Consider the following 57,019-nt stretch of genomic DNA (forward strand, 5'->3'; position numbering starts at 1 on the left):
CCGATCAGATCAAAACACGCGTACACCAGAAAACTGACCAGCGTCAGCCCGGAGGCGATAACCAGCGTGCGCACTTTGAAATCCGCCAGGGTGTCGAAGACTTCATTCCATTCGAGACGCTGGGCAAGCATCGTCAGCAAAACGATCAGCGCCAGGAAAAACAGCATCGTCAAGGGACGCTTCCAACGGCTCCAACGGGTTTTCGCCGAGTGCTCGGTGTGTGTCGGCGAATGAGCTTCAGCGCGGGACATGGTGATCGCTCCCGGTCGCGTGGCTGAAGGGCTTCAGGCGCGGCTTGTGGGCCGGCAGCCAACCCGCCCATGCCGGGAAATGCCGCAGGAAGTGAAACACCAGAAAGCCGACCGTCATGTGCCAGATGCGTCCGCGCGGGGCCGTGTCGACGGACATCGCTTTGCAGTGGTTGTCGCTCAGGTGTTCAAGGCGCTCGAACAGCGTGCGGTTGAACGCACGGTCGCGGATCAGCACATTGGCTTCCAGGTTCATCGACAGACTCAGCGGGTCGAGGTTGCTCGAACCGACGGTGCTCCAGTCCTCATCGACCAGCGCGACTTTGCCGTGCAGCGGCCGCTCGCAATACTCGTGAATCTGCACGCCTGACTTGAGCAGATAGTCGTAGGTCATGCGCGCCGCGAGCTTGGCCACCAGCATGTCCGGCTGCCCTTGAAGAATCAGCCGCACATCGACGCCACGGCGCGCCGCGTTGCGGATCTCGCGCAACAAGCGAAAGCCGGGAAAGAAGTAGGCGTTGGCGATCACCACGCGGCGTTGGGCCGTGCGCAGCGCCAATCGGTAAACCTCTTCGATGTCGGTGCGATGGTCGCCATTGTCGCGGTACACCAGCCGAACCTGGCCATCATGATCGTTGACCGCCAGCTCCGAGCGCCGCTGCCGACGTCGCTGCCACCAGTATTTGGCCCGGGCCGGGCGACCGCATTGCAGCAGCGCGAAGTGATGAATGTCGGCCACCGCCGGGCCTTGCACCTCAACCGAGTAATCCTGTTTGGCCTCGGGGCCGAAGTCGCCCAAATGGTCGGCGGAAAAGTTGATCCCGCCGATGAAGGCAATCGTGCCGTCGACCACCACGATCTTGCGGTGCAGCCGACGGAACCAGTTGGTGCGAATGCCCAGGTGCTTTGGCGCTGGATCGAATATCTGGATGTGAACGCCGGCCTCGCTCAACGCGGCGAGGTACCCGGTGCTCAATTCGCCGCAGCCAAAGCCGTCGAGACTGGCGGTGACGCGCACACCGCGCCGGGCCGCATCGATCAGCACTTGCTGCAGCTCGTTGCCGACCTTGTCCTCGAACACGATGAAGGTTTCCAGGAGGATTTCCGTGGTGGCCTGACGCATGGCCTCGAACACCCTCGGGAAATACGCTTCACCGTTTTCCAGCAACTCCACCCGGTTGTTGCCTTGCCAGCCGTAATCGACATCGACCACGCCGGGTTTACCGGTGGTCGGCGGGACGGACACGTGTTCCACGCGGGTTTCTTGCATCGACGGGATGCTCATAGCTCGATCTCCACCGACAGCGGTGCATGGTCGGAAAGGTGTGACCAGGGGCGGGCGGCCAGCACCTGCGGACGGTGGGCCTTGAGGTTGCGCACGTAGATGCGGTCCAGTCGAAGTGCCGGCATTCGCGCCGGAAAACTGCGCGCCGGTTTGCCGTGATGCTCGGCGAACACTTCGCGCAGGCCGCACGGCTTGAGCAGCACATCGGCGCGCTGGCGCCAGTCATTGAAGTCCCCGGCCACGATTACCGGCGCATCGTCCGGCAGCTCTGCCAAACGCCGGGTCAACAACTTGAGTTGTTCCGTGCGATGGGTTTCGCGCAGTCCCAGGTGCACGCAGATGGCATGGATTTCCTGGCCATCACCGGGCAAGCGCAGCACGCAATGCAGGAGGCCACGGTTTTCGTGGCCGCTGATCGACACGTCCAGGTTGTCATGGCGAATGATCTGGAATTTCGACAACAGCGCATTGCCGTGATCGCCGGCCGGGTAGACCGCGTTGCGCCCATAAGCGAACTGCGGCCACAAAGTGTCGGCCAGGAATTCGTATTGCGGCATCGCCGGCCAGTTGCTGTAGCGCATGGGATGCTGTTCATGGGCGCCGTGGACTTCCTGCAAAAACACTACGTCGGCGGACACGCTGCGCACTGCTTCACGCAATTCCGGCAGGATGAAGCGCCGGTTCAGCGCGGTAAAACCTTTGTGCGTATTGACCGTCAGCACCGTGAAACGGCGCACGGCGGTGAGGGTTGGGGACGGCTCATCCGCTGCGTCGAGCGGCTCGGGAATATTCATGGCAGCACGCCTTCGGCTGCGGGCTCACCGGGAGCGGTGGCGAGTTGGTTGTCGAGATGGAAACGCTCAAGCAAGTGCCGCGCATCGAAGGGTGCGCGGACCTTGATGTCGTTATCGAAATAGCAGAACACCTCGCGGGATTTGCGCGCCTTGGGTTTCTGCCGAGGTGCGATCAAGTGCGCGTCCGACGGTTGCTGGCCATGCACCCAGGCGTCGATCCGGTCGCCCCAGCGTTTCAGCGCCTGCGGGGTATAGCCGCTGGCGTAGAGCTCTTCGGCACCGTGCAGGCGCAGGTAGACGAAATCGCTGGTGAGGTCTTCGCGGTACGGCCATTTGCCCGCCGTATCGGCAATCACCAGCGCGGCGTTGTAGCGTTTGAGCAATTGGATAAACGCGGGGTCGACGAAGCTTTCGTTCCTGATTTCCACGGCATGACGCACGGGGTGTTTCTTGTGAGCCTTGAGGCTGGCGTGGCCATTGACGTGCGAATCATGCTGGCGGGCGAGGGCGGCCGCTTGTTGGGTGTCGTGGGGTAGTTGTTCGAGGAAGCTTTCGAACACATCGGCATCGAATTTGAAGTTGGGCGGGAATTGCCAGAGGATCGGCCCGAGTTTTTCCTTGAGCTCCAGCACCCCGGAGGCGAAGAAATTCGCCAGGGGGTGATGGATATCCCGCAGGCGCTTGATGTGGGTAATGAAACGCGGGCCTTTGACGCTGAAGACGAAACCCGGCGGGGTGTCGGCGTACCACTCGGCGTAACGTTCCGGCCGTTGCAAGGCGTAAAACGAGCCATTGATTTCAATGCTGTTGACCGCCCGCGAGGCGAATTGCAATTCGCGCTTTTGGGTCAACCCCTTCGGGTAGAAATCCCCCCGCCACGGCGCATAACGCCAGCCTGAAATACCAATATGAATCGCCGCCATGTCGCCTCCCGCCTGATGGTCCTCGGACAGCCCTGTCTTTGGATGACTGCCGGGCGGGCGAGAAAGTTTCGACGGGGCTACAGACGGTACTGCAGGCGGTACGGCCTCACACAAATCAAATGTGGGAGCGAGCCTGCTCGAGAAGACGGAGTGTCAGTCAACATATTCGGCGACTGACCCACCGCTATCGCGAGCAAGCTCGCTCCCACAGGGGTCAGGATAATCAATGTCCGGCGACGATTCGGGTTGAGCCTTGATACACCGGCCCCAACCGATCAAGCCGACCGCTCCACGCCGTCAGCGCCAATGCCACCAACACCACCAGACCACCGATCCACGCGGTATGAATCAACCCCATGTGCGCAACGATCAACCCACCACCCCACGCACCACCGGCAATACCGAGGTTGAACGCCGCAATGTTCAGTCCAGACGCCACGTCCACTGCCTGTGGCGTGTGATGTTCAGCCTGACGCACCACATACACTTGCAGGCCCGGTACGTTGCCGAAGGCGACGGCGCCCCAGACCAGCACCGTAGCCAACGCCAGCCATGGATTACCGGCGGTAAACGTCAACACGAACAGTACGGCGGCGAGCAAGGCGAAGATGATTTTCAGCGCGCTGATCGGACCACGTTTGTCCGCCAGTTTGCCGCCCCAGATGTTCCCCACCGCCACCGAAACGCCGTAAACCAGCAACACCAGGCTGACCGTGCCGGCGCTGAAGCCGGAAATGTCCTGAAGAATCGGCGCCAGGAAGGTAAACGCGATGAACGAACCGCCGTAGCCGACCGCCGTCATGGCGTACACCAGCAACAGGCGCGGTTGCTTGAGCACCTGCAATTGTTGCAACAGCGAAGCGGGTTTGCTGTGGGCGATGTTTTTCGGCACGTAGATCAGGCTGCCGATGAAGGCGATCACACCCAAGGCCGACACCGCGAGGAAAGTTTCACGCCAGCCGAAATGCTGACCGATGAAGGTCCCCAACGGTACGCCGGTGACCAATGCCACAGTCAGGCCAGTGAACATAATGGCGATCGCGCTGGCGGCTTTTTCCTTGGGCACCAAACTGGTGGCGATGGTCGAGCCAATCGAGAAAAACACCCCGTGGGCCAGCCCGGTGACGATCCGCGCAATGATCAGCGACTCGTAGCTCGGCGCTTGCCAGGCCAGCAGGTTGCCGAGGGTAAACAGCACCATCAGCGACAACAGCAGCATTTTGCGCGGGACTTTGCCGGTCAGGGCGGTCAGCACCGGGGCGCCGATGGCCACGCCCAGGGCGTAGAGGCTGACCAGCAGGCCAGCGGACGGCAGGCTGACGCCAAGGTCGGCGCCGATGGTGGGTAACAGGCCAACGATGACGAACTCGGTCGTCCCGATGGCGAAGGCGCTGAGGGTCAGCGCGAGCAAGGCAATGGGCATGACTGCAACTCCGGTGGGTTTGAGTGAATGGAGCGCAGTGTCGGGGTTGCGGTCGTGCGGAAAAATACAGGGAGGAGCATTTGATATTTGCGTTAAGGTCAAATATCCACGGTGCTATACAGTTCTATGTGGGAGCTAGCTTGCTCCCACAAGGAATCGCGTAGTCCTTATCCCGCGGCCAAAACCGAACTTGCCCGCTATTTTCAGATCAGTTTCTTACAGACTTTTCGACGGAGCTTCCCGTTTTGCTCAAGTTCAAGACTGCGTTTTCGCTGGCGCTACTTCTGTTCACGTGCAGCCTCGGGCTGCACGCCGCGACGCTGCCGGGCCTGCCTGCGACCAGCACCGCCGCGACGCCACCGGCTCACCCGGAACCGTTGGTCCAGGGTGGTTTGCTCGGGGCGATCAGTTCGAGCATCGATCAGGTCGAGAGCAAACTCGATCTCAACGAAGACCTGGTCGACGCCTGGCGTCTGCGCGCCGACCGTGCGGCGGACGAAGTGGATCAATTGGTCAATCGTCCCTCGACGCGTTCCAGCTGGAGTGTGGCGGGGGATTTCCTGATTTTGTCCGGTGTATGGATGAGCGTCTTTGCGATGCTCTGGCTGCTCGGCGGGATGCTCGCCACACGACTGAGCCAACACCGCTTGCTGCTCACCCGTGAACGCGGCCAGGCCGTGCTCGGTTATCTGTTGCCATTCAGCCTGCCGGCGCTGATCAGCCTGCCGTTGACGATTTTTGTCAGTCACTACCTGCCGGTGTCCGCCGGTCGGGCGCTGGCCTTGTGTTTCGCCTACGCCACCAGCAGCGGCATTTTCGCCGCCTCGCTGGTGCTCACATTGGTGGTCCTGTTCAACACCGGGCATAAGCGCCGGGCGGTGCAGATCCTTCGTAATTACACCCCGCGCCCACTGTTTGGCATCGGCTTTCTCGTCGCTCTCAGCGATGCCTTGACCAGCCCGCAGATCGCCCACCAATTGGGTAACAACCTGACCAGCAGTATCGCGGTATTTACCGGGTTGGGGGCTTCGATTTCCTTTGGTCTGCTGGTGATCAAGATGCGCCGCCCGGTCGCGCATCTGATCCGCATTCTGCCGCTCGCCCAACGCCTCAAGCAGCCGGCATTGCGCGAGACGCTGCGAATTTTTTCGGGGCTTTGGTATTGGCCGATTCTGTTGATGGTGATGGTCTCGGTCATGAACCTGATCAGCATCAGCGATGACAATCAGCAGGTGCTGCGCAGCGCACTGTTCACCACCGTGTTGTTGATCGCCACGGTGTTTCTCAGCACCACGTTGCATCACGTGTTCAAGACCCGCAGCGAGCAAGCGGCGCGTCGCAGCAATGCTTATAAAGAGCGTTTCCTGAGCCTGTCACATGCCTTGCTGCGGATCGGCATGGCGATTGTGTTCATCGACATCCTGGGGCGTATCTGGGGTGTGTCACTCCTGGAATTCGCGATGAGCAACACGGTCGGGCGCGCGATCAGTGACTCGCTGAGCCGCATCGGCCTGATCTTCCTGGTGACCTGGATGGTCTGGGTGGTGCTCGACACGGCGATTCAGGAAGCCCTGAAACCGCCGGTCAACAAACGCTCCGCACGCCAGCCGAGTACGCGGGTGAAAACCATCCTGCCGCTGCTGCGCAATGCGATCAAAATCCTCCTGGTGGTGATCTGTGCGATCACCACCATGGCCAACCTGGGGATCAACGTCGCGCCGTTCCTGGCCGGTGCCGGGGTGGTGGGGCTGGCCATCGGTTTCGGCTCCCAGCAACTGGTGCAGGACGTCATCACCGGGCTGTTCATCATCATCGAAGACACCTTGTCGATTGGTGATTGGGTGGTGCTCGATTCCGGGCATGCCGGCACGGTCGAGGGCCTGACCATCCGCACCCTGCGCCTGCGTGACGGCAAGGGTTTTGTGCACTCGGTGCCGTTTGGCCAGATCAAGGCAGTAACCAACCAGTCCCGGCAGTTTGCCTATGCGTTCTTCTCGGTGCAGTTCACCTACGATACCGACGTCGACAAGGCGATTGAACTGATCCGCGAGGCCGGGCATTCGATCAGCGATGACCCGTTTCTCAAGTACAACCTGCAAGGGCCGCTCGACGTATTCGGCGTCGACAAAATGGACCTTAACGGCGTGGTGCTCACGGCGCAATTCCGTACCGTGTCGGGCGGGCAATATGCGGTGAGCCGGGCGTTTAACCAGCGTTTGAAAAAGCTTGTGGATAACAGCCAGTGGGTGCATTTCGCGCAGACTTATCCACAGCAGGTTTTTATGCCGAAGCGGCAGGTGGATGGTGAGGGCGAGTTGGCGCAGGAGCATTCGGCGGTGTTGCTGCCGGATCAGCCTAGAACCCAGTGATTTGTGTTGTCGCTGATGGCCCCTTCGCGAGCAGGCTCGCTCCCACATTGAATCTCCAGTGAACACAGAATTTGTGAACGACAGAGATCCCCTGTGGGAGCGAGCCTGCTCGCGAAGAGGCCGGTGCAGATACCCTCAATGCCGGATCAATTTGCTATGCAATTCAGCACTCGATACCTGATCCAGCTCCAGCCAATAATGCGGCTTGCCGGCAATCTCCGCCGCCGCCGGCAATCCGTCGCGGTACACCAGCCGATTACTCGCCAACGCCGGCACCTTTGCCCCCGGCAACAGCGTCCCGGCCAGGTTCAGCGGATCAACCCCGCACACCGCAATCAAACTCCCGTCATGCGGCCGTCGACGTACTTCGCGCAACAACGGAATCGCCTCGGGCAACGCAAACTGTTCACCGGCCAAGCCACTGACAAACCGCCCGCCACGTATCTCGCCCCGCGCCTCCAGCCGATGAAAGGTGCGCAGCAATTCGCGCCAGCTCGGCAGCCAATCCGCCTCCCGTTCCAGCAAACGCCAGAACACCACGCCGTAGCGTCGCAGCAACGTCATGGCGATGTGTTCCAGTGTGTCGACAGGCGTGGGCGCCGGACGTGGGTTATCCACAACCGGCGCGGCCGGCCCGCGACGTAGCAAGGCCCAGCGCCCGGCATCGTCCATACCTCCGACAAACGCTCCGCGCCCGCGTCGACTGCTGCGATTCTGGCGTTTGCTGGCAGGGGTGATCAGCGCCCGTAAGCCGGCGAAGCTGTCGGCATTCACCAGCCCGGCGCCGACCAGTTCTTGCAAGGCGATTTCCAGTTCTGCGCGCAACAGATGAGCTTCGTGAATCAGCTCATCGAAAAACAGCGCGCCGTGCTGGCTGAGCGCCTCGTGAACCTTTTGTGTTTTGGGCGACAGATCGCTGACCGCTGTCTGCTCGGTCAAGCCGCTCCATAAGCCGACCTGACTGCGCGGCAGCAGCAGAATCGGCGTGCTGCGCAGCGCGGTGCTGGCGCTTTTGTTGTGAGCGGTCAGACGGGTCCAGACCAGTTTGCCGCTGCGGCACAGATCGTCCAGCCAACCCGGCGAAAAGTCTTTGATCCGCGCCGGCAGGATGTCGCTGTCCCACGCCGATGCGGCGGCGGGGTAGCCTTCGAACTGACTGATGATCGCCGGCAAAACCGCGCTGCCCTGGCCCTGAGTCGCCGCCGACAAGTGCTGCCAGTCGAACAGGAAACGCATGAAATCCTGCAGCGCCACCGGCTCGATTTCCCGGCGCAACCGCTTGACGGTGTAGCGGTGAATGCGCGCCAGCAGATGCCGTTCGCACCATTGCTCATCACCCGCGCCCGGCGTGAACTGGCCGCGCAATACGTAACCTTCGCGTTCCAGTTGCGCCAAGGCCTGGGTGACGCGATTGGCCGCCAATCCAAGCGGTTCGGCAATCGCTGTGAGTGGCAATGGCCCGAATGCACTGAGCCGAGCGCGAATGACTTCAACGATGGCTTCTTCTGGCGCCCAAATCTCATCAAAACCGGGCAACGCTTGCAGTGCCGGCAACAAAATGGCCTGTGGATGAATTGCCTGCCAACAAGTCAGCCGCTCCAGGGCCAGCCACAACGATTGCCCGGCATTGATCTGCAAGCGGCTGGCGCGACCGCTGTCGGCCAGGGCGTTAAGCCAGTCGAGCCAGTGCGCGTTGGCCTGCGCCTCGGCATCGGTGATGCACGCAAGACTCATCAACGCCTCGTGCATTTCATCGACGCCGGTGGGTGTCGGCCAGGCCTCATCGCGTACCGCTTGAATTGCCTCGGCATCCAGCGCGCCGAGGTCGTCGGTCGACTGTGGGTCGGTCCAGCGCCGGTTGAGCACGGCTTGCGTGCGCCGCTCCTCCAGCGGCGCGTCGTCGAGAAAGGTGTAGGGCCGGGCGCTGAGGATTTCCGCTGCCAGCGGGGAGGGCGCCGGCAAGTCGCGACTGATCAGCCGCACGTCGCCACGTTCCATGCGCCGCAACAGCGCCAGCCAGCCTTCGCTGTCCATCGCCTCGTGCAGGCAATCGTCGAGGGTCTGTTCCACCAGCGGATGGTCGGGGATTTCACGCTCGCCGGCGAGGTTTTCCACGCAGGCAATCTGATCCGGAAAGACGCTGGCGATCAGGTCTTCACTCTTCATCCGCTGGATCTGCGGCGCCACTTTGCGTCCGCCGCTGTAGCGCGGCAGGGCCAGGGCGACTCCGGTATTCCAGCGCCAGCGCACGCCGAACAGCGGCGCGTCGAGCACCGCTTGAATCAGGATGTGCTCGGCGCTGTTGCTGTGCAGGTAACGCCAGACGTCGTCGAGTTCAAAACTGTGGCTGGTGGACAGCGACAGCACGATGGCGTCTTCGCTGGCGGCGGCCTGCAATTCGAAGTTGAACGTGCGGCAGAAACGCTTGCGCAGGGCCAGTCCCCAAGCGCGATTGATGCGGCTGCCGAACGGGGTGTGGATGATCAGTTGCGTGCCGCCGGACTCGTCGAAAAACCGTTCCATCAGCAGCGTGTCTTGTGACGGCAGGGCGCCAAGGGTCAGGCGCGCACGAGCGAGGTAATCCGTCAGTTGCTCGGCGCTGGCGAGGTTCAGGCCGAGGGTGTCGGTCAGCCAGTCGAGGGCCGGTTGCAGGTTGCCCGGTGTGGCGCCGAGCAGTTCGTCGAGGTGTGCTTGCAAGCGCGCGACGGCAGATGACAATTCAGCGCTGCGTCCCGGCGCTTCGCCGAGCCAGAACGGAATGGTCGGCGGTTGGCCCTGAGCGTCTTCGACCCGGACCTTGCCGGTGTCGACCCGCAGGATTCGATAAGAGGTGTTGCCCAGCTGGAACACGTCCCCGGCGATGCTTTCCACCGCGAAGTCTTCGTTGACGCTGCCGATGTTCAGCCCTTGGGGTTCCAGCAACACGCTGTAGTCGGCGTTGTCCGGAATCGTCCCGCCACTGGTGACGGCGGTCAGCTTGGCGCCCCGGCGACCGCGCAGGGTGCGGGTCACGGCGTCGCGGTGCAGGTACGCGCTGCGGATGCCCTGGCGCCCGTTGTAACCCTCGGCGAGCATGTGCAGCAGCGCCTGATAGTGTTTTTCGTCGAGCCCGGCATACGGCGACGCTTTGCGGAACGTCTCCAGTAGCGCCTGTTCCGGCCATTCCTGGCAACTCACTTCGGCGATGATTTGCTGTGCGAGCACGTCCAGCGGCGCGGTGGGAATCTGCAACGTGTCGAGTTCGCCGCGCCGCACGCAATCAAGCAACGCTGCGCATTCGATCAGGTCGTCGCGGGTGGTGGCGAACAAGCGGCCCTTGGGCGTACCGCCGACCTGGTGCCCGGAGCGACCCACTCTTTGCAGAACCCCGGAAATCGTGCGCGGCGAGGCGATTTGGCACACCAGGTCGACATCGCCAATGTCGATGCCCAACTCCAGCGAAGCGGTGGCGATCAGCACTTGCAGATCACCGCGCTTGAGCCTTTGTTCGGCGTCCAGGCGAAACTCTTTGGCCAGGCTGCCGTGATGCGCGGCCACCGCGTCCTTGCCGAGGCGTTCGCTCAGATGCCGACTCAAGCGTTCGGCGAGGCGCCGGGTGTTGACGAAAATCAGCGTGGTCCGGTGCTCGCGGGCGAGGGCGGCGAGGCGATCGTAGACCAATTCCCAGACGTCATTGGCCATCACCGCCGACAACGGCACGGGCGGTACTTCGATGCCCAGGTCCCGTGGGCGGGCGTGGCCGATGTCGACGATGGCGCAAGGACGGTCGCGGCCGACCAGAAAGCGCGACACCGCTTCGATGGGTTTTTGCGTGGCGGACAGGCCGATGCGCACCAGCGGTTCCGCGCACAACGCCTGCAGCCGTTCAAGGCTCAGGGCCAGATGGCTGCCGCGTTTGCTGGCGGCGATGGCGTGGATTTCATCGACGATGACCGTGCGTGTGGTGCCGAGCATCTGCCGCCCGGAATCGGAGCCGAGCAGCACGTAAAGCGATTCCGGGGTGGTCACCAGAATGTGCGGCGCGGTCTTGCGCATGGCCGAGCGGTCTTTCTGCGGAGTGTCGCCGGTGCGCACGGCGGTGTTGATCTGCAATTGGGGCAGGCCCATCGCCCGTAATTGGCCGGTAATTCCGGCCAGCGGGTTTTGCAGGTTGATCTGGATGTCGTTGGACAAGGCCTTGAGCGGCGAGACATAGACCACCAGAGTTTCGTCCGGTAGCCCGTCGTCGGTTTCCAGACCGCGGTGAACCAGGTCGTCGATGACGGCGAGGAAAGCGGTAAGGGTTTTACCGGACCCGGTGGGCGCGGCGATCAGGGTCGAGTGGCGCTGACGAATCAACGGCCACGCCCGGGCCTGGGCGGCGGTGACCGTCGGGAAGGTGCTGCTGAACCAGGCGCTGACGGCGGGGTGGAAGCCTGCCAGGGCGCTGTCCGTGGGGATTGGCAGATTCATGAAGTGATTTATGCGGGTGGGATGGGCAAGTTGCAAGTACCGCTCGGGATCTATATTGATCCCTCTGGCCCCTTCGCGAGCAGGCTCGCTCCCACACTGGATCGGTGCATCAACACGAATCCCCTGTGGGAGCGAGCCTGCTCGCGAAGGGGCCCATAGCCGCACCACAAATCCCGGGGATCTACACTTTACGGATGACGGTTGCGCACTAAACCCGCAAAATGCAACGATTCCGGCAACTATCAACGGCATTGCCCGCGGGCCGTGCCGATACAGCCATCGTTCCAATCAGACTGGGCCTGCTGACTCTATGCGAATGCGCCTTATGTTACTGGGCGGCGGAAATGCCCTTGGGCAGGCGCTGATTCGCCTCGGTGCGGAGGAAGACATCGGTTTCCTCGCCCCCCGCCCCCCGCAAGACGGCTGGGATGCCGCGAGCCTGACGCAACTGCTCGACGACACCCGTCCGGACGCGCTGATCAACCTCGCCTACTACTTCGACTGGTTTCAGGCGGAAGCGGTCAGCGAGCAACGTCTGGCCGGGCAGGAGCGTGCAGTCGAGCGTCTGGCCGAACTGTGCCAGCATCACAACATCGTTTTGCTGCAGCCCTCGAGCTATCGCGTGTTCGATGGCTCCCGTGCCACCGCCTACAGCGAAAAAGATGAGCCGGTGCCGCTGGGCCTGCGCGGTCAGGCGCTGTGGCGCATCGAACAAAGTGTTCGCGCGACCTGCCCGCAGCACGTCTTGCTACGTTTCGGCTGGCTGCTCGATGACAGCCCTGACGGCTCGCTCGGGCGTTTCCTTGCTCGGGCCGAAACACCCGACGAACTGCTGCTGGCCGACGACCGCCGGGGCAACCCGACCCCGGTCGACGATGCGGCACGGGTGATCATCTCGGTGCTCAAGCAACTCGATTGTGCAGCGCCGCTGTGGGGCACCTATCATTACGCCGGGCATGAGGCGACCACGCCGCTGGCGCTGGGGCAGGCCATCCTGACCGAAGCACGCAGCCTGCATCCGCTGGCCATCGAGGCACCGACCGCCCAGGCGCACGCCGCGCGCGCGGATGCCGCCGAAGAGCCGCAACACGCGGTGCTGGCCTGCAAGAAAATTTTGCACACCTTCGGGATCAAGCCTCGTGCCTGGCGCGCGGCACTCCCGGGCTTACTGGACAGGTTTTATCGCCATGGCTGACGGACCCGTTTTAATCACCGGCGGCGCCGGTTTCATCGGCTCGCACCTGACCGACGCCTTGCTCGCCAAGGGTCATTCGGTGCGCATTCTCGATGACCTGTCCACCGGCAAACGCAGCAACCTGCCGCTGGATAACCCCAAGCTTGAATTGATCGTCGGCGACGTCGCCGATGCTGCGCTGGTGGCTCAGGCGATGCTCGGTTGCAGCGCTGTGGCGCACCTGGCTGCGGTGGCGTCGGTACAGGCCTCGGTGGATGATCCGGTGAAGACTCACCAGAGCAACTTCATCAGCTCGCTGAATGTCTGCGAAGCCATGCGCCAGGCTGGCGTCAAGCGTGTGCTGTTTGCCTCCAGTGCGGCGGTTTACGGCAACAATGGCGAAGGTGAATCGATCGATGAAGACACCGCTAAAGCGCCGCTGACGCCGTATGCGTCGGACAAACTGGCGAGCGAGTACTACTTCGATTTCTATCGGCGCCAGCATGCACTGGAACCGGTGATTTTCCGCTTTTTCAACATCTTTGGCCCGCGTCAGGACCCGTCCTCGCCGTATTCCGGGGTGATCAGCATTTTCAGCGAGCGGGCACACAAAGGCCTGCCGATCACCTTGTTCGGCGATGGCGAGCAAACGCGCGACTTCGTCTATGTCGAAGATCTGGTGGACCTGCTGGTGCAAGCCATCGAAAAACCACAGGTTGAAGTCGGCGCAGTGAATGTCGGCTGGAACCAGGCGACCAGCCTCAAGCAAATGCTCCAGGCGCTGGAAGCGGTGGTGGGCGAGTTGCCACCGATCAGCTACGGACCAGCGCGTTCTGGCGATATCCGCCATTCCCGGGCAAACAACCAGCGATTGCTGCAGCGCTTCAGCTTCCGCGAGCAGACACCGATGAGTGAGGGCCTGGCACGGTTGCTGGGACGCTGAGTTTTTTACAGCCACAAAAAAGGCGCCTGTTGAGGCGCCTTTTTTGTTGCCGGGGTAGTACTTGTGGCGAGGGAGCAAGCTCCCTCGCCACAAAGGCTTTCTTAGAACTTGTAACCCAGGCCAACCATGTAAATGAACGGGTCCACGTCGACATTGACCTTGGCACGTGTGCCAGGCGCCAGCGAGTCGTTTTCGACCGTTGCGCGGGTGTCGATGTCGATGTAACGCACCTGGGCGTTGATCAGGATGTTGTCGGTGATCATGTAGTCAGCACCGACCTGAAACGCCAGGCCCCACGAGTTTTCAGCCTCGAAATTGCTGAAGCCCTTGGCTTGCGCTTCGCTGCCGACGTGTTCGTCATAAATCACGGTGTAGTTGATACCGGCGCCGAGGTACGGCTGGAAATCGGATTTCGAGTCGAGCGGGTAGTACACGACACTCAAGGTCGGCGGCAGGTGTTTCAGGGTGCCGAGTTTGCCGTTGGCCGCTGAACCTAAAGCAGTGCCTTTGAGTTTCACATCATGTTCGAACGGGGTGGCCGCCAGCAGCTCGATACCCCAGTGTGGGTCAATCATGTAGGCAAAGTTCAGGCCCAGCTGCGTGTCGCTGTCCATGGTGGCTTTGCCACCCAGGTTGGTACCGGCCAGCGGGCCTTGGTCGACCTTGACGCTGGAACTGTCGGCTTTCGGGTTGACGGTGATGGCACCGGCACGAATGAGGATGTCGCCGGCCTCGAAGGCGTGGGCGAGCGGGGCTGTGAGCGCTAAGGCAAACAGCGAAGCGCTGAGCAAGGACTTGTGCATGGAGGGCTCCAGAGGACGTTAAAAATTTTCGATGTCCAATGGTACAAAGCGCTCTGATACGGTCTTTTGATTCAGCTCAATGAAACAGTGATGGCTATGGTTTTTGGGGTGGGTTCGAGGGCCTCTTCGCGAGCAGGCTCGCTCCCGCAAGGTTTAGGTGATCCCTGTAGGAGTGAGCCTGCTCGCGAAAGCTATCTGATGGACGACACAGAACTGCCGGATTCACTCCGGCAATTCATACACATAAATCTTGTCCGCCTCCATCTGATACCCGGCATCCGCCAGCTCGCTGGTCGAGGCCTTGACCTGCATCGCCCCCTCGATCCAGTACGGCTGATACAGCTCATCCAGCTTCACGCCGACTTCGCTTTTCACATGCACGATCTGGTTCGACGGCGGTGGCGGTACGTGGATGCAGGCGCCGAAGTACGGCACCAGCAGAAAATCCGTGGTCCGTCCGTCTTCACTCACTTCCAGCGGCACGATATAGCCCGGCAGGCGAATGTTCTGGCCATCCAGACTCTTCACCACCGGTGCATTCGGCATGTCCTGTTTGGCGGCAGGTGCCGACTCGGCCGCCAGGGTGCTGCTCATCTGCGACAAGTCATGCAGGGGCGTCATGTTCGGCACTTCCGGCGCGGCGTCCGGCGGGATCATTTCTGACCAGGTCAGGTCTTTCGGCTCGGCCGCCCACAGGGGCAGGGCGACCAGCATCAGCAGCGCGAGTACGGCGCGGGGCATGTTCAACGTCCTCATAGTCGGATCGACAGGCCATCGGCCAACGATTGGCGATACGCGCGCCAGGCCGGCACGCTGCCCATCAGCAAAGCGGCGATCAGGATGCCACCGAGCAGCGTCCATTCATACTCGCTCGGCCACGCCAGCGGCAGGTACAAGCCGTAATTGGCTTGCACGTAACCCTGGGCGGCGGCGATGCACACATACAGCAACGCCACGCCGGCGATCACCCCGGACAGCGCCAACGCAAATGCCTCCAGCACCAGCAAGGTCGCGATGTGCCACGGTCGGGCGCCCACCGAGCGCAGAATTGCCATCTCGCGTCGGCGTTCATTCAGGCTGGTGAGAATCGCCGTGAGCATGCCGATCAACCCGGTCAGCACCACGAACAGCGAGACCACAAACAAGGCTTTTTCCGCCGTGCTCATCAGGCTCCACAACTCTTGCAGCGCCACGCCGGGGAGGATCGCTAGCATCGGCTCACCGCGGAATTCGTTGATCTCGCGTTGCACCGCAAACGTCGAAATCTTGCTGTTGAGGCCGAGCATGAATGCCGTGATCGCTTGCGGCGTGAGGTCCATGTTGCGCGCCTGATCGGCGCTGATCCGGCCTTCACCTCGGGCCGGCACGCCGTTGTGCCAGTCGATGTGAATCGCTTCCATGCCGCCGAGGCTGATGTGCAACGTGCGGTCCACCGGGGTGCCGGTGCGCTTGAGAATGCCGACCACGGTAAACGGTTTGTCGTCGTGCTTGACCAGGCTGATCACCGCCACGCCGTGGGACAGCACCAGTTTGTCGCCGAGTTTGTAGTGCAGCGCATCGGCGACTTCCGCACCGAGCACCACTTCAAACGGATCGGTAGCGAAGGCGCGGCCGTCGGCCAGTTCCAGGTGTTGCTGGTGGCCGTACTGGTAATGCTCGAAGTAGGCCTCGGTGGTGCCCATCACCCGGTAACCGCGATGGGAATCGCCGAGGGACATCGGAATCGCCCACTTCACTTTCGGGTTGTTGGCGAAGTGTTCGAAGCTGTCCCAGCGAATGTTGTTGGTGGCGTTGCCGATCCGGAACACGGAATACAGCAGCAGGTTCACCGAACCCGAACGCGCGCCAACGATCAGGTCGGTGCCGCTGATGGTGCTGGCGAAACTGGCTTTGGCTTCGGTGCGCACGCGCTCGACCGCCAACAGCAGGCACACCGACAGGGCGATGGCGAACGCGGTGAGAATCGCGGTGAAGCGCCGGTTAGCCAGACTGGCCATGGCTAGACGAAACAAATACATCTCAGACCTCGGACGGGGTGGCGGCGCGATTGAGTTCGGCCAGCGACAGGTTGCGATCGAACAGCGGCGCGAGGCTCTGGTCATGGCTGACAAACAACAGGCTCGACCCGGCTTCTCGGCATTCGGCGAACAACAGGCGAATGAAGTTTTCCCGGGCGTCGTAGTCCAGCGCCGACGTCGGCTCATCGGCGATGACCAGTTCCGGCTGGCCGATCAGCGCTCGTGCTGCGGCCACGCGTTGTTGCTGACCGATGGACAGCGAGTCGGCGCGGCGGCTGAGGATGCTTTCATCCTTCAAACCCAAATGGGCGAGGAGGGTGGCCGCGGCCTGATCGACGCTGCCGTGGCGCTGTTTCGCCCGTTCGGCGCGCAGTTTGGAGAAGTGGCAGGGCAGTTCGACGTTCTCGCGCACCGACAGGAATGGCAGCAAATTGAATTGCTGGAAGATGTAACCGGTGTGGTCGACGCGGAAGCGGTCGCGGGCGCCGGCACCGAGTTCGGTCAATTCCTGGCCGAGCAGGCGAATGCTGCCGCGATCAGGTTTCTGCACGCCACCGAGCAGGCCCAGCAGAGTGGTTTTGCCACTGCCGCTCGGGCCTTTGAGGAACAGGGTTTCGCCAGGCTCCAGGCGAAACGCCGGGATGTCCAGCAACGGCGGGTGACCGGGCCAGCTGAAGCCCAGGTCGGACAGTTCGATGAGTGCTTGGGTCATGTGAAACCGGTCAGGTGATAAGTGAACCCTTGTGGGAGCGAGCCTGCTCGCGAAGGCTGTGTGACAGGCAACATTTCTGTTGGATGTGACGGCCTCTTCGCGAGCAGGCTCGCTCCCACGGGGATTTGCGGTGGAGTTAGAATTTCAGGGCCGCGGCCTTGGCGGTCACTTCAACACCTTGCTGCCCGCTCGGGCCGATCAGTTGTACCTGAATTTTCTGGGTGGCCGGGAACGTGTTGAAGAGGGTCGCCAGGTCCAGGGTTTTCAGGGCGCCGGGCGCTGCGCAGGTGAATTGATAGTGAGCGTGGATTTCGCTGTGGTCGTGGTGATGTTCGTCCTTGGCATCTGCATCGTGATCATCGTCGGCGTCCGGCTTGTCACCGAACAGCGGGCTTTCCAGTTCCTGCATGGCAACCACGCAACCGGCGGCTTTCGGCAGGTTAAACAGCGCCAGCGGTTTCTCCAGCTGCGCACGGACGGCGGCGACCTTGGCTTTGTCGGCATCCGTGGTGGCCGCGTGTTCGAAACCCACCAGGTTCATCGCCGGGCTTTCCAGTTCCAACTCCAAGGTCTGGCCGTCCAGTGCTGCGTTCAAGCGGCCGACGCCATGTTCGTGGGCGCCGAGACTGCCGTGCTCATGATCATGTTCATCGGCGGCGTGGGCGACGGCCAACGGCAACAAGGCAAACGGCAAAGCAAGCAGCAGACGACGCATGGCGGGTCTCCGGAAAGTAAAGTGAAGAGTTTGTTATGTAATCTTATAACGTAAGTACGGGGAGTTTGACCGGCTACTTGGCGTTGCACAAGTCCCATGGGAGCATGCAGGTCAGAAATGTGCAGGAGCGGACTTATGTTGCGAATTCGCGGAAGCATCGGCGACTGGCCGGTGGATTTGACGCTGGAGATGGATGACGGCGACTGGGCGAAGCTCGGCGCGCAGTTGCAGGTAAGCAAGCCCGAGGCCAGTGTCGCCCCGGCCAAACCGGTGACTCAGGATGAGGCGCTGTGGCAGATCGCCAAGGACCTGCTGCGCCAGGCCGGGCAATTGAGCGGGCCGGATTTGCTCGATCAGCTGGAAGGGCTGACCGGCAGCGCGGCGTCGGGCAAACGCCTGTTGGTGCGGTTGCGCCATAGCCCGGATGTGAAGGTGGAAAGCGGCGCGGATACGCCGATGTACCGCTGGTTGTAGGAGCCGGCTTGCTGGCGATGCAGACGCTGCGTTTCATCAGGTGAACCGCGTCATCGTTCATCGCCAGCAAGCCGGCTCCTACAGGTCACGATCAGTACAACGCAGCAAACAGCTTGCGGCGGTACGTGGTCACCAGCGGATGATCATTGCCCAGCAGTTCGAACACCTGCAGCAAGGTCTTGTGCGGCAAACCTTCGCTGTAGCTGCGATTGCGGATGAACAGCTTGAGCAACGCATCCAGCGCCGCGTCGTATTGCTGGCGAGCCAGTTGCTGAATCGCCAGTTGATACACCGCTTCATCGTCCTGCGGGTCTTTGGCCAGACGCGCTTTCAGGTCTGCCGCATCCGGCAAATCCTTGGCCTGACCGAGAAACTGGATCTGCGCCTTGGCGCCGGCCAGCGCCGCTTTGTGTTCATCGCTCTTGACTGCGTCGAGCACGGTTTGCGCTTCACCCAACTCACCGCGCTCGGTGAGGCAACGGGCATAGAGGATCAGCGCCTTGGCGTTGGTGTTGTCTTCGCCCAGCAGCACTGTGAGCACGGCTTCGGCGTCGGCAAAGCGGCTTTCGTCAAACAGCGCCTGAGCCTGCTCGAACGGGTCGGCCGCGGCAGGTGGCGGCATTTGAACGTGAGGTTCAAGCATCGCCCGCACGGCGGATTCCGGTTGCGCACCGGCAAAGCCGTCGACCGGTTGACCGTCCTTGAACAGCACCACGGTTGGCAGGCTGCGAATGCCGAAACGGGCGACGATGTCTTGCTCCAGGTCGCAGTTGACCTTGGCCAGCAGCAATTCGCCCTGATAACTCTCGGCAATGGTCTGCAGCAATGGCATCAGCACTTTGCAGGGCGCACACCATTCGGCCCAGAAATCCACGAGCACCGGTTTGTGGAAAGAGTTCTCGATCACCGACTGGTCGAAATCAGCAGTCGTGGCGTCGAAGATGTACGGCGTTTCCTGACTCATGGGGGATCTCTTGGAAGCGTGAATGGGGCAACTATACGGCTTGGCGGGGTACGGCTGAAAGCGGGGTGGTGGTCAGAGACGTGTTGTCTGACAGGACGCCTTCGCGAGCAGGCTCGCTCCCACAGAGGTTTTGGGTGTGATGCAGATTCAGTGTGGGAGCGAGCCTGCTCGCGAAGCTTTTAGCTGCGCCGCGCATGGTAAAGGCTCACATGCCGAAACTCTTCAGGCTCAGCCAGGTCCGGCAAGGTCATCGCTTCGAGCATTTCAATGCGCTGATACATCGGATGGCGAAAATCCCGGACCCGCGAATCCGCCACCAACGCCTCTTTACCACGGGTCAAAAACTCATCGAGCAGCGGCAGGTTCGCCCGGTCGTAGAGCACGTCGGCGACCAGGATCAGGTCAAACCGGTCCACCTCGGCGAAAAAGTCGGTCGAGTAATTGAGCTGTACGTCATTGAGTTCGGCATTCGCCCGGCATGAGGCAATCGCCAGCGGGTCGAGGTCACAGGCCACCACTTCCAGCGCGCCGGCCTTCACGGCGGCAATCCCCGCGACCCCCGAACCGGCACCGAAATCCAGCACTCGTTTGCCTTTGACCCACTCCGGGAATTCGGCGAGATAACGCGCCACCGCCAGACCACTGGCCCAGCAGAAACTCCAGTAGGGCGGTTCATGCAGAATCCGCCGGGTTTCTTCGGGGCTGAACGCTCGGTCCATGTTGTCGCCGTCGATCAGCCAGAGTTTCAGCTCGGTATCGGGCAATGCCACAGGCACAAGCTGCGCATCACCGAGCAGTTCACCCAAGGCCTGTTGCAGGTCGAGCGGTGCAATCATGGCGCTTTGACGAATTGCAGCTGACCCATGGCCTGCGTGGTGGGCTGGGAAATGACCTGCGACGGCAGATGCAGAATCAGTTGGCCGGACTGGCTGGCGCGGCCGCGCAGTTCAACGCGGGCACCGGTCGGGAACGATTCCGGGTTGAAGCGCAGGTGAAACGGCAGCAGTTGATTGGTGCCGATCAAGGTGGAACTGGCGAGCAATTGTTGCGGGCGATCCTTTTCGTCGATCACCAGCAGCGCCAGTTCGACCTCGGCGCCGGCCGGCACGCCTTGCAAGGTGCCGCTCAATTCACGCTGGTACGCGGGCAGCGGCCCAAGATTGGCCGACTCCTGGGCTTTTTTCTGCGCAGCCTGCGGGGCGGGCCCGGGCGTCGGCGGCTGGGGCTTGGGCGCATCGCTGCTGCAGGCCACCAGCAGGCTGAAAAGACTGAGCAAAACGAGCGGTCTTAAGGACATTTACGGCTCCAGCAAGGTGAAATCCATGGATCAAGCACTATAGGCGTCTGTATACCGTAAACCCTATGGCTTGTCTTGCCACCGGGATGCGCTACCATGGCCCTCCCTTTTTTTGTTGCCTGCCACCATGCACTGTCCCTTCTGCGGTGCCAACGACACCAAGGTCATCGACTCGCGTCTGGTCGCCGAGGGCGAACAGGTGCGCCGCCGGCGTGAATGCCTGGCCTGCGGCGAGCGTTTCACGACGTTCGAGACTGCCGAACTGGTGTTGCCGCGCCTGATCAAAACCGACGGCAGCCGTCAGCCCTTCGACGAAGAAAAACTGCGTGCCGGCATGCAGCGAGCGCTGGAGAAGCGCCCGGTGAGTGTCGAGCGCCTCGAATCGTCGCTGGTACACATCAAACACAAACTGCGCGCCACCGGCGAGCGCGAGGTCAAATCCCTCGTGGTCGGTGAACTGGTGATGGCCGAGCTGCAGAAGCTCGACGAAGTCGCCTATATCCGCTTCGCCTCCGTGTATCGGCGCTTCCAGGACCTCAACGAGTTCCGCGAAGAGATCGATCGCCTGGCCCGTGAGCCGGTGAAAGAATGAATACGCCCGCCGAACACGCCATCCTCGACGCTCATTACATGGCCCGCGCGCTGGAACTGGCGCGCAAGGGGCATTACACGACGCACCCCAACCCTCGGGTGGGCTGCGTGATTGTGCGGGACGGACAGATTGTCGGCGAAGGCTGGCACGTGCGCGCCGGCGAGCCGCATGCCGAAGTCCATGCCCTGCGCGCCGCTGGCGACAAGGCCCGTGGCGCCACTGCCTATGTGACCCTTGAGCCGTGCAGCCACCACGGCCGCACGCCGCCCTGTGCCGATGCGCTGGTGAATGCCGGGGTCGCCCGGGTGGTTGCGGCGATGCAGGACCCGAACCCGGAAGTCGCCGGTCGCGGTCTGCAACGCCTGGCCCAGGCCGGGATTGCCACCGAAAGTGGTGTGCTGGAAGGCGAGGCGCGCAAGCTCAATCAAGGGTTCCTCAAGCGCATGGAACACGGCTTGCCGTTCGTGCGGGTCAAGTTGGCCATGAGCCTGGACGGTCGCACCGCGATGGAAAGTGGCGAAAGCCAATGGATCACCGGCCCTGCCGCGCGTTCGGCGGTGCAGCGCCTGCGTGCCCAGGCCGGCGTCGTGCTGACCGGCGCCGACACGGTGCTGGCGGACAACGCCCGGTTGACCGTGCGCGCTGATGAATTAGGCCTGGATGCGGAGCAAACCGCGTTGGCCATGAGCCGTCCGCCGCTGCGTGTACTGGTCGATGGTCGCCTGCGGGTGCCGCTGAATGCGCCGTTCTTCAAGGCCGGCCCGGCGTTGGTCGCCACCTGCGTAGCGGTCGAGGAGCAATACGCCAATGGCCCGGAATGCCTGATCGTGCCCGGCGTTGACGGTCAGGTCGATCTGTGCCAATTGCTGGTCGCGCTTGCCGCCCGTGACGTCAACGAGGTATTGGTCGAAGCCGGGCCGCGTCTGGCCGGTGCTTTCGCGCAGCAAGGATTGGTGGATGAATTCCAGATTTTCATTGCCGGCAAGTTCCTTGGTTCTTCGGCGCGGCCGTTGCTCGACTGGCCGCTCGCGCAAATGAAGGATGCGCCCGAGCTTAAAATCATCGAAATTCGCGCGGTTGGCGATGACTGGCGGGTCACTGCCATTCCTTCGCCAGCCGCCAGCGTATAATTCCCGGCCATCGCTACAGCGCTGGCTTTGTTCTCGAGGAGAACCTCATGTTTACCGGCATCATCGAATCCATCGGCAGTATTCGTGCATTGACCCCAAAGGGCGGTGATGTGCGGGTCCACGTAGAAACCGGCAAGCTCGACCTGAGCGACGTCAAGCTGGGCGACAGCATCGCGGTCAACGGCGTGTGCCTGACCGCGGTTGAACTGCCGGGCAACGGCTTTGCCGCCGACGTCAGCCGCGAAACCCTCGACTGCACCGCCATGAACGACCTCAAGAGCGGCAGCCCGGTGAACCTGGAAAAAGCCCTGACCCCGACCACTCGCCTCGGCGGGCATCTGGTCAGCGGTCACGTCGATGGCGTGGGCGAAGTGGTTGCCCGTACCGAAAACGCGCGCGCCGTGGAATTCCGCATCCGCGCGCCGAAAGAGCTGGCCAAGTACATCGCCCACAAAGGCTCGATCACCGTCGACGGCACCAGCCTGACCGTGAACGCGGTCGATGGCGCCGAATTCATGCTGACGATCATTCCGCATACCCTGAGCGAAACCATCATGGCGTCGTACCAGCCTGGTCGCCGGGTGAACCTGGAAGTCGACTTGCTGGCGCGTTATCTGGAGCGTCTGTTGCTGGGTGACAAGGCTGCAGAGCCGACTTCCAGTAACATTACCGAAAGCTTTCTGGCCCAAAACGGCTACCTCAAATCCTGAAGCTCAAATTTCAAAGAAAGGGGGTGCCTTGTGGCGCTCAATAGCATCGAAGAACTGGTTGAAGACATCCGCCAAGGCAAGATGGTCATCCTCATGGATGACGAAGACCGCGAGAATGAAGGCGACCTGATCATGGCCGCCGAATGCTGCAAGCCCGAGCACATCAACTTCATGGCCAAGCACGCCCGTGGCCTGATCTGCATGCCGATGAGCCGCGAACGTTGCGAATTGCTGAAGCTGCCATTGATGGCGCCGCGCAACGGTTCCGGCTTCGGCACAAAGTTCACCGTGTCGATCGAAGCGGCCGAAGGCGTGACCACCGGCATCTCCGCCGCTGACCGCGCACGCACCGTGCAAGCGGCCGCCGCGAAAGACGCGAAGGCTGAAGACATCGTCAGCCCCGGTCATATCTTCCCGCTGATGGCCCAGGCCGGCGGCACCCTGGCTCGCGCTGGTCACACTGAAGCCGCTTGCGACCTGGCGCGCATGGCCGGTTTCGAGCCGAGCGGTGTGATCTGCGAAGTGATGAACGACGACGGCACCATGTCCCGTCGCGCCGAGCTGGAAGCTTTCGCTGCCGAACACGACATCAAGATCGGCACCATCGCCGACCTGATTCACTACCGGATGATCCACGAACGTACCGTTCAGCGGATTGCCGAGCAGCCACTGGACAGCGAACTGGGCCAATTCAACCTGGTGACCTATCGTGATTCCGTGGAAGGCGACGTGCACATGGCCCTGACGCTGGGCACTGTCTGCGCCGAAGAACCGACCCTGGTTCGCGTGCACAACATGGACCCGCTGCGCGACCTGCTGATGGTCAAGCAACCGGGCCGCTGGAGCCTGCGCGCCGCCATGGCTGCGGTCGCCGAGGCTGGCAGCGGTGTGGTGCTGTTGCTCGGTCACCCGCTCGATGGCGACGTGTTGCTGGCGCACATTCGCGAAACCGCCGACCAGGCGGCCGTGAAAAAACCGACCACCTACAGCATCGTCGGTGCCGGTTCGCAGATCCTTCGGGACCTGGGCGTACGCAAAATGCGCCTGATGAGTGCGCCAATGAAATTTAATGCGATATCCGGTTTCGATCTGGAAGTTGTAGAATACGTGCCCTCCGAATAATGACCGGTTGTTTCCAGTCCTTGATTCGCGGCTAACAAATCACTGAGGGATGCGTAGAAAACGCGTCCCGGCTCTTTAAGAGATCTAACGAATGACCCTGAAGACCATCGAAGGTACCTTCATCGCCCCTAAAGGCCGCTACGCTTTGGTAGTGGGCCGTTTCAACAGCTTCGTCGTTGAAAGTCTGGTCAGCGGTGCAGTGGATGCCCTGGTTCGCCACGGCGTAAGCGAAAGCGACATCACCATCATCCGCGCTCCTGGCGCCTTCGAAATTCCGCTGGTTGCGCAGAAAGTCGCTCAGAAAGGCGAATACGCGGCAATCATCGCCCTGGGCGCGGTCATTCGTGGCGGCACTCCGCACTTCGAATACGTGGCAGGCGAATGCACCAAGGGCCTGGCCCAGGTGTCCATGGAGTTCGGCGTTCCAGTCGCGTTCGGCGTGCTGACCGTTGATTCCATCGAGCAAGCCATCGAACGTTCCGGCACCAAGGCCGGTAACAAAGGTGCCGAAGCTGCCCTGTCCGCTCTGGAAATGGTCAGCCTGCTGGCGCAGTTGGAGGCCAAGTGATTAGCGACGATAGCGATCGTTTCAACCCGCGCGATCCAAAGCCTGCGGATGCCGGCAAGCCATCGAAAAGCGTCAAGCGTCGCGAAGCCCGTCAGCTCGCGACTCAGGCGCTGTACCAATGGCACATGGCCAAGCAGTCGTTGAACGAGATCGAAGCGCAGTTCCGGGTCGATAACGATTTCAGTGATGTCGACGGTGCCTACTTCCGCGAAATCCTTCACGGGGTTCCGGCGCAGAAGGACAAGATCGATGCGGCCCTGACGCCTTGCCTGGACATCACCATCGACGAGCTGGACCCGGTTGAACTGGCCGTTCTGCGCCTGTCCACCTGGGAACTGCTGGAGCGCGTCGACGTTCCTTACCGCGTTGTGATCAACGAAGGTATCGAGCTGGCGAAAGTCTTCGGTTCCACCGACGGCCACAAGTTCGTCAACGGTGTACTCGACAAGCTGGCCCCACGTCTGCGTGAAGCTGAAGTGAAGGCGTTCAAGCGCTGATTTGCGCTTGATTTGCTGCCAATGGGCGAGTTTGAGCTGATCCGCAATTTCTTCGCCGCCGCGCCCTGTGCGCAAGGCGGCGAAGGCGTTGCCCTCGGGATCGGCGATGACTGCGCCTTGCTGGCTGTTCCTCCCGGGGAGCAGTTGGCGATTTCCACCGACACACTCGTTGCCGGTGTGCATTTCGCAGATCCTTGCGACCCGTTTCTGCTCGGTCAGCGCTCGCTGGCTGTGGCCGTCAGCGATCTGGCTGCCATGGGCGCCACTCCCATTGCCTTTACCCTTGCCCTGACCTTGCCGACGGTGACTGCCGATTGGCTGGAGGCGTACTCCCGTGGTTTGAACCTCATGGCGCAACGCTGCGGCGTGGCGTTGGTGGGCGGCGATACCACCCGTGGGCCGCTGAGCCTGACCATGACTGTGTTTGGTCGTGTGCCGGCCGGTCAGGCGCTGACCCGCAGCGGCGCGCAGCCTGGCGATTTGTTGTGCGTAGGTGGCGAGTTGGGCAACGCAGCCGGGGCTTTGCCTCTGGTGTTGGGGCAGCGAACGGCTGATGCAGCCGTTGCCGAGCCGTTGCTGGCGCATTATTGGTCACCGCAGCCGCAACTGGCGTTGGGTCAGGCGTTGCGTGGCAAAGCCACCTCGGCGCTGGACATCTCCGACGGCCTGCTCGCCGACTGCGGCCACATCGCGCTGGCGTCGAAGGTCGGCATTCAGCTTGAGCGGAGTAAGCTGCCCGTGTCGGCCGCGTTAGTGACCTTCCTCGGTCAATCCGCTGCCGAAACCGCAGCCCTCAGCGGCGGCGACGATTATGTACTCGCCTTCACCCTACCGTCCGTCGAGTTGCCGACATTGCTGGCAAACGGCTGGCCGATCCATGTGGTCGGGCGTGTCGTGACGGGGCAGGGCGTGGCGCTGCTGGATGCCGATGGACAAGACATCACCCCGCAAACCCGGGGCTATCAACATTTTCGGGAGACACCGTGACAGATCATCCCAAACAGGTCCCGGCGGAGTTCGTACCGCCCTCGGTCTGGCGCAACCCCTGGCATTTCCTGGCGTTCGGCTTCGGCTCGGGGACCCTGCCAAAGGCACCGGGCACGTGGGGTTCGTTAGTTGCGCTACCCTTTATCCCGTTGTGGCAAATGATGCCCGATTGGGCCTACTGGCTGATGCTGGGTATCACCATGCTGTTCGGCTTCTGGCTGTGCGGCAAAGTGGCCGACGATTTGCGCGTGCACGACCACGAGGGCATCGTCTGGGACGAAATGGTCGGGATGTGGATCACCCTGTGGCTGGTGCCGGAAGGTTGGTACTGGTTGCTGGCGGGTTTCCTGATGTTCCGCTTCTTCGACATTCTCAAGCCATGGCCGATTCGCTGGATCGACCGGCATGTGCATGGCGGCGTCGGGATCATGCTCGACGACGTGCTGGCCGGTGTATTTGCGTGGTTGGCGATGCAAGGGCTGGTAAGGATTTTCGCCTGACGGGCGAAGCAGGGGACTGGGATGGTTCGGCGCTGGTTGGCGGTGGTTTTCGCAATGGTATGCTCACTCGCCCAGGCGGGGGATGCCGCGCCGACGCCGTCCGTGATTCATCTGGCCAGCGAAGAATGGGAAGACTACACCGCCGCTGACGGGCATGGCCTGGGCTGGGACGTGATGCGGGCCATCTTCGAGCCGGCCGGGGTCAAGCTCGACTTGCGTACCGAACCTTACACCCGCGCCGTGGGCCTGGCCCAGCGCGGCGAAGTGGATGCCTGCGTCGGCTCTTACCGTGACGAGGTCAGCGATGTGCTTTATCCACGCTGGAATTACGATACCGATCACATCTACGCCCTCGGCCTGGCGAGTAATCCGGCACCGAACCCACAGACGCTCGGCAACTATCGACTGGCCTGGGTCCGCGGTTACGAGTACCAGAAATACCTGCCTGGCGTGCAGCGCTACAACGAGGTCGTGCGGCGCACCGGCATTTTGTCGATGCTGACCCACAACCGCGCCGATTTTTACATCGACGCGCTGACCGAGATCGATTACATCGTCAAACGGGCCAAGGATCCTGCCCAGTTCCGTCGCACGCACATCACTGAATTGCCGTTGTACCTGTGCTTCGCCAATACGCCCAAGGCCCGCGCCTTGATGGCATTGTTCGATCAGCGCATGGATCTGTTGGTAAAAAACGGCACACTCAAACCCATCTTCGAACGCTGGAAACAGCCTTACCCGTTCGACGCGAACTGAACACGGATCTACGACCGGTGATGAACCCTGTGGGAGCGAGCCTGCTCGCGAAGACGGTGTGCCAGTCGACATCAATGGCGAATGCCAGACTGCTTTCGCGAGCAGGCTCACTCCTACAGGGGCAGGGTGGGCCTGAGATCTAACATTTTGATCGTTATGCCCCATAATTCAGCCTAAGCGTCTGTAGGAACCTGCTGTTACAATGCCGCGTCTGCGAATCTCCAGTACTTATTGATCAGGAGCACACCGGTGCCTGTCGTTTTTGTCGCCGCTTCCAAGCTGCCAACGCCTTTTGCGCAATTCACCATGCACGGCTTTCTCGATGAAGAAAACGGGCGCGAGCACGTTGTGCTGAGCCTGGGTGAGTTCGCCGACGGTGCCCCGGTACTCGGCCGGTTGCACTCCGAATGCCTGACGGGCGATGCCTTGTTCAGCCAGCGTTGCGACTGCGGTTCGCAACTTGAAGCCGCGTTGCAGGCCATCGCCCGTGAAGGCCGTGGCGTGTTGCTGTACCTGCGTCAGGAAGGCCGTGGCATTGGCCTGCTGAACAAGATCCGCGCCTATGAGTTGCAGGACGGCGGCGCCGATACCGTTGAAGCCAACGAGCGCCTGGGCTTTGCAGCCGACCAGCGTGATTACGCCATGTGCCTGCCGATGCTAGAGCACCTGGGCGTGAAATCCCTGCGCCTGATGACCAACAACCCGCGCAAGGTCAAAGCCTTGACCGACATGGGCATCGTGGTCGCCGAGCGCGTGCCGTTGCACACCGGTCACAACCCGCACAACAAACTCTACCTGGCCACCAAGGCCAGCAAGCTCGACCACATGATGGGCAACGAGCATCAGGGCGAGGCGGATCGGGCGTGACCCGCGGTCAGGTTCGGCGGCGGTTGTCGTTCAGTTGGTGGCAATACCTGGCGCTGGCCTTGTTGCCGTTGTTCGTGATCAACGGCGTGTTCGGCCAGGGCGAGGCGATCCTGCCGGTGCTGGCGATGCCGCTGTTCATTGCGGGTGTGGCGTCGATGTTTGTCAGCCTGAAGTTTTTCGGTGGCTACAAGCACGCCCTGATCGCCACGCAAAAAGCCCTCGATACGCCTGAAGAACCCGCCGCCTGGATCGTCCTGGCCGCCAAGCGACGTACCGCGTTCCTAGCGGCTGCATTGCCGGCCTGGATTGGTGCGCTGGCGGTGTTCGTCGGCCTCGAAGCCGTACCGTTGGTGCTGCTGGCGCTGTCGACCGCGGTGCTGTTCTACCTCTACCGTATTCCGCGTCAACTCGGCTGATGCGTCGGGCCTGGCTGGCGGTTTTGCTGTTGGCCGCCAGCGGCTCGGCGACTGCCGTCGAGCGGGTCGTCAGCCTCGCGCCGTCCCTTTCTGAAATCGTGGTTGAACTGGGTTCAGCCGACCTGCTGGTCGGGGTGCTGGATGCCGGTGAACGTCCTGCCGAACTCAAAGACCTTCCTTCGGTTGGTCGCTACGGTCAGTTGGACATGGAGCGTTTGCTCAGTCTCAAACCCGATTTGCTGCTGCTTTGGCCGGGCAGCGTTGGCCCGGCCCAGCGTGAACAGCTCAAGCGCTTGAACATTCCCACCTTCGTCGCCGAACCCCACACCCTCGACCAACTCGCGGCACAAATCGAAGCCATCGCCACGCAACTCGGCCGGCCCGAACGGGGCGTGACGTTGGCGACTGACCTGCGGCAAAAACTGGAAAACCTGCGTCAGCGCTATCGACGGGAGGAGCCGTTGCGGGTGTTTTATCAGGTCTGGGATCGGCCGCTGTACACCGTGGGTGGCGGGCAAATCATCAGTGATGCGCTGGAAGTCTGCGGGGCGCGCAACGTGTTTGCCGACCAGACATTGCCGGCGCCGCAAGTCAGTGTCGAGGCGGTGTTGCAGCGTAATCCCGAGGTGATTCTGGCCAGTGATCAGGCCCAGCTCGAGGCGTGGAAGGCGTGGCCGCAGGTGGCGGCGGTGGCGCGGGGGCAATTGCTGCTGGTGACGGACAAGGGGCTGGAGCGGCCGAGTGGGCAGATGGTCGATGCGACGGCCAAGCTTTGCCGGTTGATTGCGCCGGACCGCTGAGACCGAGGTGCGGCCTTCGCGAGCAGGCTCGCTCCCACAGGGGAATTGTGGCGCTCACAAATCCAATGTGGGAGCGAGCCTGCTCGCGAAAAGGCCAGCCCAAGCACCACAAATTTCAGATCAGATCCCGGGTGTCCAGGTCACCCCAAACATCAACGCCCGACCTTCCTCGCGATACCCATACTCACTGCCATCATGGCTATACAGCGCCCGGCTATAGCCTTTATCCAGCAAGTTATCGAGCTTCAGCTCCAGCTTGATCTCACGGTCGAGCGCCCAGCTGCTGCGTAACCCCAACAATGCATAGCCACCGAGTGGCTGTTGATTGTTCAGGTCGTCATAGCTGCTGCTGACCGCTTGCCAACTGGCGCCGAGGCCCAGGCGATCAAATTGTCGGTCCAGGTCCAGGCTCAATGTCCGCCGTGCGCGACGGGCCAGGGTATGGCCGGTATCGCGATCCCGCGGGTCGATGATCGCCACGCCAAGGTTGCTCTGCCAGCCGAACAGTTCCTGTTTCAGTGCCGCTTCGAAACCGTTGATCCGCGCCGATGCCACGTTCTCTGGCCGCGAGTTGCTACCGAAAATAATCGCGTCTTCAAGGTCGGTGCGGTACAGCGACGCTTCCAGTCGACTGTTTTCGGTTAACTGGCTGCGCCATTGCAGCTCATAGCTTTTCGACGTTTCAGGTTTCAGGTCCGGGTTGCTGAAGTCCGGGTAGTACAAGTCGTTGAACGTCGGCGCGCGAAAGCCTTCGCTGTAGGTCAGCAGCACGTCGTTGTCCGGGTTCACCGGCAAGGTTAGGGTGCCGCTCCAGCTGTTCTGTCCACCAAACTGTTGGTTGTCATCGTGGCGCAGGCCCAGTTCGGTAGAAAAACTGTCCGCCCGATAGTGATGCTGGATAAATGCCGCGCGGTTCCAGCGACTGTCTTCATCGAACGCCGTGCTGCTGTTGATTCGGTCTTCATACCAGTCGCCGCCCAGGAGCAGGCTGTTACGGTCGTTGAGCGTCAGGTCGTTCTGCCAGTTCACCGAGTCGCGGTAGGTGTTGAAGACGCTGCGTTCATCGCTGAGCTTGTCGAGGGTCTTCTCGCGGTTTTCGCTGTGGCCGAATTCGACGCGGGTCTTCCAGGTATCGGTAACCCGCGCATCAACGTAACTGCTGACGCTGCTCACCTCGAAATCGCTGTAAGGCTGTTGCTGCACGGATTCGAAGGTGGTGGTGTCGAAGCGGCCAAACGGGTTGTCGAACTCGCTTTTGCCCCGGTTATCCAGCACGTTGGCGCCGATTTCCAGGTCATCGGTGAGCGCGTGACTGACGCTGAAACTGACCGATTGATTGCGGTACTCATCGTGATCGATGTCGCTGGGGTACGACTCGTGCGTGCGATTGATCCCGGCGGTTTCGTTGAGGCTGGCGCCGAGGTTGAAGCGGGTTTTTTCATCGCCGCCGGACAACCCAAGGCTGCGCTCCCAGGTCTGGTTGCTGCCAAAACCGACGTGCATTCGCGGTTGCAGACCTTGCTCGTCGCCACGGCGGGTGAAGATCTGAATCACCCCGCCAATCGCATCGCTGCCATAAATCACCGAACGGGAGCCGCGCAACACTTCTACGCGCTCGACCTGTTCGATGTTGATGTGCTGCAGGTTGCTGTCACCCGAGGTCGAATTGCCGATGCGCTGGCCGTCGACCAGCACCAGGCTTTGCGCCGACTGGGTACCGCGGATGTAAACCCCCGGCAGACTGCCGCGCCCACCGGTTTGCGCCACTTGCACGCCCGGCACCCGGTTGAGCAGGTCGGTGATGCTGTTCGGTTGCAGACGATCGATGTCTTCGCGGGTGAACACCGTGTTGGCGGCGCTGCTATCGTTGCGTGCTTCGACCTGCCGGTTGGCGGTGATCAGCACGTCGGGCAGTTTCAACGCTTGATCGCGTTCGAAGCTGTCGGCCAGCAATTGGCCGGCCGGCAGCAGGGTCAGCGTCAGGGCGAGGGGGGAGAGTTTCATCGGCAGTCCGTGGTATTCGGGGTAAGCACAAATCAAATGTGGGAGCGAGCCTGCTCGCGAACGCGGTGTGTCAGTCAAAATCTAACTCGACTGACAGTCCGTATTCGCGAGCAGGCTCGCTCCCACAGGGTTTTGCATGTGTCTGATGTTTAGAGGTTCAGCAGTTGCAGGCGCTCACGCACCGCCGCTTCGATCCCGGCCTCGTCCAGCCCGCACTCGGCCAGCATCTGCGCAGGCTTGGCGTGTTCGACGTAGAGGTCCGGCAAGCCCAGGTGCAGTACCGACTTGAGGATGTTCTCGCGGGCGAGGAATTCGCTGACCGCGCCGCCTGCACCGCCCATGATCGCGTTTTCTTCGATGGTCACCAGCAGCTCGTGGCTGCCGGCGATGTCGCGCACCAGCGCTTCATCCAGCGGTTTGACGAAACGCATGTCGACCACGGTTGCATCCAGCGTCTCGGCGACTTTCAGCGCCTCGGCCAATTGCACACCGAACACCAGCAAGGCGACTTTGCTGCCCTGACGACGAACAATGCCTTTGCCGATTTCGATTGGTTGCAGGTCTTTCTCGATGGTCGCATTCGGACCTGCGCCGCGCGGATAACGCACGGCCGCCGGGCCGTTGTAGAGGTGACCGGTGGTGAGCATTTTGCGCAGTTCGTTTTCGTCGCTCGGCGTCATCACCAGCATGCCGGGGATGCAACGCAGGAACGACAGGTCGAAGCTGCCCGCGTGTGTCGGGCCGTCTTCGCCCACCAGACCGGCGCGGTCGATGGCGAACAGTACGTCGAGGTTTTGCACCGCGACGTCATGAATCAATTGGTCGTAGCCGCGTTGCAGGAACGTCGAATAAATCGCTACCACCGGTTTCGCGCCTTCGCAGGCCATGCCGGCGGCGAGGGTCACGGCGTGTTGTTCGGCAATCGCCACGTCGAAGTAGCGCAGCGGGAAACGCTCGCTGAACGCCACCAGGTCGGAGCCTTCTTTCATCGCCGGGGTGATGCCTACCAGACGCGGATCAGAGGCGGCCATGTCGCACAGCCATTCGCCGAACACACCGGAATACTTCGGTCCGCTGGCCTTTTTCGGGGCGGCGGCCGGTGCGTCCAGCGGTTCGAGTTTGGTGATCGCGTGGTAGCCGATCGGATCGACTTCCGCCGGGGCGAAGCCTTTGCCTTTCTTGGTGACGACGTGCAGGAATTGCGGGCCTTTGAGGTCGCGCATGTTGCGCAACGTCGCGATCAGGGTCGGCAGGTCGTGGCCGTCGATAGGGCCGATGTAGTTCCAGCCCAATTCTTCGAACAGCGTGCCGGGAACCAGCATGCCTTTTGCGTATTCTTCGGTACGACGGGCGATTTCCCAAGCGCCGGGCAGGCGCGACAGGACCTTTTTGCTGCCCTCGCGCATGCTGGCGTAAGTGCGGCTGGAAAGGATTTTCGCCAGATAGTTCGACAGACCACCGACGTTGCGCGAGATCGACATGTCGTTGTCGTTGAGGATCACCAACATGTTGGCGTTCACTTCCGGCGCGTGGTTCAGCGCTTCGAAGGCCATGCCGGCGGTCAACGCACCGTCGCCAATCACGGCAATGGCCTTGCGATCACTGTTTTGCAAGCGGGCGGCAATGGCCATGCCCAGCGCAGCGCTGATCGAGGTGCTGGAGTGGCCGACGCCAAAGGTGTCGTACTCGCTCTCGGAGCGCCGCGGGAAGGCGGCAACACCGTCCTTCTGGCGCAGGGTGCCCATGCGCTCGCGACGGCCGGTGAGGATTTTGTGCGGATAAGCTTGATGACCCACGTCCCACACCAGCCGGTCGTCCGGGGTGTCGAAGACGTAATGCAACGCGATGGTCAGCTCGATGACGCCCAGGCCGGCACCGAAATGCCCGCCGGTCTGACCGACCGTGTAGAGCAATTCCAGGCGCAACTCATCGGCCAGGGTTTCCAGCTCGGCTTCGCCTAACCGGCGCAGGCCGTCCGGCGTGTTGGCACGGTCGAGCAGGGGCGTGGTCGGGCGCTTGCGGGGAATCTCATGAAACGTCGTGGGCATCAGGCGAATCGTTATAGGTATAAAAGATGCGGCAGTTTACCTGATGCATCGCCCCCTGCCCACGCGTTGCTTTTAACTTGGCCGATACGCTGTCAGCTACGCCGGTCGACGATGTAGCGGGCCAGGTCGCGCAAAGGCTCGGCGGCCGCGTCAAACGGTCGCAGCGCGTGCAGGGCCTGATCGCGCAGTTCCAGGGCATAAGCCTTGGCCGCTTCGAGGCCGAGCAGGGCCGGGTAGGTCGGTTTGTCGCGAGCGATGTCGGCGCCCTGGCGTTTGCCGAGGGTTTCGGTATCGCTTTCAACGTCGAGAATGTCGTCCTGCACCTGAAACGCCAGGCCGATGGCCTGTGCATAGGTCTGCAAGGCTTTCAGTTCGTCCTTCTCCGCGCGGCCGCTGGCCAGGGCGCCGAGTTTGACGCTGACTTCAATCAGCGCGCCGGTCTTGTGCCGGTGCATGTACTCAAGGGCTTTTTGATCGAGTTTGACACCGACCGAGCCGAGATCGATGGCTTGACCGCCGACCATGCCCGCCGGGCCTGCCGCGACAGCCAGGGCGCTGACCATCTGCAGGCGGATCTCGGCGTCCGCCGCGTTCAGGCGCGGGTCGAGCAGGGCGCTGAACGCCAGGCTCTGCAAACCGTCGCCAGCGAGGATGGCGCAGGCTTCGTCGAATTTCTTGTGAGTGGTCGGCTGGCCGCGACGCAGATCGTCGTCGTCCATGGCCGGCAAATCGTCGTGGACCAGGGAATACGCGTGAATCAGCTCCACAGCACAGGCCGCGCCGTTTGCGTGTTCAGCCTTGCCGCCCAGCGCTTCGCACGCCGCGTAAGCCAGCAGTGGGCGTACGCGTTTGCCGCCATTCATCACGCTGTAGCGCATGGCTTCATAGAGGCGGGCGAGCTCGGGGCTCGGGGCGTTGAACAAAGTTTCCAGTGCCGCGTTGACACGGGCCTGGCTGGTCGCCGAATACGCTGCAATCATTCTGGCTGATCCGCGTCGAAGGGTTCCTCGGCCAGCTCGCCATCACGCTCGAGCAGCACTTGAACCTTTTGCTCGGCCTGGGCCAGCGCCGCCTGGCAATCGCGGGTCAGACCGATGCCTTGCTCGAAAGCCGTCAGCGAGTCTTCCAGCGACAGTTCGCCGTTCTCCAGACGCTCTACCAGCGTTTGCAGGTCAGCGAGAGATTGTTCGAAATCCAGTGCAGCTTTTTTGCGGGCCATGGCGGCTATTTCCGGTTGTCGTTAAACCGGCGCGACACTAGCAGACATGGGGGTTATGGGCAAATGAGCGGGGACGTCTGGAACCGTAATTCCGGGGGCAGCAGCAAACATTGTAGCGAGGGAGCTTGCTCCCGCTGGGGCGCGAAGCGGCCCCTTACACAGACGCTGCGTTTCGTCAGGCATACCCCATTCAGCGATTTGCGACTGCTGCGCAGCCGAGCGGGAGCAAGCTCCCTCGCCACAGGTAGGTGTTGAAGCAAGTTATTGCGTTGAGTCATCCGGGTAGTGGACTTGATAGCGTGTACTACGCCCACCACCGGGCAGGCGTTGCAGGCAACCCTTCACCAGCAACTCAGCCAAATGACGGGTTGCGGTGGCTTTCGATACTTTTGCCACCGCCTGATATTGAGCCGCGCTGATCCCGTCCTCGAAGCCTCGCTCGCCACCGTCCAGCAAGCGGTTCAGTACCTTGATCTGCTCGGCGAACAGTTTTGCGTCCCGATGCGCCTGCCAAAAGCGCGCCTTGCCCAGTACCGCTTCGATCCGCGTCATGGCCTGCTGCAAGCTGCGCAGCAGGGTTTGCAGGAACCATTGCAGCCACTCGGTAATGTCCGTGGAGCTTTTCTGGCTGGTTTCCAGCACTCGGTAATAGCTGGAGCGGTCGTCCAGGATGCTCGCGGACATGGCGTAGAATCGGATCGCCTGCGCCTCTCCCTGAGCCAGGGCGAGATCGGTAATGGTTCGCGTGAGGCGACCATTGCCGTCGTCAAAGGGGTGCAGGGTGACGAACCAGAAGTGCGCGATACCGGCCCGCAACAAGGGATCGAGCCCATCTTGCTTCTGACTGGCTGCAAACCAGCCAAGAAACGTATCGAGCTGCTGTTCAAGCCCAAGACGTGGCGGTGCTTCGAAGTGAATGGTCGGTTTGTCCAGCCGCCCGGACACTACCTGCATCGGCTCATCGCCACGCAGCTCGCCGATATGGATCGAACGGGCGGCAACGTTCATATCCTGATCGGGAAACAGCCATGTATGCCATTCCAGCAACCGCTGCAGTGTCAGCGGTTGTGCGAAGCGCTGAGTGGCGTCGAGCATTAACTGCGCCAGCCCTTCGCTGCGCTGGCTGACTTTATCGCCATCGACCACCTCCAGGCCCAGGCGCCGCGCCAGCGATGAGCGGACCGAGCCCACATTGAGCTGTTCACCCTCAATGGCCGAAGACGTCACGATGTTTTGTAACAGCGCGTCCAGTTCGTTCTGTGCGCTGAGTGAGCTGTCCACGGAACTGGCCATGCCCATCAACCGGCCTTGCGCCTGCACGCACTCACGCAATAGCGGCGTCAGGCGTTGGGATTGCCAGGTGAAATTCGGCCAGTCGGGCTGTTGCCAAATCCAGTGAGGTGCCATGACCACGGGTAACTCCAGAGGGAATGAGCCGAATAATAGTCTTATTCGGCTCATAATGTGAGCCGAATAAGCGCGCTATTCGGCTCACGCCCCCCCGTCTTCGTGATGCCTGCAGCAAATCAAGAGGTATCTGATTGTTAAAAAACTGCCGAATCGCTAACCTTCGCGCCTTCTACGACCCGATAGTCACGGGTCTTTCTGACGAAACGCAGTATTTGGATCTGTAACGCGCCGAGGATCGGGCGCAAGGTTTCGTTATGCATGGCAGGAGGCGTCACATGCGTTCACTTCTTTTGCTGTTGATGGGTCTGGCCTGCGCGAGCGCTGCCTGGGCCGGGCCGACGGCTGAGCTGTCGGAACCGGTCGGCGGCTGGCGCTATAACGGCCTGCTCGACCGCAGCGAAAACCCGCAAGTCGCCTATCCCACGCCGCCCATCGACCGGGGCGTGCAGCGCAATCGCACGATGATCGAGGGCCAGCTCAAGGCCATCGGCACGCAACGCGGGCCGCACACGCTGGCGGTCAACGGTAATCCACTGAATTTGTACACCGACGACGAAGGGCGTTTCGCCCGACCGTATGCCTTTGGCGCCGGCTCCAACAGCGTCGAAGTGCGCAGTGCCGAAGGCAAGTCGCTCAAGCGCGTTCAATTCTATGAAGCCAATGACCTGCGCACACCGGCACGGATTCGCGTGGTGCTCGGTTGGGACGACCCAAAAGCCGAGCTCGACCTGCACATCATTACCCCCGACGGCCAGCATGCGTTTTTCGCCCACACGGCGTTGACCAATGGCGGTGGCCTCGACCCGGACGGCGTCGATGGCCCCGGCCCGGAAATGTTCACCATGACCGCGCCGTTGCATGGCACCTATCTGGTTTACGTGAACTATTGGGGCAACTTCGGCAGCGAAGGCTATAACTTCGATGAGACCAGCAACCAGAACGAGGTCATCACCTCGCAGATCAACCTGGTGCTCAACGAAAACACCGTCGACGAAAAACGCGAGACCTTCATCGTGCCCCTGCGGGCCATCGGTGACCTGCTGCTGGTCAAGACTTTCAACTATTAAGCATCCCGCACCACGGATGAATTGGGCGTTGTGAACATGAGCGATAACACTGTTTCCCCGGCTGCTGAAACACCGGCCGCCAAAACTCCTCGCCGCTGGCCGGCGCTGCTGGTCGGCCTGGCCCTGATCGCCGGCGTTGCGGGCGGGTTGGGGTGGTTCATGCACAAACCCAAGGCGCCGCCGGCGGAGCTGGCCAGTGACAAACTGGGCATGAGCCGGCCGGACGGTTTGCTCGAAACCCACTCCTTGAGTCAATTGCCCAAGGACCTGCTGGCAGTGCCGTTCCTCAAGGAAACCCTGACCGAAGACTTCGTCTTCTATTACGAAGCGCACGTCGATCGCCTCGGCTTGATCGGCAGTCTGCGGCGGATCATCTACGAACATGACCTGAAATTGCAGGACAGCCTGATCGAGCAACTTTTCGATCAACCGGCCGACGTGGCGCTGTGGCGCGGAGCGGATGGCCGGCTCAAGGATTTCCTGTTGGTGATGGACCGCGGTGGTCTGGCGAAGGTGCTGGAGCCGCTGGCCAAAGTGGCGCTGGACGATTCGCAGTTGACCCACCTCAGTGATGTGAAAGTCGGTGCCGACGACGTGCCGCTGTATCAACTCACCTACAACAACAGCAAAGCGCTGGTGTTCGCCTCCCATGGCGACAAACTGGTGGTGCTGTCCAATCCCGCCAAACTCTACGACCCGAGCAGCGGCCCGAGCGATGAGCGCGGCAGTGTCTCGACCACAGCCATCGCCGCGTTGCTCAACGGTGACAAACTGTTCCCGGAAGCCTTCGGCCTGCCACCGCGCACACCGGAAGTGAAGCAACGCCTGTCGGTCAATTCCAGCGTGTTGGCCATGGGTTACCAGCGCTTCATCCCGAATTTCGCCGGGCTGCGTTTCGACATGGACGACAAGGGCTGGCACAGCTTCCTCGCCATGGATGAACTGGACGATCAGCCGGACTTCGATTTCAAACCGATCTGGCAAGCCATGCCGATGGGCGCCAGTGCCTGCGTAGCCTTGCCCCTCGCTGCCGAACAACAGAAACCGTTGCTGGTAAAACTCGGCGCCGAAGAGCCAGTGGCCCAGGCGTTGACTGAACACATGGCCGGCGCGGCGGGCCTGTGCTGGTACGCCGATTCGCGTCTGTACACGCCGTTGCTGGTGGCCAGCCTGAACGACAAGGACAGCGCCAAACTCGACGGTGACCTCGGCAGTTTGTTCGGCTCGATGGTCGGCGCCTATGAGCCCAATGTCGAAGAACACGCGTTCCCGGTGATCGAGAAACAGGACGGCCCGACTCACCAGTGGCAGCGTCAGGTCAGCTCCAACTTCGGCCCCTATAAAGCCAAGGAGGCTGAAGATCCAGACGCGATCTCCGGCAAGGCCTTCATGAAAGTCAGCCTGGCGCGTCACGGTTCGACGCTGCTGTTTTCCCTCGACGACAAGCTCGTGGACAAGGCCCTCGGCACCCTCGACAAGCGCTTCCCGCCGATGGCCGACGTGGTGCCGAAAGACCTGCTGATGCCGGTCTATTTCGGCCCGGATGCGATGGCGCAGCTGATGCAACAGGAAACCCTCGACAGCCTGCCGCAGGACATGGAACCGGTGTTTTACAACGCCGCGCAAACCTACCTGATCCCGAAACTGCGCAAGCTCGGCGGTTACGGCAAATACGCCCTGACCTTGCCCGAAGGCAGCGAGCCCGACGGCCATTGGCAATGGCTGCCGCTGGAATGGAAAGCCCTGTGACCGCACTCATCCGCGGCCTTGGCCTGCTGGCGCTGTTGCTGGGCAGTCGCGCCTTTGCCACTGAGGCAGCTCCGCTGGATCCGCAGCAATCCCAGGTGTTCCGCGCCTGGTTCGTGCGCATCGCCCAGGAACAACTGACCCAAGGCCCGAGCCCGCGCTGGTATCAGCAGGACTGCGCCGGACTGGTGCGGTTCGCCGCCAACGAAGCGCTGAAAGTCCATGACGATAAATGGCTGCGCAGCAACGGCCTGTCCAATCGCTACCTGCCGCCGGAATTGCCATTGAGCGAGGCGCAACGCGGTCTCGCCCAGCAGTGGCAACAGGGCGGCGGCAAGGTCGGGCCGTACGTCAACGCGATCAAACTGATTCAGTTCAACAGCCATCTGGTGAGTCGGGACGTGGCGCAAGCCCGGCCCGGCGACCTGATGTTTTTCGATCAGGGCGACGACCAGCACCTGATGATCTGGATGGGCCGCTACATCGCCTATCACACCGGCACCACCACCCCCACTGACAACGGCATGCGATCCGCGAGCCTGCAGCAACTCATGACATGGAAGGACACCCGATGGATACCCGACGCAGCCAACCCCAACTTCATCGGCGTCTATCGACTGAATTTTCTCTCCCAATGATCGGTGCCCGCATGGTGCGTTTTCTGCCTCTGCTGTTGGTTTTGCTGCTGCCGTTTTCGGCGGTCAACGCCGAAGACACCGTCGAGCCGAGCGGCTATACGCCGGTGGCCGGTGAAAGCTTTTTCCTGCTGGCCGACAGCAGTTTCGCCAGCGACGAACAGGCGATGGTGCGCCTCGAAGCGCCGGGCCGTGACTATCGCCGCTTCCGCATGGAGCCTTATGGCGGCGCCGACATTCGCGTGTACCGCATCGACAAGCCGCTGGATTTCCTCAAGCGCCAGAAGAACCTGCACCGCGTGGTCAGCGATGGTCAATTCAAGGGCGAAGGCCTGTCGAACACCCTCGCGTACCTGTGGGATAACTGGTACCGCAAATCCCGTCGCGTGATGCAACGGGCGTTTTCCTACGAGTCGCGTCAACAAGTCACTGAGGAAGTGCCGGAACTGAAGATGGGCACCGCCATCGCCGCGCCAACGCCTTATGACGCACAGCCGCAATTCGCCCTGATCCCGGGCCTGCCGGTGGTCAGTCAATTCCGCTATCCGCTGTGGCAAGCCAAACCGATCCAGCCGCCTGAGGGTGTGAACCTGGCCGGTTCTTCCAGCGAATTCGTCAGCGTCGCGCCGGGTAACGTCTACATTCCGTTGGGTAACCTGAAACCGGGTCTGTATCTGGTGGAAGCGTTGATCGGCAAGTACCGCGCGACCACCATGGTCTTCGTTTCGAACACCGTGGCCGTGAGCAAAATCGCCGGTGATGACCTGGTGGTCTGGGCGGCGCGCAAACACGAAGGCAGTTCGGTGCCGAAAGTGAATGTGCTGTGGACCGATGGCCTCGGCGTGATGAGCAGCGGCGCCACCGATAACGATGGTTTGTTGCGTCTGAAACACGTCAGCCCCGAGCGTTCGTTCGTGATCGGCGAGGACGAAGAGGGCGGGGTGTTTGTCTCCGAGAACTTCTATTACGACAGCGAAATCTACGACACCAAACTCTACGCCTTCACCGACCGGCCGCTGTACCGGCCGGGCGATTGGGTGTCGCTGAAAATCGTCGGGCGCGAGTTCAAGAATGCCCGGGACTCCGTCGCACCGACTGCGGCCGACGTCAACGTGACCGTGCTCGATGCCACCGGCACGGCGCTGCAATCGCTGGCGCTGAAACTGGATTCCAAGGCCGGCACCCAAGGCCGATTCCAGTTGCCGGATAACGCGGTAGCAGGTGGTTATGAGTTGCGTTTCAGCTACAAGGATCAGGCCTACAGCAGCGCCTTCCGCGTGGCTGAGTACATCAAGCCGCACTTCGAAATTTCGCTGAACCTGGCCAAGCAGGATTACCGCACCGGTGAACCGGTTAAAGGTAGTCTGGTGCTGCTGTACCCGGACGGCAAACCGGTGGCCAATGCCAAGTTGAGCCTGAGCCTGCGCGCCCAGCAACTGTCGATGGTAGACAACGAACTGCAATACCTCGGGCAATTCCCGGTCGAGCTGACCAGCACCGAACTGACCACCGACGCCAAGGGCAACGCGACCCTCGACCTGCCAGCCGCCGAGAAACCGAGTCGCTACATGCTGACGGTGTTTGCCAGCGATGGCGCGGCGTATCGGGTCAAGACCACCAAGGAAATCCTCATCGACCGTGGCGCGGCGAGTTTCAGCCTGAGTGCGCCGCAGCGGTTCAGTGCGGTGGGCGACAAGGTTGCGTTCAGCTACATCAATGAAGGCGCCAACGAACAGAGCAAAACCGTGACACCAAGCAGCTACAGCTGGGTGCGTCTGGAAGATCAGACCGCTGGCGACGGCAAACTGGCTGCCAAAGACAAAGGCTTCACTGTGGCCTTCGAGCGTCCCGGCACCTACAACCTGGCATTGAAAGATGACCATGGCCGCGTCATTGGTGCGACCGGTCATTCGGTCACCGGCGAAGGCGTCAAAGCCGTGCCGGGCACCGTGGAAATCGTCCTCGATAAACCCGAGTACAAGGCCGGTGATGAAGCACTGGCGCTGATCACTTTTCCGGAGCCGATCAGCGATGCACTGCTGTCGCTTGAGCGCGACAAGGTCGAGGCCACCGCGCTGCTGTCCAAGGGCGGCGACTGGCTGAAGATGGAAAAACTCAGCGACACCCAATACCGCGCGCGCATCCCGGTGAAAGACAATTTCGCCCCGAATCTGACCTTTTCCGTGCTGTACACCAAGGGCGGCCAATACAGCTTCCAGAACGCCGGGATCAAGGTCGTTGCGCCGCAAATCGACGTGGCCATTGCCACCGATAAAGAGGCGTATCAACCCGGTGATACGGTGTCGGTCGACTTGACCACGCAGTTCGCCGGCAAGCCGATTCCGGCGCACCTGACCGTCAGCGTCGTTGACGAAATGGTCTACGCGCTGCAACCGGAAGTCGCGCCGAGCATCGACCAGTTCTTCTACCACCCGCGCCGCAACAACGTGCGCACCAGCGCCAGCCTGTCGTTCATCAGCTACGACGTGGCACTGCCGGGCAGCCCCGGCGCGCCGGGCAAAGCCAACCGCAGCGAACGCGGGGTGAAAGTGCTGGAGCGGCCGCGTCGTGAAGACGTCGATACCGCCGCGTGGCAGCCGGAACTGGAGACTGATGCCAACGGCAAAACCCGCTTCACCTTCAAGATGCCGGACTCGCTGACCCGCTGGCGCATCACTGCGCGGGCCATCGCCGATGACGGGCAGGTCGGGCAGAAGAAGCAGTTCGTGCGTTCGGAGAAACCGCTGTACCTGAAGTGGAGCGGGCCAACGAAATTCCGCACCGGTGACAAACTAGTGCTCGGGGTATTCGCCTTCAGCCAGGCCGAGAAACCGGTCAAGGCTGAGCTGGTGATTCATTTCGGCGGCGCCGATCAGCGTGTTCCAGTGACTCTCAACAACGGCATCAACTACATCGCGTTGCCAGAGTTCTCGTTGGCCAGTGGCGAGTGGACCGCCGAACTGGTGCAGGACGGCAAAACCGCTGACGCGCTGGCCGTGCGCCTGACCGCCACCGGTGAAGGATGGCAGGTGACGCAGAGCCAAAGTCTGGACGTGGCCAGCGGCGATACACCGCTGAGCTTGCCGGCCGATGCGACGGATATTCGCCTGCGTCTGGATGACAGTCCGCAAGCGCTGTTCCGTTCGGCGCTGGATGATCTGCTGAGCTATCCGTACGGCGGCGTCGAGCAAACCGCCAGCCGTTTGCTGCCGCTGAGCATTGCCTATCCGACCTTGGCGTCTAACCCGCAAATCCGCGACCGCTTGCGCCTGATCATGCAAAATAGCCGCCTGCGTCTGGTGCAAATGGCCGGGCCTTCCGCGAGCTTCACCTGGTGGGGCATGGACGGCGAGCCGGATGCCTTCCTCACCGCTTACGCCTACTACGCCGACTGGAACGCCAGCAAGGTGCTGGATCTGAGCCTGCCGCCGGAGCATTGGCAGCGGGTGCTGGAGGTGTATTCGAAACAGGCGCAAAACACCCCGCTGTTGCAGCGCGCGCTGATCCTGTCGTTCGCCAAACAGATGCAATTGCCGGTGAATACCTTGCTCAGCGGGTTGATGGATGACCTGGCGAAAGCAGGCGAGGGTAATGCCGCAAACCTGATGGAGGATGGCGAAGACAGCATCGTCATGAGCGATCCGGATTCGGCGCTCGGCCTGTCCGCTGCCCGCGTGTTGACGGCCTCACTGGCGCGTCAGTCCAAAGTGACGCTGCCGGAGGCGTTCAATCGCCAACTGGCGGATGCGCAACAGCGTTTGGCGGTCAGCTCGCAGCCGTTTGCCGAAGCGCTGAACCTGTCGCTGCAACCCTTCGATCAGGCCCACGCGCAAGCGTTGTTGCAACGCTTGCTGCCACAGCAATCGACGCTGGAACGCGCCTTGGCGCTGACCTGGTTGCAACGAAGTATCGAACAGGCTTCGCCGACCATCGCACTGGCACCGGGTGAAGGCTGGAGGAAACAGTACGGCGATACCGGTGAGATGTACTGGACGTGGCAGGGTTCTCCGTCGGTGCCAGCGGTGTTGTCGCTGGCTGGTACGCAGGAGCGGCCATTGCGCGCCGCGTTGAGCTTCCAGACTCGACAACCTGCGGTTGATCCGATGGCCGTGACCATCACACGTCGCTTGTCTCGATTGGTGCCGGGTGACGAAGCCTTCACCTTCAAACTCGAAGCGGTCGGCACCCAGCCGTTGTCCAGCGACAGTCTGTATCTGGACGAAGTAATCATCACCAGCAAAGCCGCGAAACCGCTGCGCTACGGCATGCTCGAAGTGCCGCTGCCGCCGGGCGCCGATGTCGAACGCACGACGTGGGGCATCAAGTTGATGGGCAAGGCCGGCACCGAACCGACCGCGCTGGAGAAGGCGCGTTTTGAGCCGGGTCAGATGGCTTACGCGATTCCGGTGGACGCCTTGAGCGGTGAGTTGCGCTTGCGTCATTTGGTGCGCTTCTCGCAGAAAGGTCAGTTCAATCTGCCGCCGGTACGTTTCACGCAGGTTTATGCGCCGCAACATCAAGCGCAGGAACAGAAACCGGCCCTCGGTCAGGTTACGGTCAACTGACATGACCCGGCGTCTGGTCTGGTTGCTGCTGTGTTTGACTCCTGCGCTGGCGACAGCGCAGGACGAACCGCTGCGGCTGGGCTTCAAGGGTGAACTGATTTCGTTGAACCGGACTCAAGTGATTTCACGCGAGCCGTTGCCTGCTGATGTGCAGGCGCCGTTGGGCAGTTTGTGGAAGTTGTTTGTGTACGGTTGGCTGGTGGATACCGGCGCCCGAGAACCTGCGTATGAATGTCGCGGGCAGTCGAAGGAAGAGGTTTATTGCTGCACGGCTGGCGGCAAGATCGAGCGTGATCAGGCATTGGTAAAATCGTGCGGTTTGTATTTTGAGCCGGCACGTTTGGGCATCACTGACGCTGACTGGCGCACGTATTGGAAGGCGCGCCAGGCGCCGGAGTGGTTGCTGGATTTGCCGTCGTTAAAACCCTCTACGCGAGTGTCCGTCGCTGAATTGCTCAAGGTGTTGGCGATGATGCCGGCGCAGGATCAGGCACGGCGGGTGTTGCTCGATGTGGTGCTCAATGCCGCCGATGGCAACGTGGTGGGCGAACTCGGTGGCCGGTTGCGGGTGAAAACCTGGAGCTGGTTGGGGGATCAGGATCCGTCGTCACGTCAGGGCGGTTTTGCCGGTTGGACGGCGGATGGCACGCCGATCTGGGCCGGTGGGCGCGGGACCAGTCAGATGGTGCTGCGTCATTATGGTGAGGCGTTAGCTTCGGTGTTACCGAATGATTGGCCCGCGGACACGGGGCGCTGTGTCGAAGTCAGTTTGTTTTCTCGTTATCCGATCGAGCGGGTTCTGGCGGGGGACCGTGTAGTTTCTTCCGGGCCATTGCAGGGCGACTACCGCGTCGAATTCAGCAACGGCAACCAACTCGATATCCACAGCGACGGCGAACTGTTCTTGCTCAAGGATCAGCTCGTCGCCCGTCTGGATCGCGAAGAATACGTCGCCCGCGTCCTCCAGCGCGAAGCCAAACCCGAACCCGCCGAAGCAGCCAAAGCCCTGGCCATCGCCATCCGCACCTACCTGCTGCAAAACGCCACGCGTCACGGTGATTGCCTGAGCATCGACGACAGTAGCAGCCGCCAACGCGTCGCCCCACGCCCGGCCACGCTCGAATCACGCAACATCGCCGCCTGGACCAGCGACCTCGTACTGGCCGGAAGCACCGTCACCTATCACTCCGACCAACCCGGCCCGGACAAACTCTCCTGGCAACAAGCCGTCGAACAAGCCAACGCCGGCCAACGTTACGACGCCATCCTGCTGCACGCCTACCCGCGCGCCAGCCTCAGCCGCTGGGACAACCCCGTCGCCTCCTGCGAAGCACTGCCCGCCGCGCAAGACTGGCTGCAAACCCAGCGCCGCGGCTGGCGTGCGCGGCTGGAAAGCGAGGTCGGCTACAACGAAGTCAGCACCTTCGCCGTTTGCCGCCTGGCCTTCGGCCGCCCCTACGTCGACCGCGAACGCCAGCGCATCTACGTGCGCGGCGTGCTGTCGCTGCAAGACCGCCTCGACCTGACCCACGAATACCTGCACCTGGCCTTCGAAGCACACCCCAACGGCCAGGATGAAACCTACATCGAAGGGCTCGCCCGCCACCTCTTGCTGGAATAGGCCATGAAACTCCGTTATCCACAGGTCTTCCTGTTCCTTTGTACTTTTTGCGCGATGCCGACGATTTTCGCCGCAGACGCCGCCGTCAAACTTGACACCCCCGTCGGCGGTTGGCGCACGGGCGCGGTTGAAGGCGAAGGCGAAAATTTCCGCCAGACCGTCAACTATCCTGCTTCGTCGGTGAACACCCCGGTGGGCCAGGCCAACACCGCGCGCATCAGCGGTCAGATCAAATCCACGCCCAAATCGACGGAGCCTGGTCGATTGATCGTCAACGGCGTGAGCATGCCGCTGAAGATCGATCCCGCCGGGCGTTTTGATCGCCCGTTCTCATTTCCCAATGGCAGCAACAGCGTTGAAGTGCGCAGCCCTGATGGACAGCAACGGCATCGCACACAGTTTCTCAATGCCAGTGGTGGTGCCACGCCGGCCAAGTTGCGGGTGTTGTTGTCGTGGGACAGTGACGGCACCGACCTGGACTTGCATTTGATTACGCCGGACGGGGCGCATATTTGGTACGGCGATCGGGTTGCGCCCAATGGTGCGGCGCTGGATGTTGATGTGACGACCGGGTATGGGCCGGAGATCTTTGCCATGCCGGCGCCGATCAAGGGGCAGTATTTGGTGTATGTGAATTATTTTGGTGGTGGATATAGCAGCGATGAGGAAGGGCAGGAGGATGCGGTTCAGCCGCTGACGACGGCGCAGGTGACGGTGATTACCGAGGAGGGGACGCCGAGCGAGAAGATGGAGACGTTTTTGGTGCCGATGCGGGCGGTGGGGGAGTTGACGTTGGTTAAGTCGTTTAGTTATCCGTGAGGGGGAATTGTGCAAGTAGTTCTTGCACAATTGAATTGGGCAGCAGCTTGCTGCCCAATTTCGGAGTGTTCAAGCGTCGTCTAATTTGGCGGCTGAAAAGTCGAGATGATCCAGGCAGACCTTTACTCGCTGAGGTGCTAAAAGCCGCTCCTAACTGTCCAACGGTTGTTGGACAATCATCGTCGGTAGTGATGTTTTCAGGCAGCCATTTCAGGTTTAAAACTACTGGATGTCAGGCGTTTGAGTGCAATGTTGAGCGCCGAGTCGTCAAACAGCCTGCTCTTGCGAGCGGCAGCACCAGCTCCGCCGTCCCAGTGCTTCAACGCTTCGCGTAAGGCAGGAACGGTCGGGGATACTTTCTCCTGACTCAGCAACCAATCGACCGTCGCCAGCAATTCCATTCCGAAGGGCGACTCAAAGCCGTCGATTAACTCAGCAGTGCGCTCCAAGGCTTGGGAATACTCCTTGGCCTCTGTCTTGAGATAGGTTTGCAGAAAGGCTTTGCGCTCTTGGTCAAACCAGATCACATCGCTGATACCTGCATCACTGATGCGTTTGTCGCAATGCAAATAGCTGCCATCGAGGTTATTGAGCAGATGCTCCAACCGATTGGCATACGGCCCATATTTATGAGCAACAAACTTAAGATTCAGTGGGTTTTCAGTGTCCGGTAGCTTCTCAATAGCACGCTCCAGGAACCAGGCCAGTTTCTGAATCTCAAGCAGGCTGCATTCCATACCCAGGACCCAATAGCGTCGAACCAGTTCGGCAATGAGTGCACGAGCAGGCGTGAGCTTTTCCACGCCACTACGTTTGGCGACATTCAGATACTGGTTGGAAGGCTCGAATACCAACACATCGACATCCAGATCACTCAGGACATCAACAATCTGTTCTCGAACCTCTGGCCATTTCAAACCACCGTTACCCGCACCTAGCGGTGGAACTGCCACGGACTTCACGTCGTTTTCAATCAGGAAGCGACGCAGGTCGTGTAAACCTTCGGTTATCCATGCCATCTGCGACGGCGATCGCCAGTGGCGTTTGGTGGGGAAGTTTACGATCCAGCGAGGACCGTCGAGCTCGTTGACTGCAGTTACGTGGATCTTGCCTGTCTCTACCTCGCCAGCCTTGCAAGCCACCGAATAAAGACGGTAGTTCTCCGCGAAGCGCTCTTTGAACATCAGGGCGATACCTTTGCCCATCACTCCTACGGTATTCACCGTGTTGACGAGGGCTTCGGTTTTGGCTTCCAGAAGGTTGCCTTGGGTAAATCTGATCATTGGAAATACCATCCCGGACGCGCATGAACGGACAACGTCAGGCCTCTGGCGGCGACGTCTTTTTCTATGCGTTCTTTCATCGCATCGTTGTAGCACATGATGCCAAGGAGTCCTGTAATCGGTAGGTGATGGTGAATCAACGCTTCGGCCTGATAACGCTCCATCTTTCGAGGGTCATCAGGGTCACGCTTGAAGTCGCGTCGCTGAAGGATAGACCAATCGATCTCGCCGAGATTCGCCAGATCACTGTAATAGTCTGTCCAATCCGGGTAGGCATGTGCGTTTGTGAAGACGAACGGTAGGCCAAGCTGTTCGACGCGGTACAGACTGGAAACCAGAATCACGATCTCGTCGTTGCTGCGCTGCTGAACACTCCACCCGGAATGAATGTTTTTCATCATCACAGAGAAGGGTGTGAAATAGAAGGGTACGTAATCGGCCAAAAATCCCTCTGGCGCGATGGGCACATGGCGGGATCGGCGCTTGTCGATCAAATCGACGTTGCCGATATTCATGTACTGGGGGGCCAGCACGTTCGAGTTCGCGCAATGCAGCCCATTGTCCAGAATCCACGGCAGGTTATCGCGATGGACGATCCGCCAAATCAGAGCCTTCTCTGGATTCAGACTGCTGTAGTTCATTTATAAGAACATTCCGGAATTCACGGTGATGGGAGTCTTGAGTTTGGCCTCGCGCATTTTAGCCTCACATATCAGCCTGACTTCATCGTTTGGTACATAAATTCTGGAAAAGTTTGCGGGAGATACCACCTGAGGTGACAGGCATTCAGCCATGCAAACATTTTTGCACTCGGTGTTCTGATAGTCCCGAGTATTCATTAGCTCCCAATTGATAGCTTGGAAGCCAGCGTTGTAGTCGAGTAACTGAATCGCGTCATCAGCGAGTGGATGATGCGGGATGATCTTCCAGCCATGATCCTTGGCAAATGATCTGAAAACAGAGATCAGTACGAATTTTGATTTGGGGCGATCGAGTTGCACACGCCCATCAAACGGATTGGCACCAAACCAATGAAAGGGAACATATTGGTCAAGATTAAGCGCTTTGCGCTTTTTGAGAATTTCACTGTCAGCTACGTCAGTGAAATTAGCGAGACTGGCCCGAGGCTTAAGGCCCTCTGCAAAAATCCCATCTAGATTCTCAACGGAGGTTAAGTGGTAGACAAAAAATTGATCCTTGATGCTTTTGACGTCTGACATTGCGGTCTCCTTGACCTACGCATTTATCTAAACGGACTTCAGTCCTAGCCGTTCCCCAGCCCTCATTCCGTGGGGTTTAGTAAGGCATGCGTCGTGATTCTAGTGTGCCATCATCTTAAGCCACAAGTGTTATATGGGCATTGGCCTGTTTGCCAAAAAAGCCCACAACTCACTCCTCATCAAAATAATCACGATCCAACGCCGGCAACCGCAACAGTCGCGATGTAACACCCACTTCATGATCCATCATCAGATGCACCAGCCGCGTACCGTCCACCAGCACGATGCCTTCCACCGATTTAGCGAAATCGATCGCGTGTGCGGTGAAACCAGAGGTAGTGATGAAAACCCCGCGTTTGGCTTTTTGCCCGGCAAGTGCTCCGTAGAAAGCCTGCAACTCAGGGCGCCCCACCGTGTTCTGCCAGCGCTTGGCTTGAACGTAAACCTTCTCCAATCCCAGCTTGTCGAGCGAGATGATGCCATCGATGCCGGCATCCCCAGACCCACCGACACGCTGCAGGTCATTGCGGCTAGCGCCGTATCCCAGGCGATGCAGCACATCCAGCACAATCACTTCGAAGCGGTTGGGGGTGACCTGTAACAAGTTATCCAACAGGTCAGCCGCCGTAGCGTCGCGCAATTCCTGGAGGGCTTGTTCAAGTCGATCATCCGGGCTGGCGGTGGCGGAGGTGGCGTCAGGTTCAACAGGTGTTTCGTCATCAAGTGGTGCGGCGTCGGGGGCGACCTTCAGCTTCACATTCATATAGCCAATGGCCAAATGTTCCACTTCATTGGCCGGCAGAGGGGCTGGATGTTCCTTGGCGTAGGCCACGCCCGTGTCAGTCAATTTCCAATACCCGCGTTTGGCACTGCTGGAAAGGCCTGCACGCTTGAGCCGATCATGTGCCCAGCCCGCTCTGTTCTTATAGGTCGTCTGCCCACTGGCGATCAGTTCTTCACGCTGCTCTAAAGTCAGTTGCAACGTTTTGGCTGCAGCTTCATAGGCATCCCGAGCGGGTGCTCCATCGGGTTTCGTGGCGAGAAACCGCAGGATGGGCTCGATGAACTGATCGTATGTTGGAACGGACATGGACGCTTCCCTGTGTTGGCTACGTTTTGTGCAGATCGACGGGCGAGTATAAATTAACGCTCTCTCAGATATCCCGCCGGGGAAGTCGCTGTTACAGATAAAACGTCAGCCACTGTGTATAGAAAGGCCTTTGTCCTACAGAACATCCCTGCGCAATAAATTCCGCCGTCTGGCATACGCAAGCTTTGTTCAGGCGCTATCATCCCCCACTTTTTAGCGCCTGCTCACAGGCGCGTGAGCTATGGAGCAACACACGGTTATCACCGGCGAACTCAAGAGCAAAATCGACGCTATCTGGAATGCCTTCTGGTCGGGTGGTATTTCCAACCCGATGGAGGTCATGGAACAGCTGACGTACCTGCTGTTCCTGCGTCGCCTGGATGAGTTGCACACCCTTGAAGAGAACAAAGCCAATCGCTTGAAGCAACCAATGGAGCGCCAGATTTTCCCGGAAGGCCTGGACCCGCGCGGCTGTAATTACAACGACTACCGCTGGTCGCGCTTCAAGCATTTGGCCCCGGCGACCATGTTTGAAGTGATTGCCGACCACGTGTTCCCGTTCCTGAAAACCATCGGCAGCGACGACTCCACCTATAGCCATCACATGCGCGATGCGCGCTTTACCATCCCCACGCCTGCATTGCTGGCCAAAGTGGTGGACTTGCTCGACGGCATCCCGATGGACGACCGTGACACCAAGGGCGACGTCTACGAATACATGCTCGGCAAAATCGCCAGCGAAAAGGCAGCAAGTCTGTGGCGATCTGCAAGCCGGCCGCTGATCTTCTTTGTGGTTACATTCGGAATGTCGAGCGGAAACCGTTGGTTCCAAGAATTGAAAACGTATGTGTTTGAGGGTGGTAGCCATCGGTTGTATCGCTCTCAGCCAGCTTTGCCTTGGGACTTTGCACCGAGTGAGTATTTGGAGCGTGCTGACGGGGAGTGAGCAGAGAACGGCGTAGTTCCGAGATCGGTTGCGCTGCGTGACGTTCCAGAAAACCTAACGATGGCTTTCTTCCAGGCATTAAAAAGCCGGCTTGTGGCCGGCTTCTCGGGGACTGGCTTGGTTCATTTTTGGTAAACCGCGCCAGCCTTCAAAACGTACACCCGGATCTTGCGTCCGGCTGTGGGACTCGGCGAGAAAATCATCTGCCTTGTCGGTGCGATCTGAGCCGCGGGGCGGGTCGATGCGCAAATGTGGGGCGCAGCATACTGATTTTTTGGGGAAATTCCCAGCTTGGTGTGTGGTGTAGAGCGATTGGTGCATTGAGTTCAGCAACACGTCCGGGTTTGTAGGGTGAATGTTCTGCCGCCATCGCGAGCAAGCTCCCACATTTGATCGCATTCCAATGTGGGAGCGACGGGGCGTTCTCACAGGAAGGGGACTGATGGCCGCCGTTTGTTAAGCGTCGACCACCAAAACACCCACCCCAGCACCCTGATGTTCTGCTTATCAATCTGCTCTGCGCTAAAAATCTCATCCGGGTGCTCGGTTTTGTTGTAGCTGCGTAACCGCAGGGCATTCCCAGGCATCCGGTGCAGGTATTTGATGCGTAGCATCCCGTCATGGTCGATCGCGTAAATCTCCCCATCAATCACCTTCGTCAGCCCACGGTCGATGGCGAGTGTCGAGCCGTCCTCAATCCTCGCCCCCATGCTATTACCGAGCATGTGAATGCCGATCGCATCGGCATGGTTGATTTCCAGGGAGTCGAGGTGGCTTTTGGGCAGGCGGATAAATTGGCCGGTGTCTTCCACGATGTGGGTTTTGTAAGACCCCGGGGCGATGGGGGTTTCTTTGTAGAGGGGCAGTTCTACGTCGGTCGGCTCGATGACCGTGTAGATGCCACGAATCGCCTGGGCGTCGAAGGTGTTGCCGGACTCGTCGAGCAGGCGCAGGTGTTTGGCGTCTTCCGGGCCTTCGCCGGTTTTGAGCCAGTGGCTGTTCACCGAGAGTAATCTGGAGACCTCTTCCATGCGGTAAGCGGGCACACCGCGGGTGTACCAGTTGTGGATGTTTTGAGCTTCCGTGTCGAAAAAAGCGGCAAATCCTGTCGTCGTGATCTTGGCTTTTTCGAGCAATGCTTTGAACCGTGGGCCGCTAGTGTTCTTTTTCATAAACACGAGTCTACGGGCGCAGGGCGGGGCTTTGAATAAACGAACCGTTCAAATTTCGAGGGAAATTTACGACCGGATGTAAGACGTATTTGGAACAAATTAAACAGAGAAAAACCGCAGCGGCGAAAAGATAAACACGCTGTTTAAAGCCCTTTATGAACGCCCACAAAAAACCCCGGATCAACCGGGGTTTTTTTCAAGTCGTCAGTGGCACAAGGCCAATGGCGTCTTAGCCTTTGTAGGCAGCAACCGACTTGGTGATCGCTTCGCGGGCGGCATCGGCGCCGGCCCAGCCTTCGATTTTCACCCATTTGCCTTTTTCGAGATCTTTGTAGTTCGCGAAGAAGTGCTCGATCTGCTGGATCAGCAGTGGCGGCAGGTCGGTGTATTCCTTCACGTCGACGTACAGCTGGGACAGCTTGTCGTGTGGGACTGCGATGACTTTGGCATCGCCGCCGCCGTCGTCGGTCATGTTCAGGATGCCGACTGGACGAGCGCGGATGACCGAACCTGGAGCAACCGGGTAAGGGGTTACAACCAGCACGTCGAGGGGATCACCGTCGTCAGCCAGGGTGTTCGGAATGTAACCGTAGTTGGCCGGGTAGAACATCGGGGTGGCCATGAAACGGTCAACGAACAGGCAATCGCTGTCTTTGTCGATTTCGTATTTGATCGGCGCGTGGTTGGCCGGGATCTCGATCGCGACGTAGATGTCGTTCGGCAGGTCTTTGCCAGCCGGAATCTTGCTGTAGCTCATTGGGCGGTGCCCCCGTTAGTTGACCAAAAACACTTGGCCGGATTGACCAAAAAGTGGCGGCGATTATAGGCATATTCCGCCGATGACGCCATGTACCAGAAGTCGTGTAGACCTTAGTCGCGTGCCTGATAGACCGGGTCTTCGGCCAGAAGTTGCCGCAACCGGGCCAGCGGGTCCTGTCGGTAAAACAACTTCAGCTGCTCATACACCTTGGGATAAGCCTCGTGCAGCAAATCCGGGGCGCTGAAGAAGTATTCGCTGGTGACGGCGAAAAACTCGGCAGGGTTTTCTGCGGCATAGGGATCGATCGCGGTTTCGGCGTCCGGATTGCGCTCCAGTTGCCGGTCGAGGTCGTCGTAGGCCTCTTGCATCACCTTGGCCCAATCGCTGACCCTCATGTCCGGGTGCAACGGCGGCAGGCCGTTGGCGACGCCATTGAGCATGTCGAGTTTGTGCGCGAGTTCGTGGATGACCAGGTTGTAGCCTTCCCAGCCACCACTGGCCATCACGCCCGGCCAGGCGAGGATGATCGGGCCTTGCTGCCACGCCTCGCCACTGTGTTCGCCGTCCCACTCATGCTCGACGCCGCTGGCATCGCGGTGGCGCTGGGGGCTGAGGAAGTCGTCGGGGTAGAGGATGATTTCGTGGAAACCCTGGTACCAGTTCAAATCGCCCAGGTTCAACAGCGGCAATTGCGCTTGCGCGGCCAGCAGCAGGCGCTGCTCCTGATGCAGTTCAACGCCGGGCAGGGCGGTCAGGTGTTTGTCTTCGAGGAACAGCACGCTGGCTTCGCGCAACCACTGGTCTTCGGTGGCGCTGATGCCATCGAGGAAGCTCAGGTGATGGCGCACCCGATGCCACATGTCGTCGGCAATCGGGTGCTTGGCCAGGGTGCGCTGGCGACGCCAGGCACTAAGCGACCACATCGCTGTTCAGCGCGATTGGGCTTTGGACGCGGCGTTGCCGAGGCGGCTGCGGACCATGCCAATGATCATCGGCACCAGCGACAGCAGGATGATGCCTACCACCAGCAACGACAGGTTTGTCTTGATGAACGGTACGTTGCCGAAGAAGTAACCGAGGGTCACCAGGCCGCCGACCCAAAGAATCGTGCCGATCACGCTGAAGAAGAAGAACCGCGGGTAAGGCATCTTGCCGACACCGGCGACGAACGGTGCAAAGGTGCGGATGATCGGCAGGAAACGCGCAAGGGTCACGGTTTTGCCGCCGTGCTTGTCGTAGAAATCGTGGGTTTGTTGCAGGTAGTCGCGGCGGAAGATCTTCGAATTCGGGTTACTGAACAGTTTTTCGCCGGCCGTTCGACCAATCAGGTAGTTGGTGCTGTCGCCGAGAATCGCCGCAAGCATCAGCAGGCCGCCCAGCAATACCGGATCCATGCCGCCACCGGCCGCAACGGCACCGGCAATGAACAACAGGGAATCGCCCGGCAGGAATGGCATCACCACCAGACCGGTTTCACAGAAAATCACCAGAAACAGGATGGCGTAAATCCAGGTCCCATAGTTGGTCACCAGCATGTCGAGGTAAACGTCGAGATGCAGAACAATGTCGATCGGGTTGAAATCCATGGGGCACCTGTGGTGACGGCCCGACTCAGCAGGCCTGTGCGGATGACTTCGCATAAGACTACACGCAGGTGTAGTTTTTCTTACAAGTCGGAAAGATCGGGATTATACGGACTGAAAAGTGAAAAGAGCGTTCAGTTTGTAGCGAGGGATGTCGCAGTAGACAGATGGTCCAGGCAGGGCTTTTGTAGGAGTGAGCCTGCTCGCGATAGCCTCGCCTCGGTGATTCAGTCAAACCGAGGTGCGGCTATCGCGAGCAGGCTCGCTCCCACAGTAGATCGGTGGGGCTCAGAGCCCGTCGCTGATCGGCAACACGTAGTTCTTGAACTCGGTGTCTTCCTTGAATCCGATGGATTCATAGGTTTTGCGCGCGACTTCGTTGTTGCTGCTGGTGGAAACGCGCATGCGCACGGCATTGGTTTCCTTGGCCATTTTCTTCGCGGTACGGATCAGGTTGTCAGCCACCAGTTGGCGGCGGGCGTCTTCGGCGACATAAATGTCGTTGAGGATCCATACTCGTTTCAGCGAAAGGGACGAAAAGCTCGGGTACAACTGACAGAAACCCATCAGTTTGTTGCTGTCGTCATCGGACAGCGCCAGATAGATCACCGATTCCTTGCGGCGCAGGCGTTTTTCGAGGAACGCTCGGGACGAGTCCGGGTACGGCAGGGATCCATAAAATTCACGATATTTCACGAACATGGGCGCCAATAGGTCCAGGTGTTCGAGGGTCGCTTGAATAATCCGCATGGTAGGTCTCGTCTTCAAGTGGCTGTCTTTACTGCATTGACGGCGATGGGAAACCCGTGGCGGCCGTTCGTCGATCCTGCCTGAAACCTATTCGCAAACGCAATGCGGAAACGGTTCAGGCATCTGTTTGACCCAGCAGGAAGTTTCGTTTCATGTCCGTACCGGCGTCCGATTCCAGTGTCTGGAGCTGCGCCTCGTCCTTGAGATTGACCCCCGACAGCTGTCTACGACAGGCCTCTCGCATCAAATACAACAAGCGGTGTGCGGCCATGCCGTAACTCAGGCCTTCGAGCCGAACGTTGGAGATGCAATTGCGATAAGCATCCGTCAGGCCAATCTTTGGATTGTAGGTGAAATATAAACCCAGACTATCAGGGGAGCTGAGCCCGGGGCGTTCACCGATCAGGATGACCGTCATCTTCGCCCCCATCAGTTCACCGATCTCGTCGGCCACAGCGACGCGGCCCTGTTCCACCAGCACCACGGGTGCCACGGACCAGCCTTCGGCCTGCACCTGTTCATCCAGGCGTGCGAGAAACGGCAAGGTATGGCGATGCACCGCCAGTGCCGACAGCCCGTCGGCCACCACAATCACCAGATCGACACCGCCGGGGTTGGCCGTCGCGTACTCGCGAAGCGTCTGCGCCGACTCATCGCTGAGCTTTCGCCCCAGATCAGGGCGCTGCAAATAGCTGTCCCGGTTCGTGGCGGCGCTGTGCAGCAACAGACTGTCGCGCCCGATCCCGGTCAGTTGCGAACTGAGCCCCGCCGAATCGAACGGCAAATGCACCGCATCCCGTGCCTGCGCATGGGCGTACTGGAAATCCAGTTGGGCGCTGGTCGGCATGCTGGTGCCCGTGCGCCCCAAGGCAATCCGCGCGGGTGTCAGGCGGCGCAATTCCAGCAACGGGTTCTGTGGATCAACGGGTGGTTTTTCCATGAAAGCACTCATCCCAATTGCGCCATTGCCTGGCGGAAGGCCGGGGGCAGGCTGTCGCCGAAGTGAATTTTGCCGTCCGCCTGGGTAAAGATGCCCATTTTCGTCAGCCACTGCTCGAATTCCGGCGCGGGTTTAAGGCCCAGAGTCTGACGGGCGTAGAGGGCGTCGTGGAACGAGGTGGTCTGGTAGTTGAGCATGATGTCGTCGGAACCGGGGATGCCCATGATGAAGTTGATCCCGGCCACGCCCAGTAAAGTCAGCAGCGTGTCCATGTCGTCCTGGTCGGCTTCAGCGTGGTTGGTGTAACAGATGTCGCAGCCCATCGGCACGCCCAGCAACTTGCCGCAGAAGTGGTCTTCGAGGCCGGCGCGAATGATCTGTTTGCCGTTGTAGAGGTATTCCGGGCCGATGAAGCCGACTACCGTGTTGACCAAGAACGGCTTGAAGTGGCGCGCCACGGCATAGGCGCGGGTTTCGCAGGTCTGTTGATCGATGCCGTGGTGGGCGTTGGCGGACAGCGCACTGCCTTGGCCGGTTTCGAAATACATCAGGTTCTGGCCCAGCGTGCCGCGATTCAGGCTCAAACCGGCGTCATAACCTTC

General features: G+C 60.6%; 53 protein-coding genes (2 of these 53 running past the window's edge). 23 read left to right on the forward strand and 30 right to left on the reverse strand.

Annotated elements, in window-relative coordinates; translation table 11 throughout:
- The 5 genes from ACWKV5_RS25770 to ACWKV5_RS25790 all read right to left on the reverse strand — a co-directional run.
- Window positions 1–251, reverse strand: the beginning of a protein-coding gene (locus ACWKV5_RS25770) for a lysylphosphatidylglycerol synthase domain-containing protein (RefSeq protein WP_483843528.1). The gene continues 736 nt to the left of window position 1, outside the view; the window shows 251 of its 987 coding nt (coding positions 1–251); its start codon is at window positions 249–251; its stop codon lies beyond the left edge, outside the window.
- Window positions 238–1,533 (reverse strand): cardiolipin synthase ClsB, encoded by a 1,296-nt coding sequence (gene clsB / locus ACWKV5_RS25775; protein WP_483843529.1) that lies wholly within the window; start codon window positions 1,531–1,533, stop codon window positions 238–240. The genes ACWKV5_RS25770 and clsB overlap by 14 nt, the downstream gene beginning before the upstream one ends.
- Complete coding sequence (locus ACWKV5_RS25780; RefSeq protein WP_483843530.1) at window positions 1,530–2,327, reverse strand: endonuclease/exonuclease/phosphatase family protein; 798 nt, start codon at window positions 2,325–2,327, stop codon at window positions 1,530–1,532. Before ACWKV5_RS25780 ends, clsB begins: the two co-directional genes overlap by 4 nt.
- A complete protein-coding gene (locus ACWKV5_RS25785; RefSeq protein ID WP_483843531.1) occupies window positions 2,324–3,250 on the reverse strand; it encodes a DUF72 domain-containing protein in 927 nt (308 codons plus the stop codon). The genes ACWKV5_RS25780 and ACWKV5_RS25785 overlap by 4 nt, the downstream gene beginning before the upstream one ends.
- Before the next feature lie 223 nt (window positions 3,251–3,473).
- On the reverse strand, window positions 3,474–4,673 hold the full coding sequence (locus tag ACWKV5_RS25790) for an MFS transporter (protein WP_483843532.1): 1,200 nt from the start codon (window positions 4,671–4,673) through the stop codon (window positions 3,474–3,476).
- 245 nt (window positions 4,674–4,918) lie between these two features.
- Between ACWKV5_RS25790 and ACWKV5_RS25795 the strand changes: the two genes are divergently transcribed.
- Complete coding sequence (locus ACWKV5_RS25795) at window positions 4,919–7,042, forward strand: mechanosensitive ion channel family protein (protein WP_483843533.1); 2,124 nt, start codon at window positions 4,919–4,921, stop codon at window positions 7,040–7,042.
- Between the two features lie 135 nt (window positions 7,043–7,177).
- On the opposite strand, the gene ACWKV5_RS25800 is transcribed toward ACWKV5_RS25795, so the two are convergent.
- On the reverse strand, window positions 7,178–11,494 hold the full coding sequence (locus ACWKV5_RS25800) for an Lhr family helicase (RefSeq protein ID WP_483843534.1): 4,317 nt from the start codon (window positions 11,492–11,494) through the stop codon (window positions 7,178–7,180).
- Between the two features lie 310 nt (window positions 11,495–11,804).
- Here ACWKV5_RS25800 and ACWKV5_RS25805 point away from each other — a divergent pair, with 310 nt between their 5' ends.
- Both ACWKV5_RS25805 and ACWKV5_RS25810 read left to right on the forward strand, forming a co-directional pair.
- Entirely contained in the window at window positions 11,805–12,689 is an 885-nt protein-coding gene (locus tag ACWKV5_RS25805) for a sugar nucleotide-binding protein (protein ID WP_483843535.1), read from the forward strand.
- On the forward strand, window positions 12,682–13,611 hold the full coding sequence (locus tag ACWKV5_RS25810; protein ID WP_483843536.1) for an NAD-dependent epimerase/dehydratase family protein: 930 nt from the start codon (window positions 12,682–12,684) through the stop codon (window positions 13,609–13,611). The genes ACWKV5_RS25805 and ACWKV5_RS25810 overlap by 8 nt, the downstream gene beginning before the upstream one ends.
- A gap of 101 nt (window positions 13,612–13,712) precedes the next feature.
- Here ACWKV5_RS25810 and ACWKV5_RS25815 read toward each other — a convergent pair whose 3' ends face one another.
- From ACWKV5_RS25815 to ACWKV5_RS25835, 5 genes are all read right to left on the reverse strand, one after another.
- A complete protein-coding gene (locus ACWKV5_RS25815; protein ID WP_483843537.1) occupies window positions 13,713–14,414 on the reverse strand; it encodes an OmpW/AlkL family protein in 702 nt (233 codons plus the stop codon).
- Between the two features lie 222 nt (window positions 14,415–14,636).
- A complete protein-coding gene (locus ACWKV5_RS25820) occupies window positions 14,637–15,155 on the reverse strand; it encodes a DUF3299 domain-containing protein (RefSeq protein ID WP_027924350.1) in 519 nt (172 codons plus the stop codon).
- Window positions 15,156–15,166: 11 nt separating this feature from the next.
- On the reverse strand, window positions 15,167–16,432 hold the full coding sequence (locus ACWKV5_RS25825) for an ABC transporter permease (protein ID WP_483843538.1): 1,266 nt from the start codon (window positions 16,430–16,432) through the stop codon (window positions 15,167–15,169).
- Between the two features lies 1 nt (window position 16,433).
- On the reverse strand, window positions 16,434–17,144 hold the full coding sequence (locus ACWKV5_RS25830; RefSeq protein WP_027924348.1) for an ABC transporter ATP-binding protein: 711 nt from the start codon (window positions 17,142–17,144) through the stop codon (window positions 16,434–16,436).
- Between the two features lie 136 nt (window positions 17,145–17,280).
- Window positions 17,281–17,859, reverse strand: coding sequence for a DUF2796 domain-containing protein (locus ACWKV5_RS25835; RefSeq protein ID WP_483843539.1), 579 nt, complete (start codon window positions 17,857–17,859; stop codon window positions 17,281–17,283).
- Between the two features lie 135 nt (window positions 17,860–17,994).
- Here ACWKV5_RS25835 and ACWKV5_RS25840 point away from each other — a divergent pair, with 135 nt between their 5' ends.
- A complete protein-coding gene (locus ACWKV5_RS25840; RefSeq protein WP_483843540.1) occupies window positions 17,995–18,333 on the forward strand; it encodes a hypothetical protein in 339 nt (112 codons plus the stop codon).
- A 91-nt stretch (window positions 18,334–18,424) separates the two neighbouring features.
- Here ACWKV5_RS25840 and trxA read toward each other — a convergent pair whose 3' ends face one another.
- From trxA to ACWKV5_RS25855, 3 genes are all read right to left on the reverse strand, one after another.
- Window positions 18,425–19,297 (reverse strand): thioredoxin, encoded by an 873-nt coding sequence (gene trxA / locus ACWKV5_RS25845; RefSeq protein ID WP_483843541.1) that lies wholly within the window; start codon window positions 19,295–19,297, stop codon window positions 18,425–18,427.
- A 179-nt stretch (window positions 19,298–19,476) separates the two neighbouring features.
- Window positions 19,477–20,133, reverse strand: a complete 657-nt coding sequence (locus ACWKV5_RS25850) for a class I SAM-dependent methyltransferase (RefSeq protein ID WP_483843542.1) — start codon at window positions 20,131–20,133, stop codon at window positions 19,477–19,479.
- Window positions 20,130–20,594: a YbaY family lipoprotein gene (locus ACWKV5_RS25855; protein ID WP_483843543.1), complete on the reverse strand. Its 465-nt coding sequence runs from the start codon at window positions 20,592–20,594 to the stop codon at window positions 20,130–20,132. Before ACWKV5_RS25855 ends, ACWKV5_RS25850 begins: the two co-directional genes overlap by 4 nt.
- Before the next feature lie 127 nt (window positions 20,595–20,721).
- On the opposite strand from ACWKV5_RS25855, the gene nrdR reads away from it, so the two are divergent.
- From nrdR to ACWKV5_RS25915, 12 genes are all read left to right on the forward strand, one after another.
- Window positions 20,722–21,186, forward strand: coding sequence for a transcriptional regulator NrdR (gene nrdR / locus ACWKV5_RS25860; protein WP_003228656.1), 465 nt, complete (start codon window positions 20,722–20,724; stop codon window positions 21,184–21,186).
- Entirely contained in the window at window positions 21,183–22,316 is a 1,134-nt protein-coding gene (gene ribD, locus ACWKV5_RS25865; RefSeq protein ID WP_483843544.1) for a bifunctional diaminohydroxyphosphoribosylaminopyrimidine deaminase/5-amino-6-(5-phosphoribosylamino)uracil reductase RibD, read from the forward strand. The genes nrdR and ribD overlap by 4 nt, the downstream gene beginning before the upstream one ends.
- A gap of 47 nt (window positions 22,317–22,363) precedes the next feature.
- Window positions 22,364–23,026 (forward strand): riboflavin synthase, encoded by a 663-nt coding sequence (locus ACWKV5_RS25870; RefSeq protein ID WP_483843545.1) that lies wholly within the window; start codon window positions 22,364–22,366, stop codon window positions 23,024–23,026.
- A 30-nt stretch (window positions 23,027–23,056) separates the two neighbouring features.
- On the forward strand, window positions 23,057–24,148 hold the full coding sequence (gene ribBA / locus ACWKV5_RS25875; RefSeq protein ID WP_007944233.1) for a bifunctional 3,4-dihydroxy-2-butanone-4-phosphate synthase/GTP cyclohydrolase II: 1,092 nt from the start codon (window positions 23,057–23,059) through the stop codon (window positions 24,146–24,148).
- A 91-nt stretch (window positions 24,149–24,239) separates the two neighbouring features.
- Window positions 24,240–24,716: a 6,7-dimethyl-8-ribityllumazine synthase gene (ribH, locus tag ACWKV5_RS25880; protein WP_003185938.1), complete on the forward strand. Its 477-nt coding sequence runs from the start codon at window positions 24,240–24,242 to the stop codon at window positions 24,714–24,716.
- Window positions 24,713–25,213 carry a transcription antitermination factor NusB gene (gene nusB, locus ACWKV5_RS25885; RefSeq protein WP_123433383.1) on the forward strand — a complete coding sequence of 167 codons (501 nt, stop codon included), beginning with the start codon at window positions 24,713–24,715 and terminating at the stop codon, window positions 25,211–25,213. Before ribH ends, nusB begins: the two co-directional genes overlap by 4 nt.
- A gap of 21 nt (window positions 25,214–25,234) precedes the next feature.
- Window positions 25,235–26,200, forward strand: coding sequence for a thiamine-phosphate kinase (thiL, locus tag ACWKV5_RS25890; RefSeq protein WP_483843546.1), 966 nt, complete (start codon window positions 25,235–25,237; stop codon window positions 26,198–26,200).
- Entirely contained in the window at window positions 26,197–26,700 is a 504-nt protein-coding gene (locus ACWKV5_RS25895) for a phosphatidylglycerophosphatase A family protein (protein ID WP_123433385.1), read from the forward strand. The genes thiL and ACWKV5_RS25895 overlap by 4 nt, the downstream gene beginning before the upstream one ends.
- 21 nt (window positions 26,701–26,721) lie before the next feature.
- Complete coding sequence (locus tag ACWKV5_RS25900; RefSeq protein WP_483843547.1) at window positions 26,722–27,456, forward strand: substrate-binding periplasmic protein; 735 nt, start codon at window positions 26,722–26,724, stop codon at window positions 27,454–27,456.
- A 249-nt stretch (window positions 27,457–27,705) separates the two neighbouring features.
- Window positions 27,706–28,323: a GTP cyclohydrolase II gene (gene ribA / locus ACWKV5_RS25905; protein WP_027924335.1), complete on the forward strand. Its 618-nt coding sequence runs from the start codon at window positions 27,706–27,708 to the stop codon at window positions 28,321–28,323.
- Complete coding sequence (locus tag ACWKV5_RS25910) at window positions 28,320–28,739, forward strand: MFS transporter (RefSeq protein WP_483843548.1); 420 nt, start codon at window positions 28,320–28,322, stop codon at window positions 28,737–28,739. Before ribA ends, ACWKV5_RS25910 begins: the two co-directional genes overlap by 4 nt.
- Window positions 28,739–29,539: a cobalamin-binding protein gene (locus ACWKV5_RS25915; RefSeq protein ID WP_483843549.1), complete on the forward strand. Its 801-nt coding sequence runs from the start codon at window positions 28,739–28,741 to the stop codon at window positions 29,537–29,539. The genes ACWKV5_RS25910 and ACWKV5_RS25915 overlap by 1 nt, the downstream gene beginning before the upstream one ends.
- 120 nt (window positions 29,540–29,659) lie before the next feature.
- Here the strand turns inward: ACWKV5_RS25915 and ACWKV5_RS25920 are convergent, their stop codons facing one another.
- From ACWKV5_RS25920 to ACWKV5_RS25940, 5 genes are all read right to left on the reverse strand, one after another.
- Window positions 29,660–31,543 (reverse strand): TonB-dependent receptor domain-containing protein, encoded by a 1,884-nt coding sequence (locus tag ACWKV5_RS25920; protein WP_483843550.1) that lies wholly within the window; start codon window positions 31,541–31,543, stop codon window positions 29,660–29,662.
- Window positions 31,544–31,692: 149 nt separating this feature from the next.
- On the reverse strand, window positions 31,693–33,591 hold the full coding sequence (dxs, locus tag ACWKV5_RS25925; protein ID WP_483843551.1) for a 1-deoxy-D-xylulose-5-phosphate synthase: 1,899 nt from the start codon (window positions 33,589–33,591) through the stop codon (window positions 31,693–31,695).
- Between the two features lie 92 nt (window positions 33,592–33,683).
- On the reverse strand, window positions 33,684–34,571 hold the full coding sequence (ispA, locus tag ACWKV5_RS25930) for a (2E,6E)-farnesyl diphosphate synthase (RefSeq protein WP_483843552.1): 888 nt from the start codon (window positions 34,569–34,571) through the stop codon (window positions 33,684–33,686).
- Window positions 34,568–34,810 (reverse strand): exodeoxyribonuclease VII small subunit, encoded by a 243-nt coding sequence (locus tag ACWKV5_RS25935; RefSeq protein ID WP_007894317.1) that lies wholly within the window; start codon window positions 34,808–34,810, stop codon window positions 34,568–34,570. Before ACWKV5_RS25935 ends, ispA begins: the two co-directional genes overlap by 4 nt.
- Before the next feature lie 261 nt (window positions 34,811–35,071).
- Window positions 35,072–36,217, reverse strand: a complete 1,146-nt coding sequence (locus ACWKV5_RS25940) for a Fic family protein (RefSeq protein ID WP_483843553.1) — start codon at window positions 36,215–36,217, stop codon at window positions 35,072–35,074.
- A gap of 278 nt (window positions 36,218–36,495) precedes the next feature.
- Here ACWKV5_RS25940 and ACWKV5_RS25945 point away from each other — a divergent pair, with 278 nt between their 5' ends.
- Genes ACWKV5_RS25945 through ACWKV5_RS25970 form a run of 6 tightly spaced genes read left to right on the forward strand, consistent with a single transcriptional unit; the run spans window position 36,496 to window position 46,673 of the window.
- Window positions 36,496–37,287 (forward strand): YfaP family protein, encoded by a 792-nt coding sequence (locus ACWKV5_RS25945; RefSeq protein WP_483843554.1) that lies wholly within the window; start codon window positions 36,496–36,498, stop codon window positions 37,285–37,287.
- 36 nt (window positions 37,288–37,323) lie between these two features.
- Window positions 37,324–39,036 (forward strand): DUF2138 domain-containing protein, encoded by a 1,713-nt coding sequence (locus ACWKV5_RS25950; RefSeq protein WP_483843555.1) that lies wholly within the window; start codon window positions 37,324–37,326, stop codon window positions 39,034–39,036.
- Complete coding sequence (locus ACWKV5_RS25955) at window positions 39,021–39,671, forward strand: DUF1175 domain-containing protein (protein WP_483843556.1); 651 nt, start codon at window positions 39,021–39,023, stop codon at window positions 39,669–39,671. Before ACWKV5_RS25950 ends, ACWKV5_RS25955 begins: the two co-directional genes overlap by 16 nt.
- Entirely contained in the window at window positions 39,668–44,233 is a 4,566-nt protein-coding gene (locus ACWKV5_RS25960; protein ID WP_483843557.1) for an alpha-2-macroglobulin family protein, read from the forward strand. The genes ACWKV5_RS25955 and ACWKV5_RS25960 overlap by 4 nt, the downstream gene beginning before the upstream one ends.
- A 1-nt stretch (window position 44,234) precedes the next feature.
- Entirely contained in the window at window positions 44,235–45,854 is a 1,620-nt protein-coding gene (locus tag ACWKV5_RS25965) for a DUF2300 domain-containing protein (protein ID WP_483843558.1), read from the forward strand.
- A gap of 3 nt (window positions 45,855–45,857) precedes the next feature.
- Entirely contained in the window at window positions 45,858–46,673 is an 816-nt protein-coding gene (locus ACWKV5_RS25970) for a YfaP family protein (protein ID WP_483843559.1), read from the forward strand.
- A 197-nt stretch (window positions 46,674–46,870) separates the two neighbouring features.
- On the opposite strand, the gene darG is transcribed toward ACWKV5_RS25970, so the two are convergent.
- The 4 genes from darG to ACWKV5_RS25990 all read right to left on the reverse strand — a co-directional run bounded on the left by darG (window position 46,871) and on the right by ACWKV5_RS25990 (window position 50,266).
- Window positions 46,871–47,956, reverse strand: coding sequence for a type II toxin-antitoxin system antitoxin DNA ADP-ribosyl glycohydrolase DarG (gene darG / locus ACWKV5_RS25975; RefSeq protein ID WP_483843560.1), 1,086 nt, complete (start codon window positions 47,954–47,956; stop codon window positions 46,871–46,873).
- Window positions 47,953–48,597 carry a type II toxin-antitoxin system toxin DNA ADP-ribosyl transferase DarT gene (gene darT, locus ACWKV5_RS25980; protein WP_483843561.1) on the reverse strand — a complete coding sequence of 215 codons (645 nt, stop codon included), beginning with the start codon at window positions 48,595–48,597 and terminating at the stop codon, window positions 47,953–47,955. Before darT ends, darG begins: the two co-directional genes overlap by 4 nt.
- Window positions 48,598–49,176 carry a DarT ssDNA thymidine ADP-ribosyltransferase family protein gene (locus tag ACWKV5_RS25985; RefSeq protein ID WP_483843562.1) on the reverse strand — a complete coding sequence of 193 codons (579 nt, stop codon included), beginning with the start codon at window positions 49,174–49,176 and terminating at the stop codon, window positions 48,598–48,600. It abuts the gene before it with no gap.
- A gap of 169 nt (window positions 49,177–49,345) precedes the next feature.
- Entirely contained in the window at window positions 49,346–50,266 is a 921-nt protein-coding gene (locus ACWKV5_RS25990; protein ID WP_483843563.1) for a restriction endonuclease, read from the reverse strand.
- A gap of 241 nt (window positions 50,267–50,507) precedes the next feature.
- On the opposite strand from ACWKV5_RS25990, the gene ACWKV5_RS25995 reads away from it, so the two are divergent.
- Window positions 50,508–51,212: a type I restriction-modification system subunit M N-terminal domain-containing protein gene (locus ACWKV5_RS25995; protein ID WP_483843564.1), complete on the forward strand. Its 705-nt coding sequence runs from the start codon at window positions 50,508–50,510 to the stop codon at window positions 51,210–51,212.
- A 425-nt stretch (window positions 51,213–51,637) separates the two neighbouring features.
- Here the strand turns inward: ACWKV5_RS25995 and ACWKV5_RS26000 are convergent, their stop codons facing one another.
- The 7 genes from ACWKV5_RS26000 to eutB form a co-directional block, all read right to left on the reverse strand.
- Entirely contained in the window at window positions 51,638–52,384 is a 747-nt protein-coding gene (locus tag ACWKV5_RS26000; RefSeq protein ID WP_483843572.1) for a S24 family peptidase, read from the reverse strand.
- Between the two features lie 229 nt (window positions 52,385–52,613).
- Window positions 52,614–53,141, reverse strand: a complete 528-nt coding sequence (gene ppa / locus ACWKV5_RS26005) for an inorganic diphosphatase (RefSeq protein ID WP_003205933.1) — start codon at window positions 53,139–53,141, stop codon at window positions 52,614–52,616.
- A 113-nt stretch (window positions 53,142–53,254) separates the two neighbouring features.
- Window positions 53,255–54,067, reverse strand: coding sequence for a M90 family metallopeptidase (locus ACWKV5_RS26010; RefSeq protein WP_483843565.1), 813 nt, complete (start codon window positions 54,065–54,067; stop codon window positions 53,255–53,257).
- 6 nt (window positions 54,068–54,073) lie between these two features.
- Window positions 54,074–54,730 (reverse strand): DedA family protein, encoded by a 657-nt coding sequence (locus ACWKV5_RS26015; RefSeq protein ID WP_483843566.1) that lies wholly within the window; start codon window positions 54,728–54,730, stop codon window positions 54,074–54,076.
- 285 nt (window positions 54,731–55,015) lie between these two features.
- Entirely contained in the window at window positions 55,016–55,477 is a 462-nt protein-coding gene (locus tag ACWKV5_RS26020) for a GNAT family N-acetyltransferase (protein WP_483843567.1), read from the reverse strand.
- Window positions 55,478–55,592: 115 nt separating this feature from the next.
- Window positions 55,593–56,417 (reverse strand): ethanolamine ammonia-lyase subunit EutC, encoded by an 825-nt coding sequence (eutC, locus tag ACWKV5_RS26025; protein WP_483843568.1) that lies wholly within the window; start codon window positions 56,415–56,417, stop codon window positions 55,593–55,595.
- 8 nt (window positions 56,418–56,425) lie between these two features.
- Window positions 56,426–57,019, reverse strand: partial view of an ethanolamine ammonia-lyase subunit EutB gene (eutB, locus tag ACWKV5_RS26030; RefSeq protein ID WP_483843569.1) — the final stretch only. Its footprint extends 801 nt past the window's final position; the window shows 594 of its 1,395 coding nt (coding positions 802–1,395); its start codon lies beyond the right edge, outside the window; it ends in the stop codon at window positions 56,426–56,428.

This window comes from Pseudomonas oplopanacis, assembly GCF_057128725.1.

Bases quoted from the DNA above. Each gene is read 5' to 3' on its own strand.
- ACWKV5_RS25945 (WP_483843554.1), top strand. From the start codon at position 36,496: ATGCGTTCACTTCTTTTGCTGTTGATGGGTCTGGCCTGCGCGAGCGCT.
- ACWKV5_RS26000 (WP_483843572.1), bottom strand. From the start codon at position 52,384: ATGAAAAAGAACACTAGCGGCCCACGGTTCAAAGCATTGCTCGAAAAA.
- ACWKV5_RS25785 (WP_483843531.1), bottom strand. From the start codon at position 3,250: ATGGCGGCGATTCATATTGGTATTTCAGGCTGGCGTTATGCGCCGTGG.
- ACWKV5_RS26015 (WP_483843566.1), bottom strand. From the start codon at position 54,730: ATGGATTTCAACCCGATCGACATTGTTCTGCATCTCGACGTTTACCTC.
- ACWKV5_RS25825 (WP_483843538.1), bottom strand. From the start codon at position 16,432: ATGTATTTGTTTCGTCTAGCCATGGCCAGTCTGGCTAACCGGCGCTTC.
- ACWKV5_RS26010 (WP_483843565.1), bottom strand. From the start codon at position 54,067: ATGTGGTCGCTTAGTGCCTGGCGTCGCCAGCGCACCCTGGCCAAGCAC.
- ispA (WP_483843552.1), bottom strand. From the start codon at position 34,571: ATGATTGCAGCGTATTCGGCGACCAGCCAGGCCCGTGTCAACGCGGCA.
- ACWKV5_RS25955 (WP_483843556.1), top strand. From the start codon at position 39,021: ATGGAAAGCCCTGTGACCGCACTCATCCGCGGCCTTGGCCTGCTGGCG.
- ACWKV5_RS25985 (WP_483843562.1), bottom strand. From the start codon at position 49,176: ATGTCAGACGTCAAAAGCATCAAGGATCAATTTTTTGTCTACCACTTA.
- ACWKV5_RS25790 (WP_483843532.1), bottom strand. From the start codon at position 4,673: ATGCCCATTGCCTTGCTCGCGCTGACCCTCAGCGCCTTCGCCATCGGG.
- ACWKV5_RS26020 (WP_483843567.1), bottom strand. From the start codon at position 55,477: ATGCGGATTATTCAAGCGACCCTCGAACACCTGGACCTATTGGCGCCC.
- ACWKV5_RS25780 (WP_483843530.1), bottom strand. From the start codon at position 2,327: ATGAATATTCCCGAGCCGCTCGACGCAGCGGATGAGCCGTCCCCAACC.
- ribD (WP_483843544.1), top strand. From the start codon at position 21,183: ATGAATACGCCCGCCGAACACGCCATCCTCGACGCTCATTACATGGCC.
- ACWKV5_RS25805 (WP_483843535.1), top strand. From the start codon at position 11,805: ATGCGAATGCGCCTTATGTTACTGGGCGGCGGAAATGCCCTTGGGCAG.
- ACWKV5_RS25835 (WP_483843539.1), bottom strand. From the start codon at position 17,859: ATGCGTCGTCTGCTGCTTGCTTTGCCGTTTGCCTTGTTGCCGTTGGCC.
- darG (WP_483843560.1), bottom strand. From the start codon at position 47,956: ATGATCAGATTTACCCAAGGCAACCTTCTGGAAGCCAAAACCGAAGCC.
- ACWKV5_RS25810 (WP_483843536.1), top strand. From the start codon at position 12,682: ATGGCTGACGGACCCGTTTTAATCACCGGCGGCGCCGGTTTCATCGGC.
- nrdR (WP_003228656.1), top strand. From the start codon at position 20,722: ATGCACTGTCCCTTCTGCGGTGCCAACGACACCAAGGTCATCGACTCG.
- ACWKV5_RS25800 (WP_483843534.1), bottom strand. From the start codon at position 11,494: ATGAATCTGCCAATCCCCACGGACAGCGCCCTGGCAGGCTTCCACCCC.
- ACWKV5_RS25840 (WP_483843540.1), top strand. From the start codon at position 17,995: ATGTTGCGAATTCGCGGAAGCATCGGCGACTGGCCGGTGGATTTGACG.
- dxs (WP_483843551.1), bottom strand. From the start codon at position 33,591: ATGCCCACGACGTTTCATGAGATTCCCCGCAAGCGCCCGACCACGCCC.
- ACWKV5_RS25920 (WP_483843550.1), bottom strand. From the start codon at position 31,543: ATGAAACTCTCCCCCCTCGCCCTGACGCTGACCCTGCTGCCGGCCGGC.
- ACWKV5_RS25900 (WP_483843547.1), top strand. From the start codon at position 26,722: ATGGTTCGGCGCTGGTTGGCGGTGGTTTTCGCAATGGTATGCTCACTC.
- ACWKV5_RS25935 (WP_007894317.1), bottom strand. From the start codon at position 34,810: ATGGCCCGCAAAAAAGCTGCACTGGATTTCGAACAATCTCTCGCTGAC.
- thiL (WP_483843546.1), top strand. From the start codon at position 25,235: ATGGGCGAGTTTGAGCTGATCCGCAATTTCTTCGCCGCCGCGCCCTGT.
- eutC (WP_483843568.1), bottom strand. From the start codon at position 56,417: ATGGAAAAACCACCCGTTGATCCACAGAACCCGTTGCTGGAATTGCGC.
- ACWKV5_RS25850 (WP_483843542.1), bottom strand. From the start codon at position 20,133: ATGATTGCACCGCTCGACCTGCAACAGGCCTTGGGTGAACTGCTCGGT.
- ribH (WP_003185938.1), top strand. From the start codon at position 24,240: ATGACCCTGAAGACCATCGAAGGTACCTTCATCGCCCCTAAAGGCCGC.
- ACWKV5_RS25970 (WP_483843559.1), top strand. From the start codon at position 45,858: ATGAAACTCCGTTATCCACAGGTCTTCCTGTTCCTTTGTACTTTTTGC.
- ACWKV5_RS25965 (WP_483843558.1), top strand. From the start codon at position 44,235: ATGACCCGGCGTCTGGTCTGGTTGCTGCTGTGTTTGACTCCTGCGCTG.
- ACWKV5_RS25995 (WP_483843564.1), top strand. From the start codon at position 50,508: ATGGAGCAACACACGGTTATCACCGGCGAACTCAAGAGCAAAATCGAC.
- ACWKV5_RS25960 (WP_483843557.1), top strand. From the start codon at position 39,668: ATGATCGGTGCCCGCATGGTGCGTTTTCTGCCTCTGCTGTTGGTTTTG.
- ACWKV5_RS25870 (WP_483843545.1), top strand. From the start codon at position 22,364: ATGTTTACCGGCATCATCGAATCCATCGGCAGTATTCGTGCATTGACC.
- ppa (WP_003205933.1), bottom strand. From the start codon at position 53,141: ATGAGCTACAGCAAGATTCCGGCTGGCAAAGACCTGCCGAACGACATC.
- darT (WP_483843561.1), bottom strand. From the start codon at position 48,597: ATGAACTACAGCAGTCTGAATCCAGAGAAGGCTCTGATTTGGCGGATC.
- ACWKV5_RS25855 (WP_483843543.1), bottom strand. From the start codon at position 20,594: ATGTCCTTAAGACCGCTCGTTTTGCTCAGTCTTTTCAGCCTGCTGGTG.
- ACWKV5_RS25940 (WP_483843553.1), bottom strand. From the start codon at position 36,217: ATGGCACCTCACTGGATTTGGCAACAGCCCGACTGGCCGAATTTCACC.
- ACWKV5_RS25990 (WP_483843563.1), bottom strand. From the start codon at position 50,266: ATGTCCGTTCCAACATACGATCAGTTCATCGAGCCCATCCTGCGGTTT.
- ACWKV5_RS25915 (WP_483843549.1), top strand. From the start codon at position 28,739: ATGCGTCGGGCCTGGCTGGCGGTTTTGCTGTTGGCCGCCAGCGGCTCG.
- ACWKV5_RS25820 (WP_027924350.1), bottom strand. From the start codon at position 15,155: ATGCCCCGCGCCGTACTCGCGCTGCTGATGCTGGTCGCCCTGCCCCTG.
- ACWKV5_RS25815 (WP_483843537.1), bottom strand. From the start codon at position 14,414: ATGCACAAGTCCTTGCTCAGCGCTTCGCTGTTTGCCTTAGCGCTCACA.
- ACWKV5_RS25950 (WP_483843555.1), top strand. From the start codon at position 37,324: ATGAGCGATAACACTGTTTCCCCGGCTGCTGAAACACCGGCCGCCAAA.
- ACWKV5_RS25830 (WP_027924348.1), bottom strand. From the start codon at position 17,144: ATGACCCAAGCACTCATCGAACTGTCCGACCTGGGCTTCAGCTGGCCC.
- clsB (WP_483843529.1), bottom strand. From the start codon at position 1,533: ATGAGCATCCCGTCGATGCAAGAAACCCGCGTGGAACACGTGTCCGTC.
- trxA (WP_483843541.1), bottom strand. From the start codon at position 19,297: ATGAGTCAGGAAACGCCGTACATCTTCGACGCCACGACTGCTGATTTC.